Annotated in this window: 43 protein-coding genes, 1 pseudogene and 1 riboswitch (2 of these 45 cut by a window edge); of the genes and pseudogenes, 28 read left to right on the top strand and 16 right to left on the bottom strand. The window is 50.7% G+C overall.

The window, feature by feature from the left end:
• Both PGR10_RS08050 and PGR10_RS08045 read right to left on the bottom strand, forming a co-directional pair.
• Window positions 1-1,848 carry the 5' portion of an alkyl/aryl-sulfatase gene (locus PGR10_RS08050; protein WP_430923316.1) on the bottom strand. The gene continues 129 nt to the left of window position 1, outside the view, so 1,848 of the gene's 1,977 nt are visible here — the first part of the coding sequence; its start codon is at window positions 1,846-1,848; its stop codon lies off the left edge, out of view.
• A 283-nt stretch (window positions 1,849-2,131) separates the two neighbouring features.
• Window positions 2,132-2,557: a hypothetical protein gene (locus PGR10_RS08045; RefSeq protein WP_430923420.1), complete on the bottom strand. Its 426-nt coding sequence runs from the start codon at window positions 2,555-2,557 to the stop codon at window positions 2,132-2,134.
• A 312-nt stretch (window positions 2,558-2,869) separates the two neighbouring features.
• Here PGR10_RS08045 and PGR10_RS08040 point away from each other — a divergent pair.
• From PGR10_RS08040 to fbaB, 5 genes and pseudogenes are all read left to right on the top strand, one after another.
• Window positions 2,870-3,327, top strand: a pseudogene (locus PGR10_RS08040) (STM2901 family protein).
• Window positions 3,321-3,650 (top strand): DUF1493 family protein, encoded by a 330-nt coding sequence (locus PGR10_RS08035; protein WP_032714951.1) that lies wholly within the window; start codon window positions 3,321-3,323, stop codon window positions 3,648-3,650. The pseudogene PGR10_RS08040 and the gene PGR10_RS08035 overlap by 7 nt, the downstream one beginning before the upstream one ends.
• Before the next feature lie 106 nt (window positions 3,651-3,756).
• A riboswitch (TPP riboswitch) is annotated at window positions 3,757-3,853 on the top strand.
• 34 nt (window positions 3,854-3,887) lie between these two features.
• Complete coding sequence (gene thiM, locus PGR10_RS08030; RefSeq protein ID WP_430923315.1) at window positions 3,888-4,661, top strand: hydroxyethylthiazole kinase; 774 nt, start codon at window positions 3,888-3,890, stop codon at window positions 4,659-4,661.
• Window positions 4,658-5,458: a bifunctional hydroxymethylpyrimidine kinase/phosphomethylpyrimidine kinase gene (gene thiD, locus PGR10_RS08025; protein ID WP_087860194.1), complete on the top strand. Its 801-nt coding sequence runs from the start codon at window positions 4,658-4,660 to the stop codon at window positions 5,456-5,458. The genes thiM and thiD overlap by 4 nt, the downstream gene beginning before the upstream one ends.
• A 148-nt stretch (window positions 5,459-5,606) precedes the next feature.
• Window positions 5,607-6,659, top strand: coding sequence for a class I fructose-bisphosphate aldolase (fbaB, locus tag PGR10_RS08020; protein WP_015365768.1), 1,053 nt, complete (start codon window positions 5,607-5,609; stop codon window positions 6,657-6,659).
• Between the two features lie 62 nt (window positions 6,660-6,721).
• Here fbaB and PGR10_RS08015 read toward each other — a convergent pair whose 3' ends face one another.
• From PGR10_RS08015 to PGR10_RS08005, 3 genes are all read right to left on the bottom strand, one after another.
• Window positions 6,722-8,005, bottom strand: coding sequence for an RbtT/DalT/CsbX family MFS transporter (locus PGR10_RS08015; RefSeq protein WP_430923314.1), 1,284 nt, complete (start codon window positions 8,003-8,005; stop codon window positions 6,722-6,724).
• An 82-nt stretch (window positions 8,006-8,087) separates the two neighbouring features.
• Window positions 8,088-9,695, bottom strand: coding sequence for an FGGY-family carbohydrate kinase (locus tag PGR10_RS08010; protein ID WP_430923313.1), 1,608 nt, complete (start codon window positions 9,693-9,695; stop codon window positions 8,088-8,090).
• A 32-nt stretch (window positions 9,696-9,727) separates the two neighbouring features.
• Window positions 9,728-10,477: an SDR family oxidoreductase gene (locus PGR10_RS08005; RefSeq protein ID WP_015365771.1), complete on the bottom strand. Its 750-nt coding sequence runs from the start codon at window positions 10,475-10,477 to the stop codon at window positions 9,728-9,730.
• Window positions 10,478-10,765: 288 nt separating this feature from the next.
• Between PGR10_RS08005 and PGR10_RS08000 the strand changes: the two genes are divergently transcribed.
• The gene (locus PGR10_RS08000) at window positions 10,766-11,779 is read left to right on the top strand and encodes a LacI family DNA-binding transcriptional regulator (RefSeq protein WP_430923312.1); all 1,014 of its coding nucleotides are present in this window, start codon (window positions 10,766-10,768) and stop codon (window positions 11,777-11,779) included.
• 13 nt (window positions 11,780-11,792) lie between these two features.
• On the opposite strand, the gene PGR10_RS07995 is transcribed toward PGR10_RS08000, so the two are convergent.
• Complete coding sequence (locus tag PGR10_RS07995; RefSeq protein WP_113375075.1) at window positions 11,793-12,734, bottom strand: sugar-binding transcriptional regulator; 942 nt, start codon at window positions 12,732-12,734, stop codon at window positions 11,793-11,795.
• Window positions 12,735-12,930: 196 nt separating this feature from the next.
• On the opposite strand from PGR10_RS07995, the gene dalD reads away from it, so the two are divergent.
• The 3 genes from dalD to PGR10_RS07980 all read left to right on the top strand — a co-directional run bounded on the left by dalD (window position 12,931) and on the right by PGR10_RS07980 (window position 17,113).
• Window positions 12,931-14,316 (top strand): D-arabinitol 4-dehydrogenase, encoded by a 1,386-nt coding sequence (gene dalD / locus PGR10_RS07990; protein WP_430923311.1) that lies wholly within the window; start codon window positions 12,931-12,933, stop codon window positions 14,314-14,316.
• Window positions 14,307-15,770 carry a xylulokinase gene (gene xylB / locus PGR10_RS07985; RefSeq protein WP_087859658.1) on the top strand — a complete coding sequence of 488 codons (1,464 nt, stop codon included), beginning with the start codon at window positions 14,307-14,309 and terminating at the stop codon, window positions 15,768-15,770. Before dalD ends, xylB begins: the two co-directional genes overlap by 10 nt.
• A 65-nt stretch (window positions 15,771-15,835) precedes the next feature.
• The gene (locus tag PGR10_RS07980) at window positions 15,836-17,113 is read left to right on the top strand and encodes an RbtT/DalT/CsbX family MFS transporter (RefSeq protein ID WP_430923309.1); all 1,278 of its coding nucleotides are present in this window, start codon (window positions 15,836-15,838) and stop codon (window positions 17,111-17,113) included.
• A 34-nt stretch (window positions 17,114-17,147) separates the two neighbouring features.
• Here the strand turns inward: PGR10_RS07980 and yegS are convergent, their stop codons facing one another.
• The 8 genes from yegS to PGR10_RS07940 form a co-directional block, all read right to left on the bottom strand.
• Complete coding sequence (gene yegS / locus PGR10_RS07975) at window positions 17,148-18,041, bottom strand: lipid kinase YegS (protein ID WP_430923307.1); 894 nt, start codon at window positions 18,039-18,041, stop codon at window positions 17,148-17,150.
• Window positions 18,042-18,298: 257 nt separating this feature from the next.
• The gene (yegQ, locus tag PGR10_RS07970; protein ID WP_032714942.1) at window positions 18,299-19,660 is read right to left on the bottom strand and encodes a tRNA 5-hydroxyuridine modification protein YegQ; all 1,362 of its coding nucleotides are present in this window, start codon (window positions 19,658-19,660) and stop codon (window positions 18,299-18,301) included.
• 145 nt (window positions 19,661-19,805) lie between these two features.
• Complete coding sequence (gene baeR / locus PGR10_RS07965) at window positions 19,806-20,528, bottom strand: two-component system response regulator BaeR (RefSeq protein ID WP_087860434.1); 723 nt, start codon at window positions 20,526-20,528, stop codon at window positions 19,806-19,808.
• Entirely contained in the window at window positions 20,525-21,979 is a 1,455-nt protein-coding gene (baeS, locus tag PGR10_RS07960) for a two-component system sensor histidine kinase BaeS (protein ID WP_430923306.1), read from the bottom strand. The genes baeR and baeS overlap by 4 nt, the downstream gene beginning before the upstream one ends.
• Window positions 21,976-23,391, bottom strand: coding sequence for an MFS transporter (locus tag PGR10_RS07955; protein ID WP_113373482.1), 1,416 nt, complete (start codon window positions 23,389-23,391; stop codon window positions 21,976-21,978). The genes baeS and PGR10_RS07955 overlap by 4 nt, the downstream gene beginning before the upstream one ends.
• Before the next feature lies 1 nt (window position 23,392).
• Window positions 23,393-26,470, bottom strand: a complete 3,078-nt coding sequence (gene mdtC, locus PGR10_RS07950; protein WP_430923305.1) for a multidrug efflux RND transporter permease subunit MdtC — start codon at window positions 26,468-26,470, stop codon at window positions 23,393-23,395.
• Complete coding sequence (locus tag PGR10_RS07945; RefSeq protein WP_045412844.1) at window positions 26,471-29,593, bottom strand: MdtB/MuxB family multidrug efflux RND transporter permease subunit; 3,123 nt, start codon at window positions 29,591-29,593, stop codon at window positions 26,471-26,473.
• Window positions 29,593-30,837: an MdtA/MuxA family multidrug efflux RND transporter periplasmic adaptor subunit gene (locus PGR10_RS07940; RefSeq protein WP_430923304.1), complete on the bottom strand. Its 1,245-nt coding sequence runs from the start codon at window positions 30,835-30,837 to the stop codon at window positions 29,593-29,595. The genes PGR10_RS07945 and PGR10_RS07940 overlap by 1 nt, the downstream gene beginning before the upstream one ends.
• A 253-nt stretch (window positions 30,838-31,090) precedes the next feature.
• Here PGR10_RS07940 and PGR10_RS07935 point away from each other — a divergent pair, with 253 nt between their 5' ends.
• Window positions 31,091-31,150, top strand: a complete 60-nt coding sequence (locus PGR10_RS07935; protein WP_113373696.1) for a type I toxin-antitoxin system Ibs family toxin — start codon at window positions 31,091-31,093, stop codon at window positions 31,148-31,150.
• Window positions 31,151-31,252: 102 nt separating this feature from the next.
• Here the strand turns inward: PGR10_RS07935 and yegD are convergent, their stop codons facing one another.
• Window positions 31,253-32,605 (bottom strand): molecular chaperone, encoded by a 1,353-nt coding sequence (gene yegD / locus PGR10_RS07930; RefSeq protein WP_087860657.1) that lies wholly within the window; start codon window positions 32,603-32,605, stop codon window positions 31,253-31,255.
• Window positions 32,606-32,741: 136 nt separating this feature from the next.
• Between yegD and alkA the strand changes: the two genes are divergently transcribed.
• From alkA to asmA, 4 genes are all read left to right on the top strand, one after another.
• Window positions 32,742-33,590 (top strand): DNA-3-methyladenine glycosylase 2, encoded by an 849-nt coding sequence (gene alkA, locus PGR10_RS07925; protein ID WP_430923303.1) that lies wholly within the window; start codon window positions 32,742-32,744, stop codon window positions 33,588-33,590.
• Window positions 33,591-33,704: 114 nt separating this feature from the next.
• Window positions 33,705-34,346 carry a uridine kinase gene (udk, locus tag PGR10_RS07920; RefSeq protein ID WP_015365789.1) on the top strand — a complete coding sequence of 214 codons (642 nt, stop codon included), beginning with the start codon at window positions 33,705-33,707 and terminating at the stop codon, window positions 34,344-34,346.
• A 90-nt stretch (window positions 34,347-34,436) separates the two neighbouring features.
• Window positions 34,437-35,018 (top strand): dCTP deaminase, encoded by a 582-nt coding sequence (gene dcd / locus PGR10_RS07915; protein ID WP_015365790.1) that lies wholly within the window; start codon window positions 34,437-34,439, stop codon window positions 35,016-35,018.
• A 27-nt stretch (window positions 35,019-35,045) separates the two neighbouring features.
• Window positions 35,046-36,893: an outer membrane assembly protein AsmA gene (asmA, locus tag PGR10_RS07910; protein WP_430923302.1), complete on the top strand. Its 1,848-nt coding sequence runs from the start codon at window positions 35,046-35,048 to the stop codon at window positions 36,891-36,893.
• Between the two features lie 48 nt (window positions 36,894-36,941).
• Here asmA and PGR10_RS07905 read toward each other — a convergent pair whose 3' ends face one another.
• Window positions 36,942-38,528, bottom strand: a complete 1,587-nt coding sequence (locus tag PGR10_RS07905) for a TerC family protein (RefSeq protein WP_411325150.1) — start codon at window positions 38,526-38,528, stop codon at window positions 36,942-36,944.
• Window positions 38,529-39,382: 854 nt separating this feature from the next.
• Between PGR10_RS07905 and galF the strand changes: the two genes are divergently transcribed.
• The 14 genes from galF to PGR10_RS07835 form a co-directional block, all read left to right on the top strand.
• Window positions 39,383-40,273 (top strand): UTP--glucose-1-phosphate uridylyltransferase GalF, encoded by an 891-nt coding sequence (galF, locus tag PGR10_RS07900; RefSeq protein WP_015706060.1) that lies wholly within the window; start codon window positions 39,383-39,385, stop codon window positions 40,271-40,273.
• A gap of 447 nt (window positions 40,274-40,720) precedes the next feature.
• Complete coding sequence (locus PGR10_RS07895) at window positions 40,721-41,350, top strand: phosphatase PAP2 family protein (protein WP_087860443.1); 630 nt, start codon at window positions 40,721-40,723, stop codon at window positions 41,348-41,350.
• 920 nt (window positions 41,351-42,270) lie between these two features.
• Window positions 42,271-43,710, top strand: a complete 1,440-nt coding sequence (locus tag PGR10_RS07890; RefSeq protein WP_047046462.1) for a capsule assembly Wzi family protein — start codon at window positions 42,271-42,273, stop codon at window positions 43,708-43,710.
• A gap of 110 nt (window positions 43,711-43,820) precedes the next feature.
• Window positions 43,821-44,957 carry a polysaccharide export protein gene (locus tag PGR10_RS07885; protein WP_316424216.1) on the top strand — a complete coding sequence of 379 codons (1,137 nt, stop codon included), beginning with the start codon at window positions 43,821-43,823 and terminating at the stop codon, window positions 44,955-44,957.
• A 2-nt stretch (window positions 44,958-44,959) separates the two neighbouring features.
• Window positions 44,960-45,394: a protein tyrosine phosphatase gene (locus PGR10_RS07880; protein WP_072057560.1), complete on the top strand. Its 435-nt coding sequence runs from the start codon at window positions 44,960-44,962 to the stop codon at window positions 45,392-45,394.
• Window positions 45,395-45,410: 16 nt separating this feature from the next.
• Window positions 45,411-47,564, top strand: a complete 2,154-nt coding sequence (locus PGR10_RS07875; protein ID WP_316424215.1) for a polysaccharide biosynthesis tyrosine autokinase — start codon at window positions 45,411-45,413, stop codon at window positions 47,562-47,564.
• 91 nt (window positions 47,565-47,655) lie between these two features.
• A complete protein-coding gene (wbaP, locus tag PGR10_RS07870) occupies window positions 47,656-49,086 on the top strand; it encodes an undecaprenyl-phosphate galactose phosphotransferase WbaP (protein ID WP_316424214.1) in 1,431 nt (476 codons plus the stop codon).
• Window positions 49,087-49,106: 20 nt separating this feature from the next.
• Window positions 49,107-50,471: a NosD domain-containing protein gene (locus tag PGR10_RS07865; protein ID WP_430923301.1), complete on the top strand. Its 1,365-nt coding sequence runs from the start codon at window positions 49,107-49,109 to the stop codon at window positions 50,469-50,471.
• Window positions 50,472-50,508: 37 nt separating this feature from the next.
• Window positions 50,509-51,735 carry a hypothetical protein gene (locus tag PGR10_RS07860; protein ID WP_316424212.1) on the top strand — a complete coding sequence of 409 codons (1,227 nt, stop codon included), beginning with the start codon at window positions 50,509-50,511 and terminating at the stop codon, window positions 51,733-51,735.
• Window positions 51,728-52,774 (top strand): glycosyltransferase family 4 protein, encoded by a 1,047-nt coding sequence (locus PGR10_RS07855; protein WP_316424211.1) that lies wholly within the window; start codon window positions 51,728-51,730, stop codon window positions 52,772-52,774. The genes PGR10_RS07860 and PGR10_RS07855 overlap by 8 nt, the downstream gene beginning before the upstream one ends.
• A gap of 13 nt (window positions 52,775-52,787) precedes the next feature.
• Window positions 52,788-53,771, top strand: a complete 984-nt coding sequence (locus PGR10_RS07850) for a glycosyltransferase family 4 protein (protein ID WP_430923300.1) — start codon at window positions 52,788-52,790, stop codon at window positions 53,769-53,771.
• 60 nt (window positions 53,772-53,831) lie between these two features.
• On the top strand, window positions 53,832-55,373 hold the full coding sequence (locus tag PGR10_RS07845; RefSeq protein WP_430923299.1) for a lipopolysaccharide biosynthesis protein: 1,542 nt from the start codon (window positions 53,832-53,834) through the stop codon (window positions 55,371-55,373).
• 1 nt (window position 55,374) lies between these two features.
• The gene (locus PGR10_RS07840; protein WP_430923298.1) at window positions 55,375-56,364 is read left to right on the top strand and encodes a polysaccharide pyruvyl transferase family protein; all 990 of its coding nucleotides are present in this window, start codon (window positions 55,375-55,377) and stop codon (window positions 56,362-56,364) included.
• A 55-nt stretch (window positions 56,365-56,419) separates the two neighbouring features.
• Window positions 56,420-57,671 carry the 5' portion of a mannose-1-phosphate guanylyltransferase/mannose-6-phosphate isomerase gene (locus PGR10_RS07835; RefSeq protein WP_113373495.1) on the top strand. It continues 167 nt past the right edge of the window, so 1,252 of the gene's 1,419 nt are visible here — the first part of the coding sequence; the start codon lies at window positions 56,420-56,422; the stop codon falls past the right edge of the window.

Raw genomic sequence — 57,671 nt, 5'->3', positions numbered from 1 at the left:
GAGGATGATCTTATTCAGGGTGGCGCGGTTGAGGGCAACAGTGGTATCGGCATCTTTCGCTTCCGCGTTGGCGGTATGGTTCAGTACGCCGTTTTCCAGCTCCAGCTTATACTTGCCGCCGTCGCTGCCGAGATCGATATTAAAGACCGATTTCGCGTTACCCGCTTTCTCGCCATTGATATGTACCGCCAGATAGTCGAAGAACATTTCCGGGGTCATCGCGCGCACGGTATCCGGGCTGGCGGTGTTCGGGGTTGGCCCTTTCACCACGCCGTTACGCAGTTCCTGCGCGCCGGTGAGGTAGAAGTTACGCCACGGGCCGGATTCCGCCTGGTAGCCTAACTGTTCAAGGGCATCAGCTTCCAGATTACGCGCATCCTGGTTTTTCGGATCGGCGAAGACGATTTTGCTGACGACCTGGGCTACCCAGCGGTAGTTACCCTGGTCGTAATCCTCTTTCGCTTTCTTCATGATGGCATCGGCGCCGCCCATGTAATCGACGAATTTCTTCGCCGCTTCTTCCGGCGGCAGTTCGTCGAGGGTGGCCGGGTTGCCGTCGAACCAGCCGAGATACAGCACGTAGGTGGCTTTCACGTCGTGGCTGACAGAGCCGTAATAACCGCGGTTAGCCCAGGTGTTGGCAAGGCTATCCGGCAGTTTGAATTTAGCGGCGATTTCATCGCGAGTCAGCCCTTCGTTAGCCATACGCAGAGTCTGGTCGTTAATGTAACGATACAGGTCACGCTGGCTCTTCAGCAGGTTGACTACGTTTTCGTTGCCCCAGGTCGGCCAGTGGTGCTGAGCCATAATAATCTCGGCCTTGTCGCCCCAGCGTACGATCGCTTCGTTGATGTACTTCGACCACGGTAGCGGTTCGCGGATTTTCGCGCCGCGAAGTGAATAGGTATTGTGCAGGGTGTGTGTCACGTCTTCCGCGGATTCAATCAGTTTTTTCTCTTCGATGAACCACAGCATTTCCGACGGCGCTTCCGAACCTGGCGCCAGCATGAAGTCATAGGTCAGACCGTCAATGACTTCTTTCTGCCCGTCTTTTTCAATGATATTGGTTGGGGCAATCAGGGTCACGGTACCCGCCGAGGTGGTGGTGCCAAGGCCGGCGCCCACCTGTCCGGTGGCCGATGGTTTCAGCAGGTTGCCGTACATGTAGCTGGCGCGGCGGCTCATGACATTACCAGCCATGATGTTTTCTGCCACGGCCGCTTCCATAAAGCCGGCCGGCGCGTAAATTTTTACTTTGCCGGATTTCACATCCGCTTCATCAACCACGCCGCGCACGCCGCCGTAGTGGTCAACGTGGCTGTGGGTGTAGATAACGGCGACAACGGGTTTCTTACCGCGGTTTTTGTAATACAGATCCATGCCCACTTTTGCGGTTTCCGCTGATACCAGCGGGTCAACGACGGTAATGCCTTCTTTACCTTCGATGATGGTCATGTTGGAAAGGTCCAGATTTCGGATCTGGTAGACGCCGTCGGTCACCTCAAACAGACCGCTGATGTTAATCAGCTGCGACTGGCGCCACAGGCTCGGGTTGACGGTATCCGGGGCTTTTTCACCTTCTTTAATGAAAGAGTACTGCTGCGGGTCCCACACGACATTACCCTGTTCGCCTTTAATCACTTCGGTCGGTAGTGCGGCAATAAAACCTTTATGAGCATTGGTAAAATCGGTGTTGTCGGAGAAGGGGAGTTGGTTATAGAGGGCGTCGTTGGCTTGTTTGGTGGCGGCGGTCGCTTCTTTTGCCGCGACTTCCGCCCATGCTGACAAGCTAATCGATGATAGCAAGCCGGCAATGGCTAATCCTTTCACTATAGGGGTCAATTTCATTGGAATCCTCTTACCTTAATGGCGATTCACTCGTTAATTCCGATCTGACATGGTGTTACAACTTGTAACGCTTGTTTGAACTATAACCAATTGTTTACATTGAGCAAGTTTATGATTACAAAAAGAATACATTAGTTAAAAAACTACTCTCTCGTAGGTAAAATGAGATTTATCCAATGGGATTAATGCCGCTTATTTAGCGCGGCGTTTGACGTGTCGGCTACTGCGGGGAAGGGGGAAAAAGCAGCCCTTAGGCCGCTTTTAAATTAACAAGGAAGAGACGCTATTTGGCGTAGCCTAAAAATTTACCGTCCTGCATGACGGCAATTTTTCCGGATTGGTAGACAATAAAAACGTATAAACCCTGCGAATAGGTTTTCGCGTCAGCATTGCTTTCGTCTAAGGCCGCGGGTTTGCCATCAACTGTCAGCCCGGTTGAGTTTGTGACCAGCTTCATGCCATTGAAGACTTTAATTTTTTTGCTGGACTGCGCTTTCTGCACGGGATATAAAGCCTGCGCATTTTCCAGCGCCTGTTTCTCCGCTGCGGCGTTCACCGCAGCCTGTTTGTTTTGTTCCGCAATATAACAGGCATCTTTACTGATCCCCTGTGCTTCGCACTCGGCCATACGCTGCGCCGGTGAACTGCAACCGGTCGCGATGGCTGCGCTGAGTACCAGCAGCAGCATAGAAACGTGTTTCACTTTCATCATTAACGACCTTAGTGTCGAAATTATTTTTAACATGTTATGCAACAAACTAACGGCAGCGGCGACTACTGCGGTTACTGTGTCCGCTTAGTTCGTAACGCGTAGTAACTATGTCGTATGGTTATTAAGTGAATTGTGATCTAAATCAACCTCCGCACGGATAGCTAAAATTTTGTGTAATCGCTTACATGGCGCAGGAAAAAGGGGCGTCTCTGTGGCAAACGTACAAGGATGATACAACGACGCGTAATGACGGTATGCAAATCAGCCCTTATGATGGCGCTTTCTGCAAGGCTCATAAGGGATTATGAAGTGGATACTGTTGAGGAAATAAATGGAACATACTTTTTTGCGGGGCGTTTAAACCTTACCGCCTCAGAACTATTTTTATGGTCTTTGTCTTCAATACTGCTGATCAATTTGGTATCAAAGATGTTGCCTCTGTATATGCACTGTATGCGGGTATAAATGATCAGGCGACACGGGCTAAACCTGGAACGGCAATTCCTGGAACATCCAGACTATCGAAAGGTGCCAGACGAGTATTTGGCAATAGAATGTTCCCATTTGGGTTAAAAATGCCTACATGGATTGGCGGTTATACTCCATGGACTGTAAAAAGGAGGATGGTGAGAAAAATTGGAACGTGGGTGGGACGGACTATTCCCCTCATTGGTGAAGTGATCATTGTGGCTGATGTATCGCAGATCATTTACAACACGATCATTGAATACAATACCATCGCGCGGGGCAACGATAAGCTATGGTAGAAGATATCGAAAAACGCGTCATCAAGTTGTTCACTATTCGTAGTGGGACCTATATCCTCAGGAACAAGAAATACGCTACATACACGGCAGACTCGAGTATTCATTTTGATGTCCAGTTAGATCAAGATGACGTTGAAGAGTTAGTTGAAGACTATGCAAAAGAGTTCAACGTCGACATGTCGAATTTCCATCTTGAAACGTACTATCCCGAAGTCAATTTTTCATGGAATCCATTTAAAAAGCCTGAACCAGTAGATGTTCCAGAGTTCACCATTGATATGTTTATCCAGTCTGCCAAAGCCGGGAGATGGCTGTACGATTAAGGGACATATCGCCGGGAGACATACCGCTTTTACCGTTTACAAGCCTTACCGCTGGCATTACTATCCTGATTAGAGATTAACGGAACGTTAGTCGCCATTTTTTGTACCAAATGACTCGGGGTGCCCTTCTTTGTGAAGGCTGAGAAATACCCGTACCACCTGATCTGGATAATGCCAGCGTAGGGAAGTCAGAGACCGCATGGTCTGCGCTGCTTCCTCATCTGGCGGGAGCAAACCATGCATCAACCGCTAAACCCGGCGCATATCGCGCACCTACAACAGCTTTTCCGCACCTCTTCGCCGCTTGTTCACTGTATGACCAATGATGTGGTTCAGACTTTCACCGCCAACGTGCTGCTGGCTATCGGCGCCTCGCCGGCGATGGTGATTGACCCTACGGAAGCCGCGCAGTTTGCCGCCATCGCCGATGCGCTATTGATTAACGTCGGGACCTTAACCGTTGAGCGCGCCAACGCGATGCGCGCGGCGGCGCAGAGCGCCCGGCAGGCTGGAAAACCCTGGACGCTGGATCCGGTTGCCGTCGGCGCGCTGACGCTGCGTACCGATTTTTGCCATGAGCTACTGGAACTGCGGCCTGCGGCGATTCGCGGCAACGCCTCGGAAATCATGGCGCTGGCGGGGAGCAGCGGCGGCGGGCGCGGCGTCGATACCGCCGACAGCGCGGCCGCCGCGTTACCCGCCGCCCAGACGCTGGCTCGTAAGCTTAATACCGTGGTCGCGGTGACGGGCGAGGTGGATTACATCAGCGACGGCGAGCGCACGCTTACCGTGAGCGGCGGTGATGTCCTGATGACGCGGGTGGTCGGGACCGGCTGCGCGTTATCCGCGGTTGTGGCGGCAAGCGCCGCGATGCCCGGCGATCGGCTGCAAAACGTGGCTGCCGCCTGCGGCCTGCTGAAAATGGCTGGAGGTGAAGCGGCGCGACACGGCGGCCCCGGCAGTTTTATCCCGGCATTCCTCGACGCGTTATACGCGGGGGTGTCGGCATGAAGCGGATTAACGCCTTAACCATCGCCGGCACCGACCCCAGCGGCGGCGCCGGGATCCAGGCCGACCTCAAAACATTTTCCGCCCTCGGCGCTTACGGCTGCTCGGTCATCACCGCGCTGGTGGCGCAGAATACTCGCGGCGTGCAGTCGGTGTATCGTATCGAACCTGACTTCGTGGCGGCGCAGCTGGATTCGGTGTTTAGCGACGTGCGAATCGATACCACGAAAATCGGCATGCTGGCGGAAACCGATATCGTTGAAGCGGTGGCGGAGCGTCTTGCTCGCTACCAGATTGCCAACGTGGTGCTGGATACCGTGATGCTGGCGAAAAGCGGCGATCCGCTGTTATCCCATTCAGCCATTGCGACGCTGCGTCAGCGCCTGTTGCCCCACGTTTCACTGATCACCCCGAATTTGCCGGAGGCCGCGGCGCTGCTCGATGCGCCGCACGCGCAAAGCGAGCGCGAGATGTTGGAGCAAGGCAGGGCGCTATTGGCGTTAGGCTGCGGGGCGGTATTAATGAAAGGCGGACATCTGGACGACGCCGAAAGCCCGGACTGGTTGTTCACCCGTGAAGGCGAACAGCGCTTTACCGCGCCGCGCGTGCTGACCAAAAACACCCACGGTACCGGCTGTACGTTATCTGCCGCGCTGGCGGCGCTGCGTCCGCGCTATGCCGATTGGGGACAAACGGTCGCCGAAGCGAAGGGCTGGCTGTCGGCGGCGCTGGCGCAGGCCGATTCGCTGGAAGTGGGGCACGGTATCGGCCCGGTGCATCATTTCCACGCCTGGTGGTAAATGGCAGTGAAACGAGACAGCAGAATCTACTGAAAAAACGCGCTCCCGGCTGGAAAATATGCTAACTCGGTACCAGGCTTAACCTGCCCATAATTTTTGGGTTGGGATAAAACATGCTGGCTGCGGCCAGCACTTACGGGAGATAGCTATGACTGATATTACGCAGTTGCTTGGCAAAGATGCCGACAGCCTTTTACAGCACCGTTGTATGACTATTCCAGCCGACCAACTCTATTTACCGGGAGCGGATTACGTCGACCGGGTGATGGTGGATAACAACCGCCCGCCTGCGGTGCTGCGTAATATGCAGACCCTCTACAATACCGGGCGCCTGGCGGGAACGGGGTACCTTTCCATTCTGCCGGTCGACCAGGGCGTAGAGCACTCGGCGGGCGCGTCGTTCGCCGCCAACCCGCTCTACTTCGATCCGAAGAATATCGTGGAACTCGCCATCGAAGCCGGCTGTAACTGCGTGGCTTCTACCTATGGCGTGCTGGCCTCGGTATCGCGCCGCTACGCGCACCGCATTCCATTCCTTGTTAAGCTCAACCATAACGAAACGCTAAGCTACCCGACCGAGTATGACCAGACTCTGTACGCCAGCGTCGAGCAGGCGTTCAACATGGGGGCGGTCGCCGTTGGCGCGACGATCTATTTCGGCTCCGAACAGTCGCGTCGGCAGATTGAAGAGATCTCCGCCGCCTTCGAGCGCGCGCACGAGCTCGGCCTGGTCACCGTGCTGTGGGCCTATCTGCGCAACCCGGCATTCAAAAAGGATGGTGTCGATTACCACGTTTCCGCTGACCTGACCGGCCAGGCCAACCATCTGGCCGCCACCATTGGCGCTGATATCGTGAAGCAGAAAATGGCCGAGAATAACGGCGGCTATAAGGCGGTGAACTTCGGTTATACCGACGATCGCGTCTACAGCAAGCTGACCAGCGATAACCCGATCGATCTGGTGCGCTATCAGCTGGCGAACTGCTATATGGGCCGCGCCGGGTTGATTAACTCCGGCGGCGCGGCGGGCGGCGAAACCGATCTCGCCGATGCGGTGCGCACGGCGGTGATCAATAAACGCGCCGGCGGCATGGGGTTGATCCTCGGTCGTAAAGCCTTTAAGAAATCGATGAGCGAAGGCGTGAAGCTGATCAACGCGGTGCAGGATGTCTATCTGGACGGCAAAGTCACCATCGCGTAAGGCAAAAATCCGGGCGCGAGGCCCGGATTGATATTTTACTTACCCCGGTCTCCGGGGTTTTTTTATGATTTTACTGCGCTAACGTTCAGCGGTTCAGCCACTTCGCTGGTAGCAAAACCGGGCTGCTCAACGCGAATAAACGGGCACAGACAAAACGCCAGCAGATAGAGCGCGGTATAGGCCACCACCACGCCGATGGTGCTGAAGTGCGGCAGCAGCACCACCGCAATCGCCGGCGCGAGGAAATTCGACAGCCCGGCCGACAGGTTATAGACCGAAATCGCCGCCCCTTTATGATTTGGCTCCAGCGCCGGGAATACCGCCGCCATCGGCACAAACGCCGCGACGAAAATCCCCAGCGCAATCGCCGGCACCAGCGCCATGGCGAAGTTATGGCCGAAGTGCTGCGGCAGGTAGTAAAACGCCAGGCTCGACAGCGCCATGCCGATGCAGCCGAACCAGCGCACCACTTTCATCCAGCCCATTTTCTCCGCCACAATCCCCCAGAAGACGTTGGAGAAGATGGTGGTGAAGAAGAACGCCGCCCACACCTGCAGCCATTCGGAAGTGGTGAAACCGAGTTCATCGACGAACATCATCGGCATGACCACCGCGAAGCCGAACAGCGACAGGGTGTTGATAATGCGCACGATGCTGGAGAGCATAATGCTGCGGTTGGTGTAGATAAGGGTCACCGCGCGCCCCAGCTCGGAGAACTTCTCGCGGGTGGTGAGATTCTGCATATGGCGCGGGGTTTCGGTGTTACGCAGCGCCGCCAGGGCAATCAGCCCGCCGGTGACACAGAACGCCAGCGCCAGCCACAGGGTGCCCATCTCGCCAATGTGCGGAATGGTGAAGCTCGGGATATAGCTGCCGAACACGCCGATACCGACGGAGTAGACCGCCCAGAACCAGCCCAGGGCCGAGCTGGAGCTGTCGCTGCGGACGTTATGGATAATGGCGACGATAAACGAGTAGAGAAACAGCGGATAGGCCAGACCGCGGATACCGTAAAACAGCAGAATTAAGGCATAGTTGGCGCGGCCAAGGCCGAAAACGAGGAACAGAACGTGGAACACGCACCACAGCACGAAACCGATAAACATGGTTTTACGCGGGGTGATGATTTCCGCGACCACGCCGGAGACCCAGGCCGAGAGGGCGGCGGCGAGGCCGTAGAGGGTGAAGGCGAAAGAGGCCTGCGCCGGGCTGAAGCCCAGTTCTTTGATGTAGTGCGAGAGGAAGGCGAGTTCAAAACCGTCGCCGGTCATAAACACGGCGATGGCGACGTATCCCCAGATAAGATTCAGCGGCAGACCGAACCACTGTTTGTTATTAATGGACATGTTAACCTCGATTTCAGGATGCAGAGGAGCGGCTCCGCTGTATAACAGCGGAGCATTATTGTTATTAAATTAAAGAGGTATGTTATTCGCGGATTAGCCGACCGGCCTGTTGTAGCGCTTTGTAGGCCTCATACCTGCGTTGATGCAGCGGACTAAACGCCGTCTCGCTGCGATAGGTTTTATCCACTCTGGTGAACCGCCTCATGGCGTCCGGTAGCGAGGCGGCGACGTTGCCCGCGACGGCGCCGAGGATGGCGGAGCCCAGCAATACGGGTTCGCTGCTGGCGGTGCCGACCACGGTCACGCCGCAGGCGTCGGCCAACAGCTGGCGTACCAGCGGGTGCTGACCCGCGCCGCCGCTGATAACGATATTTTCGTTCTCAATACCACAGGCGCGTTGGGCATCGAGGATCTGCCGCAGGCCGTAGCCAATTCCGCATAATCCGGCGACGTACAGCGCGGTCAGATTATCAAGATCCCGCTCCATCCCCAGCCCGGCAATCAGCGCTTTCGCGTGGGGGTCGGCAAGCGGCGCGCGATTGCCGAGAAACTCCGGCACGACATGCAGTCCATCAGCCAGCTGCACCGCCTCCGACGGCGAGGCAACCTGCGCCAGCACGCGATCCGCCAGCCAGACCGGCAGCGGAACGGCGGCGGCTTTGGCCTGTTCACGCGCTTCTGCCGCTGCCGGATGGAAGCTCAGTAACTGGTCGATAGCCGCGCCGGCGGCGCTTTGTCCGCCTTCGTTCAGCCAGTAACCCGGTACCATCGCCGAATAGTAAGGCCCCCAGACCCCTGGAACGAACACCGCTTTCTCGGTGGTGGTCATGGTGCAGGAGGAGGTGCCGAAGACGTAGGCCATATTATTCACCGCGCCGTTGAGTACGCCGACGGTGCCGATACCGCCTGCGTGGGCGTCGATCATCCCAACCGCCACCGGCGTACCGACAGGCAGGCCCATCTCTTCAGCCGCCGCCGCGGTTAACCCATCACCACATGGCGTTCCCGGATCGACGATACGCTGGCCGATACGGGCGAAGTCTTCATCCGCCAGCTCTGCGAGGCCAATCTGGCGAAAGTAATCGGCATCCCAGCGTTTTTCATGGGCCAGATAGGTCCATTTACAGGTGACGGTACAGACGGATCGGGCCAGATCGCCGGTCGCGCGCCAGGTGAGATAGTCGGCTAGGTCGAAGAAATGACGCGCGGCGGCAAAGATCTGCGGGCGGTTTTCTTTCAACCACAGCAGCTTCGGTGTTTCCATTTCCGGAGAGATAGTCCCGCCGACGTACTGCAGCACCGGATGGCGGGTGGCATTGATGCGTTCCGCCTGTTCGGTGGCACGGTGATCCATCCAGACGATAATATTGCGATCTGCCTCTTCGCTGGGCCCGATGGCCAGCGGCGCGTCATTCTCCCCGATTACCACCAGCGAGCAGGTGGCGTCGAAGCCGATACCGGCAACCGAGTGCGGAGAGACGGCGGCCTTTACGACCGCGCGTTTGATGCAGTCGCAAACCGCCTGCCAGATTTCGCGGCTGGATTGTTCCACCACGCTGCCGGCGCTGCGGAAGAGGGTGATCTCCCGGGTGGCGTGGGCCAGTAGGTCGCCGCTGAGGTCAAATACCCCGGCGCGCACGCTGCCGGAGCCGACATCGACGCCGATAATGGTTTGAGTCTCGCCATTCATAAAATCGTCCTTTTAGTCACCGATACCAGGGGTTATAAATCAACGCTGTTAGGCAGAATAACCAGGTCGCGTACGGTGACGTTTTTCGAGCGGGTGACCATAAACAGCACCGATTCGGCAACTTCGATAGGCTGCATCAGGCTACCGTTAGCCAGCGCTTCTTCCATTTTCTCTTTCGGCCAGTCATCGAGCAGGGCGGTAACCACCGGGCCCGGCAGTACCGCGCCGACGCGGACGCCGTGTTGGGAAACCTGGCGGCGGGTGGTATGAACAAACGCCTGTACGGCGAATTTTGAGGCGGTATAGATAGGTTCCCAGATAACCGGCACCACGCCGGCGATGGAGCTGGTGAAAATAATATCGCCGGATTTTTGCGCGATCATATGCGGCAGCACGCTACGCACGCAGCGGAAGGCGGCGTTAGTGTTGAGGTGCAGCACGCGATCCCAGACGTCCGGGTCACCCTCAGCGACAGGGCCGCCAATGTAAGCGCCAGCGTTGGCGTGGAAAATATCGAGACGGCCGGCAAGTTGCAGGATGCCGTCAATGATCTTATCCACCTGCTCGCCCTGCATCAGATCGACCTGTAAGGCAAAAGCGTTTTCGCCAAGCTCTGCCACAATCTTGTTGAGCTTTTCGCCTTCACGGTCGATCAGAACCACCTTCGCGCCCGCGCCAAGCAGGGTTTTCGCGCATTCAAGACCAATGCCGGAAGCGGCGCCGGTGACCGCGGCGACTTTGCCGCTAAGAGAAGTATTCATAGAGGATACGGAGTGGTTCATTTTATAATCCTTCATGTTGTCTGTTTTGCTCACCAAGCTGGTCTCGACGAGGTTGAGGAGCGGTTACCTGCTACAACAATCTGGCCTGTCAGAGCAGGAGTAACTAAGTTAAGCTATTGAATATCAGCACCATTTATTTCAATTTGCTGATGTCTGAACAAGTATTGAGTGTATACGCTAGCGAGCGTCATGGTTGCTCAATCGATGAAGCTAATGTTGCGCCAGCTTCATCGATTGAGCAAGTGGGGAAATTAACAGCGAAATGAATTTGTGACGCAAGTTGGGAAAATGAAAAAAATCACTATCTACGATCTGGCGGAATTATCCGGCGTTTCGGCAAGCGCGGTGAGCGCGATCCTCAATGGCAACTGGAAAAAACGCCGTATCAGCGCCAAACTTGCGGAAAAAGTGACGCGCATTGCGCAAGAGCAGGGCTACGCGATTAATCGCCAGGCCAGCATGTTGCGCAGTAAAAAATCGCATGTCATCGGGATGATTGTCCCCAAATACGACAACCGCTATTTTGGTTCAGTGGCGGAAGGCTTTGAAGAGATGGCGCGTGAGCGCGGCCTGCTGCCGATTATTACCTGTACTCGCCGTCGACCCGAGCTGGAAATCGAAGCGGTGAAAGCGATGCTCTCCTGGCAGGTGGACTGGGTGGTGGCGACCGGGGCGACTAATCCGGATAAAATTACCGAGCTATGTCAGCAGGCGGGGGTGCCGACGGTCAACCTTGACCTGCCGGGCTCCACCGCGCCGTCGGTGATCTCCGATAACTACGCGGGCGCCCGCGCATTGACCGATAAAATTCTTGATAACAGTCTCAATCGCCACGGCAAACTGGCGCCGCTGTATTTTGTCGGCGGACGCAGCAGCGACCACAACACTCTGGAGCGTTTACGCGGATTTCGCGATGCTCATGCGGCGCGCGGCATGAGCGTGCCGGAAGAAAACATTCTTTCTCCGGGCTATTCAAAAGGCAAAGTGGAAGCCTGTATGCAGGCGCGTTTTAAAAGCGCCGATGAACATCTGCAGGGTTTCTTCGTTAACTCGACCATCTCGCTGGAAGGGGTGGTGAGATGGCTGGCGCAGTTGGGGCTGACCGGCGTCGAGCAGACGCCGATGGGCTGTTTTGACTGGGATCCGTTTGTTTATCTGCTGGGTCACGATATTGACATGGTGCAGCAGAACGTCCCGGCGATGCTGGAAGCGGTATTTAATATCATTGACGCAGGCGAAGCCAGCCAGCAGCGGGTAGAGATCCCGCCGCTGCTGATTAGCAGCCGCGAGCACCTGGCCTGAAAAACCGCTGGCGCTAGCGCGTCAGCAGCCAGCGGGCGGTATGTTCATCGGTCACCAGGCCGTTAATCCAGCCGCCTTTTAACGCCGCGAGGATCGCCGGGCGCTTGTTCTCGCCACAGGCGACGGCTATCCGCGGGCACTGGTTTTGGCGGATATCGTAGCTGGTAATCAGACGATTAATTTCGCTGTCGACGACGGAGCCGTCGGCATCGATAAAGCGGCCGAGGATCTCGCCGATGCCCCCGCGCGCCGTCAGTTCATCCAGTTGGACTTTATTAATAAACCCGTCTTTGAAGATCGGGCTTTGGGTACCCAATGGGCCGATACCGACGAAAATAACGTCCGCCTGCTGCGCTGCGGCAGAAACGTTGCTGAACAGGCGGCTGCCGCACCACATCTCATGTTCCTGACGGGTTTGCGCATAGCGCGGCGCGGGCCACTGGTAGTAGTTGGCCTGAATTTTCCGCGCCAGCAGCAACGGCACATCATCGTAGTAGTTGCATTTTCCCTCATCGTTCATTGCGCTAATCAGCGCCACGCAGCGGCTGTTCGGGCTATCGAAATCAATGCGCTGGATGGTCTTTTTCAGCGTTAATCCAGAACCAATGCCGATTATTTTGGCGTTATCGCTCTGCAGGTAGCGGGCCATCAACTGATAACAACCGAAGGAAACGCTATCCAGCGTGCTCTCTTCGTTGTAGGTCGGCACGATATTGCACTCGATGAGTTGATACTTTTCCTGCAACAACTGCGCATAATCGAGGCAGTTCGCCACCGGATGATGCAAGCCAATCGACACAATCCCTTCTTCTTTCGCCGCGGCGATAAGGCGCTGGACCACCGGCCTTGAGGTGCCAAGATGGCTGGCGATTTCGCTCTGATTCTGACCGGCAATGTAGTACATCCATGCGGCGCGGACCTTTTGATCCAGCCTGATGTCGTCTTCTTTACTCACGGTGTCCTGCCTTAAATACGCGGGCGCAGTAGCGCAGATACCCGCATTTTGGCTGCGGTTTTCAAAACAGGCAAGCTTTTGCTCTATTTTGGTCATTTGTAATTTTAATGGGTAATTGCTCTTTTGTGATCCGTAGCTCTTATTTGATTCAAATGATCATCTACAGTGAGCCGCATCACCTCAAGGAGAGCAGAACATGAATACGCAATTCACATGGCTTCACATTGGTCTCGGTTCTTTCCATCGCGCGCATCAGGCGTGGTACCTGCATCGGCTGCGGGTTTCCGGCGATTCGCGCTGGCATATCGCGGCGGGCAATATTCGCAATGACGCCGAGCACGTGGTGCAGGCGCTGGCGGCGCAGAAAGGGCGCTACGTTCTGGAAACGGTGAGCCCGGAAGGGGAGCGCGAATACGAAGAGATCGCTTCAATTCAAAAATTACTGCCGTGGCAGGCGGGGCTGCAGCCGCTGATTGATGAAGGCGCGAATCCGCAGACTAAAGTCATTGCTTTCACGGTGACGGAAGGGGGCTATTACCTCAATACGCAACATCGCCTTGAAACCAGCAACGCCGATCTGCAGGCCGATTTGCAGGGGGATTGCAAAACCATATACGGCACTATTACCCGGATTCTTGAAAAACGTATCGCCGACGATGCGGGTCCGCTGACGCTGCTTAACTGCGACAACGTGCGCCACAACGGCGAACGTTTCCATGATGGACTGGTGGAATTTCTGCAACTGACCGGTAAGCAGCAGGTTATTGACTGGCTGGCGGTGAACGCGACCTGCCCAAACACGATGGTCGATCGTATCACGCCGCGCCCGGCCGCCGATCTGGCGCCACGTATCAAAGCGCAAACCGGCATCGATGATAAAGCGCCGGTGATGGGCGAAACCTTTATTCAATGGGTTGTGGAAGATAATTTCCGCGCTGAGCGCCCGGCGCTTGAGACGGTGGGCGTCGAGATGGTGGCGTCGGTTATCCCCTATGAAGAGGCGAAGATCCGCATTCTTAACGCGTCGCATAGCTGTATCGCCTGGGCGGGAACGCTGTTGGGGCAGCAATATATTCACGAGAGTACGCTTACCGATGCCATCTACGCTATTGCTGACCGTTACGTCAGTGAAGATGTGATTCCGTGTCTGGGCGATAACGGTATCGACCTGGCAACCTACCGCGACGTGGTACTCAAGCGTTTTACCAACCCGTATATCCAGGACACCAACCAGCGGGTGGCAGCCGATGGATTTTCAAAAATCCCGGCGATGATCGCCCCAACCCTACAGGAGTGCTATCAGCGTGGCGTGCGCCCGCAGGCTACCGCCATGCTGCCGGCGCTGTTCTTCGTCTTTATGCAGCAGTGGCATAAAGGGGCTTTACCGTATCAGTACCAGGACGGAATTCTTGATGAATCGGCGGTACACGCCATGTTTAATTCGCCTGACCCGATCGCCCGGTACGCCGGTGATAAAGCCCTGTTTGGCGAGCTGGCGGAATCGGCGGATTTCCACGCGCTGCTGCGTGAGCAAATCGCCGCCGTCTACGCGCTGACCCAGCAGGAGGCGCTATGTATTTAGGTATCGATCTCGGCACTTCGGAAGTTAAAGCGCTGGTGCTGGATGAAAACAATGCGGTCGTCGCCAGCCATAGCGCGCCATTGACCATTCAACGGCCGCATCCGCAGTGGTCTGAACAATCGCCGCAGGCGTGGTGGGAAGCGACAGAATATCTGATTGCCACTCTGCGAGAGAAGTGCGCGAGCCATTGGTCGGCGATTAAAGCCATCGGCCTTTCCGGGCAGATGCACGGGGCCGTACTGCTGGATGCCAGCGGCGAAGTGATTCGCCCGGCGATTTTATGGAACGATACCCGCTGCGCGCAGGAGTGCGCCGAGCTTGAAGAGATGGCGCCAGAGCTGCATCAGGTGGCTGGTAATCTGGCAATGCCGGGGTTTACCGCGCCGAAACTGCTGTGGGTGCGGCGTCATGAGCCGCAGCATTTTGCCCGTACCGCCTGCGTACTGCTGCCGAAGGATTTTCTGCGCTACAAGATGACCGGCAAAAAAGTCTCCGATATGTCGGATGCCGCCGGCACCCTGTGGCTGGATGTCGCGCGACGCGATTGGTCCGACGCGCTGCTGCAAAAGTGCGGCCTGACGCGGCAACAAATGCCAGAACTGGTGGAAGGATGCGACGTTTCCGCCACGCTGGCGGCAGACATTGCCGAACGCTGGGGGCTTAATCCTTCGGTGCTGGTGGCGGGGGGCGGCGGCGATAATGCGGTCAGCGCGATTGGCGTTGGCGCGGTGTCGCCGGGAGACGCTTTTATCTCGCTGGGTACCTCCGGCGTGCTGTTTGTCGTCACCGACAGCTATCGTCCGGCGCCGCAGTCGGCGGTGCATGCTTTCTGTCATGTGCTACCGAACCTGTGGCATCAGATGAGCGTGATGCTCAGCGCCGCCAGCTGTCTGCAGTGGTTCTGTCGTCTGACCGGTACCACCGAAGTGGCGCTACTGGAGGAGATTGCCCAGTTAAGCGCAGACGAAAAAGCCAATGCGCCATACTTCCTGCCTTATCTTTCCGGCGAGCGTACCCCGCATAACGATCCTCTGGCGCGCGGTATGTTCTGGGGAATGACCCATGCCAGCCTGCGCGCTCAACTGGGATATGCGGTGCTGGAGGGAGTGAGCTTCGGTATTGCTGACGGCCTGCGCGTGTTGCAGGAGAGCGGAACCCGTATCGACCAGTGCTCACTGGTTGGCGGCGGCGCCCGCAGTCCGTTCTGGGCGCAACTGCTGGCGGATATCCTGGCGATGCCGGTGGTGACGCATAAAGGTGGGGAAACCGGCGGCGCGCTCGGAGCGGCGCGGCTGGCCTGCCTGGCGGCGGGCAAACCGTTGGCAAGTGTTTGCCATAAGCCGGAAATCTGGCAAACCTGGCAGGCGGATCCGCAGCGTCATCAGGCGCTGATGCCGCGTTACGCCCATTTCCAGTCTCTGTACCTCAACGACCGACATTTTCGACAGCAATAAGACATATGACGCTCCGGCGAAACTGCCGGAGTGATTCTCCTGCACCCTACAACAACGAGGTCACCATGTCCGTTAATCACAAACAGTGGATGGGTCTGCCGCTGAATCTTATCTGGGGATACGTCGCCATCGCCGTGTTTATGACCGGCGACGGTTTTGAACTCGCCTTCCTCTCGCACTACATCAAAGAACTGGGCTTCAGCCCGGCGCAGGCCTCTTTCGCCTTCACCCTCTACGGCCTCGCCGCCGCCCTCTCGGCCTGGGTCTCCGGCGTGGTCGCGGAAATCATCACCCCGCGTAAAACCATGTTTATCGGTTTTGTGCTGTGGTGCGTGTTCCACGTTCTGTTCCTCGTTTTCGGCCTTGGTCGCGCCAACTACGCCTTAATCCTGCTGTTTTACGGCATCCGCGGCCTGGCCTATCCGCTGTTTCTCTACTCGTTTATCGTCGCCATTATCCATAACGTCCGCAGCGACAGCTCCAGCTCGGCGCTGGGCTGGTTCTGGGCGGTCTACTCCGTCGGTATCGGCGTGTTCGGCAGCTATATCCCGAGCTTCACCATCCCGCACATTGGCGAGATGGGCACCCTGTGGCTGGCGCTGGCGTTCTGTGTCACCGGCGGGCTGATTGCCCTGGCGGCGCTGCGTAACACCGAAACCCCGCGCCATATGCAGAATCTCACCACCCGCGAGAAGTTCTCCGAGCTGGGGCGCGCGGTGACCCTTATCTACACCAACCGCAGCATTATGCTCTCCAGCATCGTGCGCATTATCAACACCCTGTCGCTGTTCGGCTTCGCGGTGGTCATGCCGATGATGTTCGTCGATGAACTCGGTTTCACCACTTCCGAATGGCTGCAGGTGTGGGCGGCGTTCTTCTTCACCACCATTTTCTCCAACGTCTTCTGGGGGATTGTGGCGGAGAAAATGGGCTGGATGAAAGTGGTGCGCTGGTTCGGCTGCATCGGCATGGCGCTGTCGAGCCTGGCGTTTTACTACCTGCCGCAGCACTTCGGCCATAACTTCGCCATGGCGCTGGTGCCGGCGATTGCGCTGGGGATTTTCGTCGCGGCGTTTGTGCCGATGGCGGCGGTATTCCCGGCGCTGGAGCCAAATCATAAAGGGGCGGCGATTTCGGTTTATAACCTGTCGGCCGGGCTGTCGAACTTCCTCGCGCCGGCGATTGCGGTGGTGCTGCTGCCGCACTTCAGCACCATCGGCGTGGTGGTGGCCTATACCGCGCTCTATCTGCTGGCGTTTTGTCTGTGCCCGTTTATTCGCGTCGATCAGCCGGGCTTTGCCCGTAAGGCAAGCGGCGTCAGGGAAGGGGTAGAATATTCATAACGTTGTCAGGGCGGGTATATCCCGCCCTGATGTTTTAACGCAGTAGCATACAGTCCGGCGGCAGACGGCAGCGTAGCGCCTCGCCGAGGATTTCCATCCGGAAAGATTTGCCGCTTAGCGGTTCGCCATCAAGGTTGAAGGTCATTTCATGGGCGGCGGTGACTTCAAACCACGGCGATACGCCGTCGATCAGGTTTGGCGAATTATCGGGATTAGCGAGGGTGCTAAACAGCGCAGGCAGCAACTCTTCGCCGGTAAAAATACGCAGATGCAGTAGCCCGTCGTTAATTAATGCTTCAGGGCACAGTTGCTGACCGCCGCCGGCCTGACGGCCATTGCCGATGCCGATAACCAGCGCATCGCCCTGCCAGTGAAAGTTCTCGCCGCGAATTTCGCAGCGGTCCGGCTTCAGGGTATCCATGCGCGTCAGGCCATGAATCAGATATGAGACACCACCGAGCGCGGCTTTTAGTTTTTCCGGCGTTTCGGTGGTGATGCGGGTACCAAAGCCGCCAGTGGCCATATTGATAAACCCGGCCTCGTTGTTAACGCGAACCACATCAATAGGGACATCGCGACCGGCTATCGCCAGCTTCAGCGCGCTGGCTAAATCCTGCGGGATGCCGACGCTGGTGGCGAAATCATTGGCTGTGCCGAGGGGGAGTATTCCCAGCGCCATGTTGCTGCCGCGCTGGACCAGCGCGGTGGCGACTTCATTAATTGTGCCATCGCCGCCGCCGGCAATTACCGTCGCCACCTTGAGCGTTTCGGCTTCCTCGACAAAACGAATCGCATCGCCTTTCTCCCAGGTCACGCGGACGTGTATCTCGATACTTTCTTCGCGCAGGAGATTAACGGCTTCGCGCAGTTGGGGTTCATTTGCGCCTTTACCGTTGAGAATTAATAAGCTGGCTGGAAATTGGGTCATCCTTTATCGCCTCATTCTTAGTCGTCATCCTCAGTGTATCGCATGAATGGCGTCATGGAATAAGAAAGTCGGGAAAATGGGATGCATAAAAAATAAGCCCGCGTAAGGGAGATTACGCAGGCTAAGGAGGTGGTTCCTGGTACAGCTAGCATTTATGGGTTATGTTTTTCAGCGAAATGGATGATACCTGCTTCGAACGTAACGGTATGTGATCCGATTCTAATATCCATACATAGTGAAAAAATAACGCCAATAAACTAATTTTTATGCGGATTGCGCGTCGACTCGCCGTTGAAATTACGCATCAACAAACCATACTCCAGCGCCATATCCTCCGGCAGCGGCAGCCAGACGATATAACCGTCTCCCGGCGCGACCGGCATTGCTTCGCCTTTGGCGTTCTCCATATGTTCGAGCGTAAAGTTGACGTTGCCTTGCGGAGTCATGACCTCCAGGCTGTCGCCGACCGAGAACTTATTTTTCACCGCCACTTCGGCCAAATTACCGTTACGCTTGCCGGTGAATTCGCCGACAAACTGCTGGCGTTCGGAAACCGAATAGCCGTATTCATAATTCTGATAGTCGTCGTGGGTGTGGCGACGCAGGAAGCCTTCGGTATAGCCGCGGTGGGCCAGACCCTCCAGCGTCTCCAGCAGGCTGGTGTCGAACGGTTTACCGGCGGCGGCGTCGTCAATCGCTTTACGGTACACCTGGGCGGTGCGCGCGCAGTAGTAGAAGGATTTGGTGCGGCCTTCAATTTTCAGCGAGTGCACGCCCATCTGGGTCAGGCGCTCCACGTGGGCGATTGCGCGCAGATCTTTAGAGTTCATGATGTAGGTGCCGTGTTCGTCTTCGAAGGCGGTCATGTACTCGCCCGGACGTTTGGCTTCCTCAATCATAAATACCTGGTCGGTTGGCGCGCCGATACCGAGAGTGGGTTCAACGTTCTGCACCGGGATAGGCTCATGCTTGTGGACGATATTACCCACATCATCTTCTTTGCCTTCCTGGACGTTGTACTCCCAGCGGCAGGCGTTGGTGCAGGTACCCTGGTTAGGGTCACGTTTGTTGATATAGCCGGAGAGCAGGCAGCGGCCGGAGTAGGCCATGCACAGCGCGCCATGGACGAAAATCTCGATTTCCATTTCCGGCACCTGGCTGCGAATTTCGGCGATCTCGTCCAGCGACAGCTCGCGGGACAGGATCACGCGGGTTAGTCCCATTTGCTGCCAGAATTTCACCGTCGCCCAGTTGACGGCGTTAGCCTGTACCGAAAGGTGTATCGGCATATCAGGGAAGTTTTCGCGCACCAGCATGATTAAACCAGGATCGGACATAATCAGCGCGTCCGGGCCCATCTCCACTACCGGTTTGAGATCGCGAATGAACGTTTTCAACTTGGCGTTATGCGGCGCGATGTTAACCACTACGTAGAATTTTTTCCCCAGCTCGTGGGCCTCATTGATGCCGAGCTGCAGGTTTTCGTGGTTAAATTCATTGTTGCGCACGCGCAGTGAGTAACGCGGCTGGCCGGCGTAGACCGCATCGGCGCCATAAGCGAAAGCGTAACGCATATTTTTCAGCGTTCCCGCCGGGGAAAGGAGTTCCGGTTTAAACATGATGTTCTCGTTCTGATGACAGGTCAGACTCGCCGCACCAGGTGCGGCGATTCGGGGGAGTGTCCCCACATTAAGGGCGGGCATTGTAGCGCCGTGGAAAGAGGGAGTAAACCTTTGCGCCTCTCTGCGCTAAGAGGCGCGGTGATCAAGCCATTCGACAGGCGTCGGCTTCCCAGCGATAGCCGACGCCGTAGACGGCGCGAATAAACGACTGCTCGGCATCCAGCGATTCCAGCTTACGGCGCAGGTTTTTAATATGGCTATCTATGGTGCGGTCGGTCACCACGCGATAATCGTCGTACAGATGATTGAGCAGTTGTTCGCGGGAGAAGACTTTACCCGGCTCCTGCGACAGCGTTTTTAATAGCCGAAACTCGGCGGGAGTCAGGTCCAGCAATTTTTCGCGCCACGAGGCCTGGAAGCGGCTCTCATCAACGATAAGCGGGCTTTGCGCATCCAGCGCCTGCAGAACGCGCTGTGGCTTGCAGCGACGCAGGATCGTTTTCACGCGAGCCACGACTTCACGCGGACTATACGGTTTGCAGATATAGTCGTCGGCGCCGATCTCCAACCCTAGCAGGCGATCGATCTCTTCGATTTTGGCGGTGACCATCACGATTGGCACATCGGAAAAACGGCGGATCTCACGGCACAGGGTCAGGCCGTCGGTGCCGGGCAGCATTAAATCCAGCAGGATTAAATGCGGGGGCGTCTGGCGGACATAGGGCAGTACGCGATCGCCATGCGCAATGAGCGTTGGCGCATAGCTCGCGGCCTGCAAATAGTCGATTAACAACTGACCGAGCTTAGGCTCGTCTTCCACGATTAAAATACGCGGCGTGTTTTCATCAATGGGTAATTCGCTCATACGTCCCTCGATAAATCCTGTTCCAGAGGTAATTCTACTTTAATGCTAACCCCGCCAAAAGGCGAATGGCTGGCGTTCAGGCTGCCGCCGTGGGCCGCGACAATGTTCATACAGATTGCCAGCCCAAGGCCGGATCCACCGCTGGCGCGGTTACGCGAACCTTCGGTGCGGTAAAAACGCTCGCACAGCCGCGCCAGCTGCTCGTCGCTAACGCCGGGGCCGCTATCGGCGAAATCGAGTATTAATCTGCGGCCGTTTTGTTTGGCGCTAATCAGCAGGCGTCCGCCGTGGTCGGTATAGCGCAGGCTGTTTTCCAGCAGGTTATTGAACAACTGCATCAGCCGATCGCGATCGCCGAACACGACAGCGTTATCCGGCAGCGAGACGCCGATGGTCAACCCGCGGCTGGCGAAACGTTCGCGGAACGCCCCTGCGGCGACCTCCAGCAGCGCAATTAAATCCACCGACTCTTTCTGGTAGGCTAACGCGCCTTCATCGGACATCGACAACTGATGCAGATCGTCCACCAGCTTGGTGAGCGTACCGACTTCCGCCTGCAGCGAAGAGATCGAATCCGGGGTAAATTTACGCACTCCGTCCTGAATGGCCTCCAGCTCGCCGCGCAGGACCGCTAACGGCGTGCGGAGTTCATGCGAAATATCGGCCATTAAATCGCGGCGCATCTGTTGGTTACGCTCAAGCGTACTGGCAAGCTGGTTGAAATCCTGCGCCAGACGACCCAGTTCATCCCCGCCGGTGACCGTGACGCGGGTAGAGAAATCGCCCGCCGCCAGCTTATGGGTGCCTTCCACCAGCCGTTTGACCGGCGCCAGCAGCCCGCGGGCCAGCGGGAAAGTAGCCAGCGCGGCGAGGAGGGTGGCGAGGGCGACGATCAGCCAACTGGTGCGTTTTTGCTGGCGGTCGAAATTGATATCCGTGTTGCGCGTGAGCCGCTCGACCGGCGAGGCGATCACCGCCCCAACGGTCACGCCGTCGACGACAATGTTGCGCCGGGTGCCGTCCTGCGGTACCGGCGCCCGCGGGCCTACCAGCACGCGCCCTTGTTGATCGACAACCCAAAATTGCGTGCGCCAGCCGTGCGGCGGCATATCGGGCCGCGGGCCAGGCCCGGGCATTGGCCCTGGCTCGCCATGCGGGCCCGGGCCACCCGGTGGGCGGTCGTCGTTATCGCGCTCGAAGGTGCGCAGTAACTGGAAGATAAAACGATCGTTATTGCGCAAAAACTTCCAGTCGCCGTGCTGCTCGTACTGTTCACTGAGCGCATCGCCGAGCATCGTTAATCGCTGTTCATTACCGCGTTTTATATAGTCGATAAAGCCGCGCTCAAAGCTGATGCGCACCGCCCAGTGCATGCTAATCAGCAGCACGATACAGGTGGCGAAAATAGCCAGGAACAGCTTACCGGTGATACCCGGGCGCCAAAGTTTCACGATTCACTCCTTTTGCGTCGGCGGATGACGGTGTTGCTGCCGACATCGTTCGGTACACGGGAAAAGATAAGTGCCGGGAGGGCGATAATCACCGCCATACTCAGATAGGTGTAGAGGAAAACCTGATGAACGGCTGGCGCATCGGCGCTGATATGCTGCTGGCCGTACATACCCAGCAAAAGCCCGGCGATGGTCACGCCGATACTCATCGAGAGCTGCATAACCATTGAGAGCAGGCTGTTGCCGCTGCTGGCCAACTCATCAGGCAGGTCTTTTAGCGTCAGGGTATTCATTGATGAGAAACGGCTGGAGTTAATCATACCCTGCAGAAACAGCACCAGCGGCAGCAGCCAGTACCAGCCGGCCAGAGCGACGGCCATGAACAATAAACTCACCAGCGCCAGGCCGAGGGTTGCGAAAACCAGTACGCGGCGATAGCCAAAGCGGTTTACTACCTGCACCACGATGCGTTTCATCCCCATGCTGCCCAGCACCATCGGGATCATCATCAGCCCGGCGTGGAACGGCGAGAATCCGAGGCCAATTTGCAGGAATACCGGAGTCATAAACGGTAACATCCCGCTACCGATACGCCCGGCAAAGCTGCCGCCAAGACCGAGCGAGAAGGTTTTATTGCGAAACAGATTGAGGCTGAACAATGCGTTAACGTTGCCGCGGGCGTGCCACAAATAAAAAATTATGGCCATCAGGCCACCGGCGACCAGCGCGGCGAGCAGCAGCGGCGAGATACCGAGCCCTTTTTTACCGTCGAGCGCCAGCGTCAGGGTGGCCATTCCCACCGCCAGCAGAATAAAACCAAGGATATCAAAGCGCCGGGTCTGCAGGGTGTAGTTCGGCATCAGGCATAATGTGGCGATAGCGCCGATGATGCCAACCGGGATGTTGATCAAGAAAATCCAGTGCCAGGAAGCATATTCGACCAGTACCCCGCCAAGCGCCGGGCCGAGCAGGGGGCCAACCTGGCCGGGCAGGGTGACGAAGGTCATCGCCGCCATATACTGATCGCGCGGAACGATTTTCATCACCGTTAGCCGCCCGACCGGTACCATCATCGCGCCGCCGACGCCTTGCAGCACGCGGGACATCACCAACTGATCGAGGGTGGTTGCCTGGGCGCAGAACAGCGAGCCGACGGTAAACAACACAATGGCGCTGAAAAAAATATTGCGCACGCCAACCCGGTCCGCCAGCCAGCCGCTGGCCGGTAGCATGACTGCCACCGTTAGCACATACGAGACCACCACCATATGCATGTGCAGCGGGCTCTCCCCAAGGCTTTTGGCCATCGAGGGGAGGGCGGTGTTGACGATGGTGGTATCCAGCGACTGCATAAAGAAGCCGAAGGCCACAATCCATAACTGCCAGCGTACGCTGGCGGGCAGATCTGTCATCTTATTCGCTTACCGGTTGAGCAGACTTGCGCGTAAAACGCAGCCGCAGACGATCAAAGAACAAATAGACCACCGGGGTAGTGTACAGCGTCAGCAGCTGGCTCATGACCAGACCGCCGACGATGGTGATCCCCAACGGCTGCCGCAGCTCTGAACCATCCCCGCCCGACAGCACCAGCGGTAGCGCGCCGAACAGCGCCGCCAGGGTGGTCATCATGATCGGGCGAAAACGTAGCAGGCAGGCCTGGAAGATGGCTTCTTCCGGCGCCAGATTGCCGGTACGCTGCGCTTCGAGGGCGAAATCGACCATCATGATGGCGTTTTTCTTCACGATGCCAATTAATAGCATGATCCCTATCAGGGCGATTAGGCTGAATGGGGCGCCAAATAATTCCAGCGCCAGCAGCGCGCCAACCCCCGCTGACGGAAGGGTGGAGAGGATCGTTAACGGATGCACGTAGCTTTCGTAGAGGATCCCCAGCACGATATACACCGTAGCGATGGCGGCGATAATCAGGATCACCTGTGAGTTCATCGTCTGCTGGAATACCTGCGCGGTGCCGGCAAAGGATCCACGGACGCTCGACGGCACGCCAAGCTGGGTCATCGCCCGGTCAATGGCGTCGCTGGCTTCCGACAGCGATTTGCCGGTCGGCAGGTTGAAGGAGATGGTCGAGGCGGCCGATAGCCCCTGGTGGTTGACCGAAAGCGGCGCGTTCGCCGGTTGCCATTTGGCGAAATACGACAGCGGAATAGGTTTCCCGTCTTTACTGATGACAAACATATGCTCCAGCGCGCTAACGTCCTGGGTATAAAGCGGATCGACTTCCATTACCACTTTGTACTGGTTGAGCGGCTGGTAGATGGTCGAGATTTGCCGCTGGCCGAAAGCGTTGTTTAACAGGCTGTTGGCATCCTGCACGCTGACGCCCAGGCGTGACATGGTGTCGCGGTCGTAGACCAGATCCATCTCCGCGCCGTTATCCTGTTGGTCCGAGTTAACGTCGGCCAGTTCCGGCAGCGCCGCCAGCGCCTTGCGGATTTTCGGCTCCCATTCACGCAGCGCCGACAGATCGTCCGATAACAGGGTGTACTGGTAGCTGGCGTTCGACTGACGCCCGCCAACGCGGATATCCTGCACCGCCATCAGGAACAGATTCGCGCCGGGCTCTTTCGCCAGCTTTTTTCGCAGCCGGTCGATGATTTGCTGCGCCGTTTCGTGGCGCTGGTCGCGTGGTTTCAGGGTGATAAACATCATACCGCTATTCACCCGCGAGCCGCCGGTAAAGCCGGTCACGTTATCGACAGCCGGATCCTCGCGGATGATCTTCATAAAGTCCTGCAGTTTGCCGCGCATCGCCTGGAAAGAAATACTCTGATCCGCCTGAATTCCGCCCATCAGCACCCCGGTGTCCTGCTCCGGGAAGAAGGTTTTCGGAATGGCGATATACAGCCACACGCTGAGCGCCATCGTACCGAGCAGTACCAGGCCAGTCAGGCGACTATGCTTCAGCACCCATTTTAACGATTTGCCATAGCCACCCTGAATAGTGACCAGCAGACGGCCAAAGCCGCGATTCCGCGTTGGCTCATTAGGTTTGCCGCTTTTCAGCAGCCAGCCGCACATCATTGGCGTCAGCGTGAGCGACACGGCGAGCGAAATACCGATCGCTACCGATAGCGTGACGGCGAACTCGCGCAACAGGCGCCCCGGCAGGCCACCCATCAGCAGCAGCGGTAAGAACACCGCCACCAGCGACAGGCTCATCGACAGCACGGTAAAGCCGACTTCACGGCTGCCTTGTAACGCGGCCTGCAGCGGTTTCATTCCCGCCTCAAGATGGCGGGAAATGTTCTCCAGCACCACGATGGCGTCGTCGACGACGAAACCGGTGGCGATGGTCAGCGCCATTAACGACAGATTATTGAGGCTGAAGCCGCACAAATACATGGCGGCAAAGGTACCGATTAACGATACCGGCACGGCGACGGCCGGGATAAGCGTTGCGCGCCCGGAGCGCAAAAACAGAAAGACCACCAGAATCACCAGCGCGACCGAGATCACCAGCGTTTGTTCGACCTCTTCCAGCGAAGCGCGGATAGTGGGCGAACGATCCTGGGCGATTTGCAAATCAATGGCGGCCGGGATAGTACGCTGTAGCTCAGGAAGGCGGGCGCGGATGCTGTCGACCGTCTGAATAATGTTGGCTTCCGGCAGCTTGCGAATCATTAACAGGATCGCTGGTTTGGCGTTCGTCATCCCGGCGTTACGCACATCCTGCACTGAATCCGTCACTTTTGCCACGTCGCCAAGGCGTACCGCCGCGCCGTTGTTGTAGTGGACGATCACCGACAAATATTCCGCCGCGGTTTTCAGTTCATCATTGGTCTGCACCTGCCAGCGATGGGTTTCATCTTCCAGCGCGCCCTGCGGGCGACGCACGTTGGCGTTATCAATGGCGCTGCGCACGGCATCCAGTGAGACGCCCTGATTAAATAGCGCCTGCGGGTTAAGATCGACGCGCACCGCCGGCAGTGAGCTGCCGCCGACGTCGACATCGCCGACGCCGTCAATCTGCGCGATGGTTTGCGCCAGCTGGGTTGACGCGAAATCGTACAACTCGCCCTGCGAATAGGTATCCGAGGTGAGCGTCAGGATCATGATCGGCGCATCGGACGGGTTAGCTTTGCGATACGTGGGGCGGCTGGGCATCCCGCTCGGCAGCAGGCTTTGCGCGGCATTAATCGCCGCCTGCACGTCGCGGGCGGCGCCGTTAATATCGCGATCGAAATTAAACTCCATGATGATGCGGGTACTGCCAAGCGAGCTCGACGAGGTCATTTCATTGACCCCGGCAATGCGCCCCAGCGAGCGTTCCAGCGGTGTTGCCACCGATGAGGCCATGGTTTCCGGCGAGGCGCCGGGCAGCGAGGCGCTAATCATGATCACCGGGAAATCCACCTGCGGCAGCGGCGCGACCGGCAGCAGGCGGAATCCGAGGACTCCGCATAGGGTAATCGCCAGCGAAATAAGAATCGTCGCCACCGGCCGATAAATGAAGAGAGCGAAGAACTTCACTTACGCCTCCTCTTCACGGCGCGGGAAGCGGCTCTTCATATACAGCGATAACCGATCGAACAGCAGATAAATGACCGGCGTGGTGAATAACGTCAGTACCTGGCTGAGCATCAGGCCGCCAACCATGCCAATCCCCAATGGGCGACGCAGCTCGGCGCCGACGCCGGTACTGAGCATCAAGGGCAGCGCGCCGAGCAGGGCGGCGAGGGTGGTCATCAGAATTGGACGGAAGCGCAGCAGGCAGGCCTGATAAATGGCTTCGCGCGGCGGCATTCCCTGTTCGCGCTCGGCGGCGAGGGCAAAGTCAATCATCATGATGGCGTTTTTCTTCACGATACCAATCAGCAGAATGATGCCGATGATGGCAATCACGTCCAGCTCGCTACCGGCCAGCCATAGCGCCAGCAGCGCCCCGACGCCCGCGGTCGGCAGGGTTGAAAGAATGGTGATGGGATGAATGAAGCTTTCGTACAGTACGCCGAGGACGATATACATGGCGACTACCGCCGCGACGACCAGCCAGACGGTGCTACCGAGCGCCGACTGGAACGCGAGGGAACTGCCCTGGAACTGGGTGCGGATGTCGCTTGGGAAATCCAGCGACTGCTCGGCTGACAAAATAGCCTCTACCGCTTCGCCGAGGGAGTAGTTATCCGGCACGTTGAATGAAATGGTGGTCACCGGGAACTGATCGAGATGGTTAACCGACAGCGGGGTAAAACGCTGCTCGACGCTGGCGATGGATTTCAGCGGCACGATGCCGCCGTCGCTGCTGGTGAGGCGGATATTATCCAGCGCCGCCAGCCCCGGCGTCGCCTGGGTGTCGTGCTCCAGTACCACGCGATATTGGTTGGCCTGGGTATAAATTGTCGAGATCAGCCGTTGGCCAAAGGCGTTATACAGCGCGTTATCGACATCCGCCATGGAAATACCCAGCCGGCTGGCGCTATCGCGATCGACATTAATATAAGCCGCGAGCCCTTTATCCTGCCAGTCGCTGCTGACGTCGGCAAGCTGGGGTAAGGATTGCAGGCGCGACAGCAATTGCGGCACCCAGTTGCTCAGCGCATCAAGCGAGTTAGCCTGCAGGGTAAACTGATACTGAGTTCGGCTGACTGTGGTATCGATAGTCAGATCCTGCGTTGGCTGGAGATAGAGCTCAATACCAGGGACGCTTGCCACCGATTGCTGTAGACGACTGATGACCGTTTGCACGCGATCGTCGCGTTCATCCAGTGGTTTAAGGTTAATCTGCAGACGCGCGCTGTTCAGCGCCGGATTGGTGCCATCAACGCCGACGAACGACGTCAGGCTTTCAACCGCCGGATCTTTCAGAATCAGATCGGATACCTGCTGCTGGCGTTGCGCCATACTGGCGAACGACACCGACTGCGGGGCCTGTAAGGTGCCCTGAATAATGCCGTTATCCTGGATTGGGAAGAAGCCTTTCGGGATAAAGACCCACAGCAGAATCGATAACGCCAGGGTGCTTAACGCTACGCTCAACGTTAGCCATGGGTGGTTCAGTACCCGGCTTAGCCAGCGGCCATAGACGGCAATCACCCGCTCGAAGAAACGCTCGCTGGCCCGCGAAAAGCGGTTTTGTTTGCGCAGCGATTCGTGGCTTAACATCCGCGCGCACATCATTGGCGTCAGGGTCAGCGAGACCACCGCTGAAATCAGAATCGCCACCGCGAGGGTAATGGCGAATTCGCGGAACAATCGCCCAACGATATCACCCATAAACAGCAGCGGGATCAGTACGGCAATCAGCGAGAAGGTTAATGAAATAATCGTGAAGCCGATTTCCCCCGCGCCTTTCAGCGCGGCGGCGAGCGGTTTTTCACCTTTTTCGATATAGCGGGAGATGTTTTCAATGACCACGATGGCGTCATCGACTACGAAACCGGTAGCGATGGTCAATGCCATTAGCGTCAGGTTGTTAATCGAAAAATCGAGGAACACCATGACCGCGAAGGTGCCGACCAGCGACAGCGGCACGGCGACGCCGGGGATGATTGTCGCCGGGACATTGCGTAAGAAGAGATAAATGATCATCACCACCAGCGCGATGGCCAGCAGCAATTCGAACTGGGTATCGCTGACCGACGCGCGAATATTGGTGGTGCGGTCAGAAAGCACCTGTACCTTAACGGATTTAGGCAGGCTCTCGGTCAGTTGCGGTAGCATCTGGCGGATGCTGTCGGCGGTGGCGATGATGTTCGCTCCCGGCTGGCGCTGGACGTTCATTACGATCGCCCGCTGCTTATTGGCCCACGCCCCCAGCCAGGCGTTCTCGGCGCCCTGTTCGATGGTCGCGACATCGCCAAGACGGATCGGCGCGCCGTTCTGATAGGCGATAATCAGCCGACGGTAATCTTCTGCCGACTGCATCTGATCGTTGGCGGAAAGGGTGACCGCGCGGGCCGGGCCGTCAAGACTACCTTTCGCTGAATTCACGTTGGCGCTGGTAATAGCGGTACGCACGGTTTCGCTGGTCAAACCTAACGCGGCGATCGCCTGGGCATTGAGCTTAACGCGTACCGCAGGACGCTGGCCGCCGGCAAGCGTCACCAGACCGACGCCGGAAACCTGAGAAATCTTCTGCGCCACCCGAGTTTCCACCATATCTTCGACCTGCGTCATCGGCATCGCGCTGGAGGTGACGGCCAGGGTCATGATCGGCGGATCCGCCGGATTCACTTTGCTGTAAACCGGCGGGTTGGGTAAATCAGACGGCAGCAGATTGGTCGCGGCGTTGATGGCCGCCTGCACTTCCTGTTCGGCGACATCCAGCGCCAGGGTCAGCTGGAACTGCAGGGTGATGACCGACGCGCCGCCCGAACTTTGCGAGGACATCTGCTTAAGGCCGGACATCTGGCCAAACTGGCGTTCCAGCGGCGCGGTAATCGATGACGTCACCACATCCGGGCTGGCGCCGGGGTAGAGTGTCACCACCTGAATGGTTGGGTAGTCAACTTCCGGCAGCGCGGAGACCGGCAGGAAGCGATAGCCGATAATCCCGGCCAGCAGAATGGCGACCATTAGTAGCGTTGTCGCCACCGGACGCATAATAAACAGCCTGGAGGGGCCGCCCGTACTGCTCGGGGGTAAGACTTGCATCAGGCGCCCGCTCCGTTTTTACCACTCTGGCGGGCGGCAGGTTGTTCCGGCGCGGCGCTGTGAGCATCGACGACTTCGACCTTAGCGCCTTCGGTCAGGCGGTCGATACCATCGGTCACCACCCGGTCTCCCGCTGACAGTCCGGCGTTAATCACCACTTTTTGGCTATCCTGAATACCCGGCGTAACCGTATGTTTGCTGACTTTATTCTCACTGTTCAGCACCCATACGAAGTGCCCCTCATTGCCCATTTGTAGCGCGGCGGTGGGGATCACGACCGCATCCTGCTCGGTATCCACCAGCATTCTGGCGTTGACGAACTGATTCGGGAACAATGCGTCATCGAGGTTATTAAAGCGGGCCTTAAGCTTAATAGTGCCGGTAGTGGCATCGATTTGGTTATCGAGGCTCAGCAGGCTGCCTGTACTGATCTTCTGTTTATTGGTTCGGTCCCAGGCCTCGACGCTCAGCGTTTTACCAGCTTTCTGCGCCTGTACCACGGTGGCGATATCGCTTTCCGGCAGGGTAAAGACCAAATCGATAGGGTGAGTTTGCGTGAGAACGACAATACCGGTGGTGTCGCCACTGGAAATTTGGTTGCCGATATCGACCTGCTTCAGGCCCACGCGCCCGTCAATCGGCGCGGTGATGCGGGTCCAGTCCAGCTGCAGTTGCGCACTGGCGACGGCGGCCTGATCGGCTTTAACCGTACCGGCGGATTCGACCACCAGTGACTGCTGGGTATCCAGCTCCTGACGGGAGATAAGATTGGTTTTCACCAGTTGTTGATAGCGGGCGAGATCGCGGCGCGCGTTTGCGAGGGTGGCGTTATCTTTGGCAAGCTGCCCCTGCGCCTGGGCCAGCGCCACCTTGAACTGGCTGGGATCGATTTGCGCCAGCAGATCGCCGGCTTTGACCTGCTGACCTTCCTGGAAATGGATACTCAGTAACTGGCCGTCAACCCGACTGCGCACGGTCACGGTATTCGCCGCGGTGATGGTCCCAAGACCAGTAAGGTAGCGGGGGACGGCTTCGCTGGTGGCTGTTGCCGCCTGCACCGGGGCCAGCGTTGCCCCAAAACGCCCGTGACGCGCCCCGGCAGGCGCTTTTGCTCCTTGCTGACTTGCGCCAGCGGCGCCTGCGGTTGTCTCTTCGGAACGATCGTGCCAGAACCAATAGGCGGCTCCCGCCACCAAAATTACCGTCAGGACTATTCCCCAACGAAGTGTGTTACTGCTTTTCATTGTTTTGCTATCTCATCCTGAAGCTTTCGCTGAATGATACTAGTTTAGTAACGGAACGCCCCGCAAAAATGGAGGAATTATGAAAAGAGCGTATGGAAAGGTCTGAATTGGCGGGCTTTCACGAGGAGGATCGCAAAGCCGAACGCTGAAAAGAAATGTGTCAGACGCGGCATGGTAACGTCAGCTTGATTTAGCGGAGGCTAAATACAGGAAAGCCCCTCCTGAGGGAGGGGCCTTAAATAAGGAAAGGGTTATGATGAATCTGGTCATCATACTGATAGTGCTGTTACTGATAAGTTTCCCGACTTACTAACAGTGTATCAGGGGGAGGAGAAATCCTCCCTTACCCTTCATCCTGCAAATTAGGACGAAAAAGCGGCAAAGTCAACTCAGGTTACCGAATGGCGCTCGCGTTTCAGGCGAAAACCACCTGCGCCCAGCGGGCAAGCCCGGCGGTAACGGAACCAAAATCATCGCCGCCGGCGATCGGTATCCCCGGCAGCTGCGCGGCCAGCGCCTTCTTAATTAACGGCGATCGTGCGCTACCGCCGGTGAGATAGATAACGTCCGGGGTTTCTTGACTGCTTTCCAGCGCTAACTTTACCTGCTCCATAATGCGAGCCAGTGGTTGATTGAGCGCCTCTTCCAGCCCCTGCTGGCTGATAGCGGTCGCCAGCTCATCGCTGATAAACGGCAGTTCGGCATTGAAATCCGGCTGCGCGGAAAGGGCGATTTTGCTCTCTTCCGCGCTGCGCACCAGGCGATAGCTCAGACGCTGTCGCCAGACTTTAAGCAGCAGTGCGACCTTGTCGGCATCGCGAGCGTCGCGCAGCAGGTCATTAAGCATACGACCGTTGGCGGCGCTGTAAAAATCGCTCTGCGCCGGGACGTCGTTAATCGCCACCGCATTCCACCAGGGCAGTACCGGCAGCGCGATGCCTTTTTCCGTTTCGCCGCCCATGCCGAGTAACGGCATCAGGCATTTGAAGGCCAGGGCGATATCGAGATCGTTACCGCCGATACGGCAGCCGCTGTGGCCGAGCAGGCTATCCTGACGTTCGGCTTTCTGCCGCCACTGTGGCCCCATCAACAGCAGCGAGCAGTCGGTGGTACCGCCGCCGATGTCGACGACCAGCACGCGTTTTTCGTCGTCGAGCGTGGCTTCAAAATCTAACCCCGCTGCAACGGGTTCAAACTGAAACACGACATCGTTGAAGCCAGCGCGTTTCGCTGCCCGCTCAAGGATTCCTTGGGCTTGCGCGTTAGCGTCATCGCCGCCAAGACCCTGAAAGTTAATCGGTCGACCAATGACCGCCTGGGTAATCTGCTCGCTAAGCTGAGACTGCGCCTGCTGTTTAATATGCAGCATCATCGCGCAGACCAGATCTTCAAATAAAGCGACCTGCTGGGGTTTAAGACCATTAGCGCCAAGAAACGACTTTGGCGACTTAACGAAGTAGACCTCTTCCGGATCGTCAACGTATTGATGCAGAGAGGCGAGTCCGAACTGAACGCTGTTGCTGAGGACTTCGATATCTTCATCACGGTTATAATTAATGGCGCGTCGTAGCAGCGCCTGGTTTTCCGCGCCGTCGGCCGGGACATTGTGATGGCGGTATAGCCATTCGCTGACCGCTTCGCGCGTCGGGGCGCAAAGCATCGACGGCAGCAATGGGCTACCGTTTTCCAGCGTTAAAAGCCGTGGGCTGCCACCCTGCATAACGGCGACCGAACAGTTGGCGGTACCATAGTCAAAACCAATAAACATAACCGGAAAAATCCCCATGCCAGTGAAGAAGGGGGGCGACTTTAGCGGATTGCCGCCATGCCGACAACTGGAATTTAAAAGCAAGGCGCATCTGGCGCAGAGCATCTATGCTTGTTGCGATTAATAAGGAGAGTGCATGACATTATTACCCTGGCAACCCCCCTATGACTGGCAATGGATGTTCGCGTTTCTCAGCGCGCGTGCGGTGGCGGGAATTGAAACCTTCCATGAAGATGAATATACCCGCAGCTTTAGTATCGATGGACATCGTGGATTGATCTCGGTTAAAGCGGATGAATGCGGCCAGGGTTTCCGGGTGACGCTCTCTCGCGGACTATTACCGGTAGCAGACCAGTGCCTGTCGCGCGTAACGCAACTGTTGGATTTGGCCTGCGACCCGCAGGAGGTTTCGCAAACCTTAGGCAAACTGGCGCAGCCGCGACCAGGACTTCGCTTGCCGGGGGCGCTGGATGCGTTCGAACAGGCGGTGCGTGCGGTGCTGGGTCAACTGGTGAGTGTAGCGATGGCAGCGAAGCTGACGGCGAAAGTGGCCGCGGTCTATGGGGAAGCGTTAAGCGAAGCGCCTGGTTATGTTATTTTTCCCGAACCACAGAAACTAGCGCAAGCCGACCCTTTGGCGCTTAAGGCGTTAGGGATGCCGCTTCGCCGCGCGGAAGCGTTAATTCACCTCGGCAAAGCGGCATTGAGCGGAGAATTGCCGTTGACGGCGCCTGCTGATATGGCAACCGGCATGAAACAATTGCAGAGTCTGCCGGGCATCGGTCGCTGGACGGCGAATTACTATGCGCTGCGCGGTTGGCAGGCAAAAGATATTTTTCTGCCCGATGACTATCTGATTAAACAGCGTTTTCCCGGAATGACGCCTGCGCGTATTGCGCGTTATGCCAGCCGCTGGCAACCCTGGCGCTCCTATGCTTTGTTGCATATCTGGTACACCGAAGGCTGGGCGCCGGACGAGGAATAGGCGTACAGGGCGCATATCACTGGTATCGCCGCCCTGAAATCCCTATAATTGCCGCGTTTGACGGTCAACCGTCACCCTCCATCTACATCCAGGTTAATCAGGTCGCAAAAATTTATGACTGATACGTCTCATCAGTGCGTCATTGTAGGCATCGCCGGCGCATCGGCTTCGGGCAAAAGCCTTATCGCCAGCACACTTTATCGTGAATTACGTGAACAAGTTGGCGATGAGCATATTGGCGTTATTCCAGAAGACAGCTATTACAAAGATCAAAGCCATCTGTCGATGGAAGAGCGTGTAAAAACCAACTATGACCATCCAAGCTCAATGGATCATAGCTTGCTGTTCCAGCATTTACAGACGCTGAAAAGCGGCCAGCCAATTGAATTGCCCGTGTATAGCTACGTTGAACATACGCGTATGCCGGAAACTATTCATATTCAACCGAAGAAAGTGATCATTCTCGAAGGGATCCTGCTGTTGACGGATGCCAGACTGCGCAATGAATTAAACTTCTCTATTTTCGTCGATACCCCGCTGGATATCTGTCTGATGCGCCGCATCAAGCGTGATGTTAACGAGCGTGGCCGTTCCATGGACTCGGTGATGGCGCAGTATCAGAAGACGGTGCGGCCAATGTTCCTGCAATTTATTGAACCTTCCAAGCAATATGCTGACATCATTGTCCCGCGCGGCGGTAAAAACCGTATTGCCATCGATATTCTGAAGGCCAAAATCAGTCAGTTCTTTGAATAACACGTACTAATTGTGTAACGTGCAAAGAGAATCCCAATTGCCCTTATTCCCGGAAAGCGTAAGGGCTAGATGCCTTAAAGGAGAAAGCTCATGCGTCTGTGTGACCGAGATATAGAAGCCTGGTTGGATGAAGGGCGCCTGGCAATCAGCCCACGTCCGCCGGTGGATCGAATTAACGGTGCGACCGTTGACGTTCGCTTAGGCAATAAATTCCGTACTTTCCGCGGTCATACGGCGCCATTTATTGACCTGAGCGGCCCGAAGGCGGAAGTGAGCGCGGCGCTGGACCGGGTCATGAGCGAAGAGATCGTATTGCCGGAAGGCGAGGCTTTCTATCTTCATCCTGGAGAATTAGCGCTAGCAGTGACTTATGAGTCTGTAACGCTTCCGGCAGACCTCGTCGGCTGGCTTGATGGCCGTTCGTCGCTGGCGCGTCTCGGACTCATGGTTCACGTCACTGCGCACCGTATTGATCCGGGCTGGTCTGGCTGCATCGTGCTGGAATTCTATAATTCCGGCAAGCTACCGTTGGCGTTGCGCCCGGGAATGCCCATCGGCGCGCTAAGCTTCGAGCCGCTTTCGGGCCCGGCGGCGCGGCCATATAACCGCCGTGAAGACGCTAAATATCGCGACCAGCAGGGCGCGGTGGCTAGTCGAATTGACAAGGATTGATAAAGTTAGCGGCTTATCGAGGATGCCATGAGACGAATTCTGACCACGCTGATGATCTTGTTGACCGTCATTGTCGCGGGGCTCGCTGCGCTGGTGCTGTTGGTCAACCCTAATGACTTCCGCAACTATATGGTGCAGGAAGTGGCGGAGCGTAGCGGCTATCAGCTGAAGCTTGATGGACCGCTGCGTTGGCATGTCTGGCCGCAGCTGAGTATTCTCTCCGGCCGTATGGCGCTGACGGCGCCAGGCGCTTCCGAACCGGTGGTGCGTGCCGATAACATGCGGTTGGATGTTGCGCTGATGCCGCTACTTTCTCATCAACTGCAGGTGAAGCAGGTGATGCTGAAAGGCGCGGTCATTCAGCTGACCGCCAAAACGGAAGCGGTGCGTGACCAGAACGCGCCGGTGGTGCCGCATGACAATACGTTGCCGCAGGCGCCTCAAGATCGCGGATGGTCATACGATGTCCGTAAACTGCAGGTGGCCGATAGTGTCCTGTTCTTCCAGCATGAAAATGGCGAACAGGTCACCGTGCGCGATATACGCTTACAAATGGAGCAGGATGACAACCATCTGGCGACGGTTGATTTCTCCGGCAGGGTCAATCGCGATCAACGTGACTTAGCGTTGTCCTTTACAGCCCAGGTTCAGGGCGGCGATTATCCTCACTCTCTGAAAGCGGATTTTTCGCAGCTCAACTGGCAGGTACGTGGTGCGGAGTTGCCGCCGGACGGCCTGAGCGGGCAAGGAAGTTTGCAAGCCAGCTGGATTGAAGAGGCGAAAAAACTCAATTTCGACAATCTCAATCTCACTGCTAATGGCAGCGCAATTACCGGTAGCGGTAGCGTTGTGCTGGGGGATAAACCTGACTGGCTGCTAAATCTGAAGGCAACCACTCTGAATCTGGATAGTTTGCTTGCGCAAAGCGCGGCGGCTAATGAAGGCAATGCCGATCAGCGTGGACAAAGCCAGCCGAGACAGTTGCGCCCTGTGATTGCCGATAGCGATATCCAGCAGGATTATCATAGTCTGCTTGGCTTTAATGGCCAGCTGGCGATTTCGGCGGACCAGGTACAGTGGCGTGGTATGCGATTCAGCCAGGTGAAGAGTGATATCACAAACCAGCAGGGGCTGCTGACGGTGAAACAACTGCAGGGTAGTCTGGGGGAAGGGCGTCTCTCGTTACCTGGGGTGCTGGATGTCAGAGGCGACACTTCGCATGCTGCTTTCCAACCGCAACTGGATAATGTAGAGATCGGTACCATCTTGCAGGCGTTTAACTACCCGATTAGCCTGACGGGGAAATTATCCCTGAATGGGGATTTCTCCGGGCCGCGCATTGATGCAGATGACTTCCGTCGCAACTGGCGCGGACAGGCGCAGCTGCAAATGAAGGATACGCGTACCGAAGGGCTCAACTTCCAGCAGCTAGTACAGCAGGCTGTAGCGAGGAGCACCAATGTTCAGGCGCAGGAAAACTTCGATAACGCAACTCAGCTTGACGCACTAAGCAGTGATTTAATCCTGAACAATGGCCAGATAACGCTTAACGACTTGCAGGGACAGTCGGCAATGATGGCGTTGAATGGACAAGGCAATCTGAATCTGCTCGCAGAGGATTGCGACATGCATTTCAACGTGCGGGTGTTAGGTGGCTGGAAAGGCGAAAGCAAGCTTATTGATCGCCTCAAGCAGACGGCAATTCCGCTGCGCATTTATGGTAAGTGGCAGTCGTTAAGCTATAGCCTGCAGGTAGATCAGATCCTGCGCAAGCAGTTGCAGGATGAAGCTAGACAGCGTTTGAATGAGTGGGCGGAACGCAATAGTAATAGCCAGAACGGCAAAGACGTGAAGAAACTACTCGATAAGCTGTAATCATCAGCCGCCGCGAGTTGCTCGCGGCGGCTGAGCCCTCAACTTCATTCACACTTCATAATCTAATTCATCTTCTACTTCAACCGGCGGGATAATCTGTACTTTCTGCACCCTATGGCTTTCAACTTCCAGTGTACGCAGGGTATAACCGCCGATTTTCACTTCCTCGCCAGCGGCAGGAATATGCTGCAAATACTCCATCAGTAGCCCGGCAATCGTGTGGTACTCGCGCTTATCATCCAACGGCAGCGGAACGTACTGCACCAGATCTTCCAGCGGCATATGGCCGTTAGCAGTCCAACTGCCATCGGCGTTTTTGTGAATATCATGACGAGCATCGATCTCTTCCACTTCATTAGGCAGATTACCCGCAATGGTTTCCATAACATCGCTGATGGTTACAAGCCCTTCAACGGAGCCAAATTCGTCGACCACAAAAGCAAAGTGCGTCCGCGCCAGGCGGAACTGCTCCAGCGCCGGGAGCAACGGCAGGGTCTCCGGGAAAATAAGTGGTTGGCGCAGCAAAATGTGTAAATCGAGCGGCTCATTACGTAACGACTGCTGTAGCAAGTCGATAACATGAACAACTCCTAAAAGATCTTCATTGTCGTTGCCGCCGGTGACGACAATTCGGGTATGCTGGTTTTTCTCCAGCAGTGCGCGAACTTCCTCTTCGGGCGCACTTAAGTCGATGTGCTCGATATCATGACGTGAAGTCATAATGCTGCTGACGGTGCGTTGATTCAGATTCAGGACGCGCTCAATCATTAAGCGTTCCTGCGGATTAAACAGCGGGTTTTCTCCCTGGTCGGCGACCATGGTTGCCGTCTCAGCATCAAGCTCAGCGTTCTCTTTACGCCCGCTTAGTAGATTCATCACCGCCTCAGTCGTCCGCTGCCGCATGGTGAGGTTGGCTGTGAGGAAGCGTCGGCGATTGAAGATGGCTAACTGGTTGAACGATTCGATCATTACCGAGAAACCGATGGCGGCATACAGATAGCCTTTCGGGATTGGGAAGCCAAATCCTTCGGCGATCAGGCTAAAACCGATCATCAGCAAAAAGCTCAGGCACAGAATGACAATCGTGGGGTGGCTGTTGACAAAGCGGGTAAGGGCTTTGCTGGCCATTAACATCAGCGTAATGGCGATAATGACCGCGGCCATCATCACCGCCAGATGATCAACCATACCCACTGCGGTAATGACCGAATCCAGCGAGAAAATGGCATCAAGCACGACTATTTGCGTCACCACGCCCCAGAACTTCGCGCCTTTACGCTGGGTGGGGTTATTGCTGTCTTTTCCTTCCAGCCGCTCATTAAGCTCTACGGTGGCTTTAAACAACAGGAACAACCCGCCGAATAACATAATTAAATCACGGGCGCTGAAGCTTAAGTCATGCCAGTTGAAGAGCGGTGTGGTGAGGGTGACTAACCAGGAAATTGACGCCAGCAGAACCAGACGCATCACCATTGCCAACAACAGACCGGTAACGCGTGCACGATCGCGCTGAGCAGGGGGGAGCTTTTCGGCAAGGATCGCAATAAATACCAGGTTATCTATCCCAAGAACCAGTTCGATAACCACAAGCGTAATGAGACCAGCCCAGATTGAGGGATCGGCAATCCATTCCATAATCACTAAGAACCTTTACAACCTAATCGAATCATCTACCGATCATGGATAAGCGCCAGGTAAAATGCAACGTTTTATCGTAGTAATGGGCAGTGGGTTGGGATACAAACGAAAGTTATAACGTAATAAACGATGGTTAAATATCGGGCGTTTAAGATCTATCTGGGCTGTTTCGGAATTAATTAGAAATCCATGCAATTACTGTGCGGTAATAGCAAGGATAAGGAAGAGTTATTAACTACGGGCAATGCCAAAATATTGCCGTATTTTTCACCAAAATGGTATTAAGGGGAATATTCCTACTGAATTCCGTAGCTTGTCAGGACTCGGGTTTAATAAGACCCTTAAGATGGCTCATTGTTGCATAAAAGCAGCAGTATCAGCGATGGTCAACGGGTTAATCCGCGGGTAAGAAGGTTAGTCAGAGAAGCTTTTGTCCAAAGTTTAGACGATTTTACTGATTACTATCGGCAAATTGCTATTTCGCGTGGGATTTGACTTTTCCTGAAGTGGCTCATCACTGTCATTTTTAAGAATGATGGTGTTAAATCCGCAAAGACAGTAGCTTATCATCAGGAGAGTTTGTCAATTATTATTGTTAAATAACAATGTATTAAACGTTGTTTTTGCTCTATTTCCTCAAGCGGCGATTGGCCAGGACAAAAGTGTGAGAATTTTCTTAAAGCTACCTGTCAGCTAGCATTTTTTGCGTGTATTCTTGGACTAAGAGAGTAATTTAGGATTTTGGTTAAAGTCGTGCACGGTACGATGCTGTACCATCACAAACAAATGCCAGTGACATCAACGTTCTGACAAAAATTCGAAAGTTTATAACCATATAGGTGGATGAAATAATGGTGAGTTTGAAAGCAATTATTCCGGTAGCAGGGTTAGGGATGCATATGTTGCCTGCGACCAAAGCGATACCGAAAGAGATGCTGCCGATCGTTGATAAGCCGATGGTTCAGTATATCGTCGATGAGATTGTCGCCGCCGGAATCAAAGAAATTGTGCTGGTCACCCATTCATCTAAGAATGCTGTAGAAAACCATTTCGATACCTCTTATGAGCTGGAAGCGCTGCTGGAGCAACGTGTTAAGCGCCAACTATTAGCCGAAGTGCAGGCGATTTGTCCGCCAGGTGTAACAATAATGAACGTTCGACAAGGTCAGCAACTGGGCCTGGGTCACTCTATCCTCTGTGCGCGTCCGGCGGTTGGCAATAATCCATTTGTTGTGGTGTTACCGGATATCATTCTTGATGGAGCAAGCGCGGATCCACTGCGTTATAACCTCGCGGCAATGGTAGCGCGGTTTAATGAAACCGGGCGCAGCCAGGTTCTGGCCAAACGTATGCCAGGCGATCTCTCCGAGTATTCCGTCATTCAAACCAAAGATGGCTTGAAAGTGGAAGGGGAGATTGGCCGTATTGTTGAATTTATTGAAAAACCAGACGAACCGCAAACGCTCGACTCCGACCTGATGGCCGTTGGCCGTTATGTACTATCCGCTGATATCTGGGAAGAACTTGAGCGTACTGAACCTGGCGCATGGGGTCGTATTCAACTGACGGACGCTATTGCTGCCCTGGCGAAGAAACAGTCTGTCGATGCCATGTTGATGACCGGCGAGAGCTACGATTGCGGCAAAAAAATGGGTTACATGCAGGCGTTTGTAAGCTACGGCTTACGTAACCATAAAGAAGGAACTAAATTCCGCGAGAGCATCAAAAAGCTGCTGGCGTGAAACTAAACGGTTAATACGAGCGAGAGCTGGCGTGCTGGTGACATCACGATGTTGAGAGCCACGCCAGCATTATAAGATCCAATGAAATGAAACCGAGATTCTTATTTATTCGGTTCATTAATTGCAATGAAGAATTTTCATCTCAGTTGAATCTTATTGAGTACGTAGATGTAACGGCTTATCGGTGATTGTCGCGCGTGGGGCTGTCATTTGGTCAGATGAGTCAAAAAATTGCTTAACTGAGAGTTGTTTAGTGCGCTCTTTCTTAAACAAGCGCACTGCAGCACAGTTAGAGATGCGAAATAAAACTTGACTGAGATCATGTTTAGCCATTAAACAACGGTGATGTATGCATATAAACGTGATGTTAATGGATGAATATGCCCATAAGGAATTCATGGATAAGGTACAGGGAAAAGGGATGTATCGTCAGAGGATGAAGCGTAAATGAACTGGCAATTTGTCTCTTTTTTTGGCGATAGTACCGTGTTACTGCCCAGCGCGGTGGTGCTGTTCGCGGTGCTGGTGCTTCGTAAAACATCCCGGACGCTGGCCTGGCAATGGGCGTTGCTTTTTGGGATTACGGGAACTGTCGTGTGCATTTCAAAGCTGGCTTTTATGGGCTGGGGGATTGGCATACGTGAAATCGATTTTACTGGTTTCAGCGGACATACCGCGCTCTCTACCGCATTTTGGCCAATACTCATATGGCTGTTAACTTCCCGTGCTTCATCATCCCTTCGCGGGGGGGCCGTACTTATGGGCTTTGTTCTTGCGGGCATTGTTGGTTATTCCCGTTTGATGATTCATGCACATTCGGTATCTGAAGTAGTGAGTGGATTTATCCTAGGCGCTTGCGGAAGTTTGACTTTTCTGCTGTTGCAATGGCGTACGCCGGCCTCACGCTCTGCGCAGATTTCATGGATGGGGGCGTTGAGCGTGGTCATCATCCCACTCATATTATTAAACACCGGGGTTAAAGCGCCTACGCAGTCGTTGTTAGGCGAGGTTGCAACCATGATCGGACCATTTGAGAAGCCATTCACCAGAGCCGATCTACATAAGCATATATATTAATCATACTGGTTCGATAAGTTTACAAATTAACTGCTGTAGTGATTAGTATGATAAATAGCTTGTCCATCGATAACATGGGGATTTTAGAATCGTGACTTTCATAATGGTGAAACATAATAATGGTAACAGACTATCTGGAAGCACGGTTCAGCATGTTATTACGAGTAAGATGATTCTTAAATGAAAAGAGAATAACGGAAATCAGAGTTGTCGTTCTGGAACCCAAAAAAGAAGTGGGTAATGATAGCTATCATATTTTGTAGTTGACTACTGCATGGTTATTTTTTTTCTTAAACAAAGGATTTATTTTTATCCCTTTAAAGTCATGTGGTTACAAGGCGTTGCGCTTTGAGTGGTAATAATCTGGCCGGTTGCTGAGAGATTCCATTAAATAATCTTATTAACAGATGAATCCTTGCCGGTAAAAATGAAAAATATCGCTTTATCCGCTTTGTAGGGTTGAATTTATACTCCCAATTAAGAGAAGAATCTCGTAAACTCGAGGCGGTAAAAAATAATTGCTGTGGTTAATTCACCAACAGTCAATGTAAAGAAAATTGCTGGGTTAGAGGTACAGTGCGTTGGTAGCTGTTAAGCCAAGGGCGGTAGCGTATCCTGACACTCACGGTACCCAGCGTTTTGAATACTCATCCTACGCTTAGCGACGTTGTCAGACTTCTGATCATGTGCACATTATTGAGGCCATGAAAGTAGCCTTAGCAACCAATATCGCTTACATTATGAATGCGTTAAGTTCACATCCGTTTGCAGCAAACCGCTCGTACTTGAGGAGTTGTCCATCGAGGCAATGGATCGCTGTTGTAAAAAAAGGCTTGTCGAACTCATAAGCTCCTGATTCTTAAAAATCCCCATTGCCGTACCCACCTGGTGGGAAGGGACTCGTAAATGGAACTTGAACAATGATAAAAATTGCTCGTATCGCACTTGCTTTGGGTCTGGTTGCATCAGTTAGCTCGCAGGTATATGCAGCAGGGTTGGTGCAAAATGATAATGAACTTCGTAACGACCTGGCATGGTTATCCGATCGCGGAGTCATTCATCTAAGTCTCTCCACCTGGCCGCTCAGCCAGGAAGAAATTACCCGAGCGCTGAAAAAAGCAAAACCTTCATATTCCTCTGAACAAGTTGTCCTTGCGCGCATCAATCAACGCCTTTCTAATTTGAAGGCGGATTTTCGCGTAAGCGGCTATACGTCGACTGACCAACCAGGAACACCGCAGGGATTTGGCCAAAGTCAACCAGCGGATAACTCCTTGTCTCTTGCCTTCAACAACAGCGGTGAGTGGTGGGATGTACATCTACAGGGGAATGTCGAAGGCGGGGAGCGAATTAGCAATGGATCACGTTTTAATGCCAACGGCGCTTATGGCGCAGTCAAGTTCTGGAACCAGTGGTTATCATTCGGGCAGGTGCCTCAGTGGTGGGGCCCTGGTTATGAAGGTAGTCTGATTCGTGGCGATGCGGCCAGACCGATGACCGGTTTTTTAATGCAACGTGCTGAGCAAGCTGCTCCTGAGACATGGTGGCTGCGCTGGATTGGTCCGTGGCAGTATCAGATTTCCGCTAGCCAGATGAACCAATACACGGCCGTACCTCATACCAAAATTATCGGTGGCCGTTTTACCTTTACCCCGTTCCAGTCACTTGAGCTTGGCGCTTCAAGAATAATGCAGTGGGGGGGGGAGGGACGCCCTCAGTCGTTTAGCAACTTCTGGGATGGGTTCACCGGTAAAGACAACACCTCAGCCAACGACCCAAATGAACCGGGCAACCAACTTGCCGGTTTTGATTTTAAGTTTAAGCTCGAACCTACCCTGGGATGGCCGGTGAGTTTCTATGGCCAAATGATTGGCGAAGATGAGTCAGGATTCTTACCTTCGGCGAATATGTATCTTGGTGGTATTGAAGGCCACCACGGCTGGGGTAAAGATGCGATTAACTGGTATGTGGAAGCGCATGATACCCGTACGAATATGAGTCGCACCAATTACAGTTATACCCATCACATCTATAAAGATGGTTATTATCAGCAAGGCTATCCACTTGGTGACGCGATGGGGGGTGATGGCCAGTTGTTTGCAGGCAAAGTTGAGTTGGTGACTGAAGATAATCAACGCTGGAGTACCCGTCTGGTGTACGCGAAAGTGAACCCGGAAAATCAGACTATCAATAAAGCGTTTCCTAATTCAGACACCTTAAAAGGGATACAGTTGGGCTGGAGTGGCGATGTCTATAAATCTGTTCGATTGAATACTAATCTTTGGTATACCAATGCCGATAACAGCGATAGTGACGATGTTGGCGCCAGTGCAGGGATAGAGATTCCATTTAGTTTATAGGCTGGATGCTGAGAAGAGGGTAAGGATTACTGATTGTAAATTGTTAATCGGTAAAACTCAGACAGCAAATCAGTAATTGAAAAAATTTGGTTTATTGATGATGTGACATTATGAAGAAAAAAATTGTTAGGGTTTCAGCAGTGGCATTGGCAATTAGCTTTTTGACGGGGTGTACTATTGTTCCGGGTCAGGGGCTGAACAGCTTACGCAAAAATGTAGTTGAACTTCCGGATAGCGATTATGACCTGGACAAGTTGGTGAACGTATATCCAATGACTCCGAGTTTGGTGGAGCAGCTTAGACCTGAGACTGTGTTGGCTCGCCCAAACCCCCAATTAGATAACTTATTGAAAAATTATGAGTACCGTATTGGGGTGGGGGACGTACTAATGGTCACTGTATGGGATCATCCAGAGTTAACTACACCAGCTGGCCAGTATCGTAGTGCAAGTGACACAGGCAACTGGGTAAATTCTGACGGCTCAATATTTTATCCTTATATAGGTAAAGTTCAGGTAGCAGGAAAACCGTTGAGTCAAGTTAGACAAGAAATAGCGAGCAGATTGACAACATACATCGAGAGTCCACAAGTCGACATCAGCGTGGCAGCTTTCCGCTCTCAAAAAGCATATGTTACAGGTGAAGTGGTTAAATCAGGTCAACAACCGATAACCAATATACCGCTGACAGTTATGGACGCAATAAATAACGCGGGTGGGTTAGCACCTGATGCTGATTGGAGAAATGTAGTCCTGACGCATAATGGTAAAGATACTAAGATTTCATTATATGCTTTGATGCAAAAAGGAGATTTAACTCAAAACCACTTACTGTATCCGGGTGATATTTTGTTTGTACCAAGAAATGATGATCTCAAGGTATTTGTAATGGGAGAAGTGGGCAAGCAAAGCACCATGAAAATGGATCGAAGTGGCATGACGCTTGCAGAAGCTCTAGGGAATGCAGAAGGAATTTCCCAAGCAATGAGCGATGCAACAGGAGTATTTGTTGTTCGCCAGCTTAAGGGTGATAAACAGGGCAAAATTGCTAATATTTACCAACTTAATGCTCAAGATGCATCCGCAATGGTATTAGGTACTGAATTCCAATTACAGCCATATGACATTGTTTATGTTACAACAGCTCCGCTGGTTAGATGGAACCGCGTTATTTCACAATTGGTACCAACAATTAGTGGTGTGCATGATATGACTGAAACTGTTAGATATATCAAAACGTGGCCATAATAATGTTTGATTCCATATTAGTGATCTGTACAGGTAACATTTGTCGCTCTCCAATAGGAGAGCGAATACTACGTAGTATTTTTCCAGACAAAAAAATTGATTCAGCTGGTGTTGGTGCATTGGTAGGTCATGCAGCAGATAATTCAGCGATAAGGGTAGCTAGTAACCATGGCATATCCCTTGAAGGACATAAAGCAATACAATTTACTAGTGCTTTGGGTCGACAATACGATCTGCTACTTGTAATGGAAACTGAGCATTTAGAACAAGTTAGTCGAATTGCACCAGAGGTTAGAGGCAAGACAATGCTACTTGGACATTGGCTGCAAGGAAAAGAAATCCCCGATCCTTATCGCAAAAGTGATGAGGCATTTGAGTCGGTGTATCGATTAATAGACCAAAGCTGCCAGCACTGGGCAGAGAAACTAGGTAGATAATTCAGGAATTTTCTGCATGGCATCATTAAATAACAATACTTCGCAAGATAGTAACGACATTGATTTCGGGCGGCTGATTGGTGAGTTGATTGACCATAAAAAACTCATCATTGCTGTTACTGCTGGTTTTACAGTACTGGCGGTCTTGTACTCACTGTTAGCTACTCCAATATATCAAGCAAATGCTTTAATTCAAGTTGAGCAAAAACAAGGGAATGCACTTTTAGACAGTCTCAGTCAGATGTTGCCCGATAGTCAACCTCAGTCTGCACCTGAAATAGCATTACTACAATCGCGAATGATTCTTGGCAAATCTGTTGATGATTTAAATCTTCAAGCTCAGACAGAGCAGATTTACTTTCCCGTGTTTGGGAAAGGTTTATCCAGAATACTAGGTGAAAAACGAGGCAAAATAAATGTATCCAGGCTGTATTTGCCAAAAAGCCTGAAAGGCGATACACCTGAAATCATACTGACAGTTAAGGATAAAAATAATTACCAAATTGAAAGTGGTGATTTGGTCATTAATGGAATTGTTGGTAAGTTGATTGAAGATAAAGGAATATCATTATTAGTTCAATCAATTGACGCAGAACCGGGAACACAATTTAAAATAAGATACTTACCACGACTTTTAGCAATAAGTAATCTTCAAGATTCTTTTAGCGTTGTCGATCAAGGCAAAGATACCGGGATGCTTAATTTGACATTAACCGGAGATGATCCTGAGCTTATTGCTCACATGTTAGATAATATTAGTCAAAATTATCTAACACAGAATGTTGATCGGCAAGCAGCACAAGATGCAAAGAGTTTAGAGTTTTTGAGTAATCAGTTGCCGACTGTTCGCTCTGATTTAGATGCTGCTGAGGATAAATTAAATGCATACAGGAAACAAAAAGACTCAGTTGATTTGTCTATGGAGGCAAAATCAGTACTTGATCAAATTGTAAATGTCGATAACCAATTGAATACATTGACATTTAAAGAGGCTGAAATTTCGCAGTTATATACGAAAGAGCATCCTACATATAAAGCATTGATGGAAAAACGTAAAACTCTGCAACAAGAAAAAGGAAAACTAAGTAAGCGCGTAAGCGCGATGCCATCAACTCAACAAGAAGTACTCCGATTAAGCCGTGATGTTGAGTCAGGGCGAGCTGTGTATATGCAGTTACTCAACCGGCAACAGGAGTTAAGTATTGCTAAATCGAGTGCTATTGGTAATGTCCGTATAATTGATCAGGCAATAACAGAACCGAGTCCGGTAAAACCCAAAAAAATCCTTGTTATCGTAATCGGAATTATATTGGGGTTATTTATTTCGGTAGGGCTTGTATTGATTCGTGTCGTCTTACGTAGAGGAATCGAATCTCCTGAACAATTAGAAGAACTCGGTGTAAATGTTTATGCAAGTGTACCGGTTTCTGAATGGTTAACAAAACAAAATAGCGGAAAAATTAAGCGCAATAAAAACCAATCCAGCACTTTACTTGCTGTAGAGAATCCAGCTGATTTGGCTGTTGAGGCTATCCGTAGTTTACGTACCAGTCTTCACTTTGCAATGATGGAAGCAAAGAATAATGTTCTTATGATTTCTGGTGCTAGCCCTAATGCAGGTAAAACTTTTATTAGTACTAATTTAGCTGCAATAATTGCTTTAACAGGAAAAAAAGTTCTCTTTGTGGATGCTGATTTACGTAAGGGCTATGTACACAAAATGTTGGGTAAACAGCATGCCAAGGGACTTTCTGAGATATTATCTGGTCAAGAATCAATTGAAAAAGTCATCGAACGAGTTCCCGGTGGCGAATTTGATTATATCGGCCGTGGACAAATACCTCCGAATCCTGCTGAATTGCTAATGCATACCCGTTTCTCTGACATGATCGAATGGGCATCAAGTAATTATGACCTTGTAATTGTCGACACACCACCAATTCTTGCAGTTACCGATGCTGCAATCATTGGTCGCTACGCAGGAACGACATTGCTGGTTGCTCGTTTCGAGGCTAATACTACGAAAGAAATCTCAGTAAGTGTTAAGCGATTTGAACAAAGTGGTGTCAATATTAAAGGTTGTATATTGAATGGTGTGTTAAAGAAAGCTAGTAGCTATTATGGTTATGGATATAATCATTATGGTTATTCATATTCAAATAAAGAATAATAAATTTTTATGATATTAAAGGTGAGCAATATAGCTCACCTTAAATATTGTCATATACAATTTAAATCTCTATGTGTACACAGAGGGAGCTATGACGCACTTTTCTAAAAATATAACTTGCAGCGTAATCCTCGCGCTTGCCGATTTTTTTGGCTTTGTTCTCTCTTTATATCTTTCCTTAGGAATTCTTTCAGTTACGCTAAGTCACTTTGAAGAACGCGTGCCAGAAGAACAAATATCCGGGTGGGTTGCTTTACATTGGCTGCTGGGAGTATGTTGCATATGCTGGTATGGAGTACGACTCAGGCATTATTTTTATCGGAAAACATTTTGGTTTGAATTAAAAGAAATATTGCGGACATTAATAATTTTTGCTGTTATAGAGATCGCTGTCATTGCATTTGCTAAATGGTATTTTTCAAGATATGTATGGTTGCTGACATGGTTATTTGCCCTTGCTTTAGTTCCATTGTCAAGAATCGCTGCAAAATGGATACTCAAAAAGATTGGGCTATGGCTAAGGGATACTTGGATTGTTGGCAGTGGTAAAAATGCATTAGATGCATATAATGCGATACAAAGTGAAAAAAACCTTGGTTTAAATATTGTTGGTTTTATTTCAGATGGTGAGCAACAGGATTTAATAAAAGAAAAGTTAAAAAATGCAAATGTTTTGAAGCCAGAAGAAAACTGGCTGAATAGCATTGATAAAAGAACACAGTTCATTGTAGCAGTAGAAGCAAATCAAGGCGATGTACGAAATGCTTGGTTAAGAGATTTCATGATTAAAGGATACCGATTCGTATCGGTTATTCCAACGTTACGGGGTGTACCACTCGACAGTACGGATATGTCATTTATTTTTAGTCATGAGGTAATGATATTCCGAGTTCAACAAAATTTAGCGAAGCTTTCGTCAAGAATACTTAAACGAACTTTTGATATTTTAGGGTCAATAAGTATTATAGTGATATTGTCACCACTTCTGATATATATCAGCCGCAAGGTTAAAAAGGATGGTGGGCCGGCAATTTATGGTCATGAACGAGTAGGGAAAGACGGTAAATCCTTTAAATGCTTGAAATTTCGTTCAATGGTTGTTAATTCAAAGCAGGTTTTGGAAGAGTTACTCCTTACAGATGCTGATGCTAAAGCGGAATGGGATGCAACATTTAAGTTAAAAAATGATCCACGAATTACCAAGATTGGTCAATTCCTGAGGAAAACGAGTTTGGATGAGTTACCTCAGTTGTTTAATGTTTTAAAAGGTGAGATGAGCCTGGTTGGCCCCAGACCAATTATCACTGCTGAGTTAGAAAGATATAACGATGAAGTAGAGTACTACCTTCTGAGCAAACCAGGAATGACTGGATTATGGCAGGTAAGTGGTAGAAGTGATGTTGACTATGACACACGAGTATATCTCGATGCTTGGTATGTTAAAAACTGGTCAATGTGGAATGATATAGCCATATTATTCAAAACAATTACAGTTGTTTTGAAAAAAGATGGTGCTTATTAATAATTACTGTGGGTGTGAACATGAATAGAAGAGCATTCTTGTTATCAACAATTTCTAGTGTAGCATTAAGCAGTCAGTTTGCACGCGCAGTAACAATAAATAATACTAAAAAAAATTTATCAGAATTATTTAAAGGTCAAAATAGTAAGAAAATTGTAATCCCTTCTGGAGATTATTACTTTGATGGAACATCTATTAACATTAGCTCGATGTCAGAAATAATTTTCTCAGATGGGGCTAATATTTATATTAATACACAAAAAAGTAATAATAGCACTGCGATATTTAATATTAAAGATGCTAAAAATATACAGATTTCAGGAGGGACCTTCATTGCTGAAGACGATATGATGGTAGTAGTACAGTGTATAGACTATGTTAAAGATATCACTGTAAAAAAAATCAAATGTATAGGGTGTAGGATTTTTGCTTCCAAAATGACACAAAGATATTCTGATATTCTTATCGGAAAAATAAGTCAGGATATAAATGTGTTATCTTGTAGCGCTAATGCAAAACAAATAAAAACTAATCATGCCTGTATTGAACTTAGTTATATAAATGGAGGGCGGTGTAGTAATAATATAATCTCAGCTTTCTATCATGGAGTTATGTTCTGGGGGGGGGATTCGGATCCCGTTAAAGATGGTGAGCCGAATAATGAAAGAAAATGTACGGAATTAGTAATTAATAATAATATAATTCGTGATGTTAGATTAGGGGGGATTTGGGGGTCAATGGGGGATCGTGTAAACATTGCTGCAAATTATGTAGAAAACGGCGGTGATGTGGGTATCGATTTTGAAGGTTGTAACAATAGCATTGCTAAAAATAATATTGTCAAAAATTTTAAGCATGGCTGTTTAGCTACTTTTTTTATATGCGATAATATTATATTTAAAAATAATCTTGCACTTAACACTGGTGTTTATGGCAAATCGATTGCTGCCATATTTAATGCTAGTCAAAGACCTCTTAATAAAAATATTAACTTTATCGGTAATGTGTTTGTTAGTGAAGGTTTGATTTCGTATTTCAAACAAAATGGTGCGGCTGATTATTTAAATGTTAGAAATAATTATTTTGGCAATGTGGTTGTTGATTTTACTAGCAATAATAATGGCGATATTGACATTTCCGATAATAAGTTTAAATATGATACTGTAATTGATGAACTGGCTAGCACAATCAAGGTTGGAAATGTTAAGAAGCCGAATGCAAGCATAACAATTGCTAATAATTCGTTCATAAATATTCCATCAAAAAATTTTAAAGCTATACAGTTTTTTAAGACTGAGATAAATAAGAAATTGAGTGTAAAAACGAATAACAATGTATTAAATGATATTTTAATAAATAAAGAGCAAATATCATATCAAAATTGATTTTTTGAAATTAAGAATATAAAAATGGATAAGAAATATGAGTAGGTTAAAAGATGCACTGCTTTTCATAACATTTGCGATCCCCAAAGCAGGTGCTAAAATCGGAGGGTTCCCACTATATATTTCCCTGTTGAGTAGTATGTATTTTATGTTCATGGGAGCCCTGCATGCACTGACAAGACCGAAAGAACTTTTACTCGCATTAATACCATTAATATTATTATTGCTTTCATTTTTAATAAATCAATCTTCATACAATGCATTGTTTTTTTCGGGGTCACCATTTTTACCATTGTCATCTCAAATAGCATATATTAGTTCGATGTTTGCTTTTTTTTGTTATTATGGCGCTCTTGGTATCAACAATGCTGACAATTGGAAACGTTATTTAAAATTAATTTTTTACATCCTTGTTATTTATGCTTTAATGCAAAAGATAATTGGTGACTATACTGTGGTTATTCCTGGTATTACAGCCAATTTCCAGGATGCAGTAACGCCAAACTTTCTTGCAGACAAAAACAATATGATTTGGGGGATACATTATCTAAAAGCCACATCCACATATCAAAACGGTAATGTATTTGGCGCCAATCTATTATTAATTGGTTTCGCTGTTATTGCAAATTTAAGAAATGAGTTAAAGGGGACAATTGTCCCATTGGCTTTACTTGGAATAGTCGTATTATTGACAGCCTCAGCATCTATATATCTTGGTATGATTGGCGCGCTTTTATGGATGTTTTTTACCGCAGAAAAAAAATCACCAATGGCATTGATAATAATGCTACTTGTAATCGTAGCCTCGGTAGTCATGTTTTTAATTTTATTAAATACCGATAATATTTTTTCAAAAATAATTTATGAAAGATTGGTTAACCGTGACCTAAGTCAAGGGAGCGGAAGAATTGAAAAGATTATATATTATATCGATATTATTACAGAGCACCCATTAATACTGCTAAATGGTATGTTATCTTACAACAGAACGTTTTATGAGATTTATGAAGTTCTCCCAGCTTCAATAGCGCAAATTTTTGGTGTGCCAATGATGTTATATTTCTTGAGTTTTATTTTTCTTAAATTAAAACCGTTGTTAAGATCGCCTTATATTCTGCCATTTGTCGCATATTTTTGCGCTGCATTATCAGATGGTGCTTTTTGGCTGCCCCCGACTGCAACAAATCTATTTATCATGATGGGGTTGTGTACGGTTTGGTTTAACCAAGATTATAAAAATAAAACTGAAGGTGCAAATGATTAATAAATTTAAAACAGCGGTTGTATTTACTGCATCAATCGTGGGCGGTCATGAATTAATGACCATAGCTCATATAAAAAGATTCCTTAATAAAGGGATTGATTTATCATGTTTTGTACCAGATGATAATTCACAATTAAAAAAAATCCTTGCGAATCAAGGTGTGGAATATAATACACATGCGATTTGTCATAAAAGATTAGAAATCCTTCACTCTTTTTTTAATCTCAAATATAGAACACTGGCAAGGAATTTCTTAAAAAAAATAAGTACTGATTATGACTATATTATCATTGTTCAAGGTGATATTGAGTTAGGCTCTGTTTTCTTAAATGAAGGGGTTAGGGTTTGTAGGGAACAAATAATTAGCTATATCCCTTACACACATAGTTTTTCTTTAATGGGAAGTAAGCTTTCCTTGATTAAAGATATTCTATCAAGAAGTGTTTATAAAAAATGCGACAAATATATCTCTATTAGTAATATATTTGCTAGTGAGCTTACAAAAAGAAACCCAAATGCTGCTGTTAGAGTGTTGCGTAATGTTATAGTTAATTTTAACCCTGAAAATATAAGAGGGAGTGGTTACACTTACCGTCCCAAGGAAAATGAATTTGTTTTGCTTATGGCTGGAAGGGTCTATTTTCGGCAAAAAGGACAACACTTACTAGTTGGCGCTTTAAAAAAAATTAATGTCAAGAAAAATATAAGAGTTAAGGTTATTGGTGATGGTCCAGACCTTAACAAAATGAAAGAGATGTCAGACGCATTGAGTTCTAATGTGACTTTTGAATACATGGGCTGGAAGAATAATATATGGGACCATACCAAAGATGTGGATGCATTAGTTTTACCTTCATTGTATGAAGGGGTACCGCTTGTAATGCTTGAAGCAATTAAGGCAAATGTCTCCATTATAGCTCCTGCTCGTGATGGTATGCGTGATTATATACCTCAGGGTTATTTATATAAAACTGGTAGTGAAGAAGAAGAAATAGAAGCATTATCGCAAAAGTTAAAAGAAATTATAAGTAGCAACTAACCAATGGATATTTATGAAAAACATTCTAATTGATGACCGATGGTCAGGTTCAGGCGGAATCGGAACATTTGCTGAAGAAATTAATAAAATTACAAATTATAAAAGTGCGGGTTTCACTGGCAAACCATTCAGCCCTGTTGATTGCATAAAAACATCATTAAAGATGTTGAAGATGCGTGATGGTATTGTTTTTTTTCCAGGTTATATTCCCCCGTTATTTACCAGGGTACCATATGTATTTACAATCCATGATTTGAATCATTTGGAACGTCCTGAAAACTCCAGCTTGTTAAAAAAAATATTTTATAAGGTTGTCATAAAAAGAGGGTGTCAAAAAGCTAAGTATATTTTTACTGTTTCCGAGTTTTCTCGACAAAAAATCATTCAATGGTCCGGAGTTCCTGCTGAAAAGGTTGTAAATGTCGGTAATGGAGTATCCAACGATTTCAGACCTGATGGGAAAAAGAAAGAGTTTGGCTATCCTTATTATTTATGTGTCAGCAACAGAAAAAGCCATAAGAATGAGGTTGGAACGATTCAGGCCTTTGCCAGAGCAGATATCCCTAAAAGCGTAAAACTTGTTTTTACTGGGAAGAAAACAGATGAGTTAGCGACTCTCATTGAAATCAATGAACTTACTGATAGAGTTGTATTTACTGGATTCGTTAAAACCGAAGAATTACCTGAGTTATACCGTGGTGCAGAAGGACTGATTTTTGTCTCCTTCTATGAAGGTTTTGGTCTTCCGGTCATTGAGGCAATGGCCAGTGGTGTGCCCGTTATTACTTCCAAAACAACCTCCCTCGGAGAGGTCGCTGGCGATGCAGCACTGGTGGTCGACCCTGAGAATATACAGCAAATAGCAACAGCAATATCTAAATTACATTCTGATATTGAACTTAAAACCCAACTTATTAGAAAAGGCTCTAAACAGGTCGGTAAATATTCGTGGAGTGCTACCGCTGAACTTGTTAATAAGTATCTAACAAGTAATTAAGAGTATAGAAATCGTAAAACAAGAATTAATTTTTCTGTGTTGACGATAATGTTGGTAAAAATGAGTGAAAAATACGCTACAAATAAAAAAATAGTTGCAAAGAACACATTCATGCTTTATGGCAGGATGCTACTGATAATGTTTGCAACTTTTTATACCTCACGCTTGGTTTTAAATGCGCTTGGGGTTTATGACTTTGGGCTTTACAGTGTCATTGGCAGTATTATCGTTTTATTTTCGTTCATTCAAAACGTGTCGGCTTTGGCAACTCAAAGGTTCTTGTCTGTTGGTTTAGGTAGAAGGGATTTTTCCTGGACTAAAAGAGTATTTTCGACAAGTATATTGGTCCATTTTATAATATGCGGTGCTGTTTTATTCCTCGCTGAAACAATTGGCTTATGGTTCTTAATCTATAAATTAAGAGTTCCTGTTGAGCGTATGACAGAAATATTTTGGGTGTATCAACTATCTGTCGTATCTCTCCTCGTTCAGATAATGCAAACACCATTTATCGCAGCGTTAATCGCTACTGAAAAAATGGATTTGTTTGCCAAGATAGGGATATTTGATGCCATTCAGCGTTGGGGGATGGTGTATTTATTTACCTTATTTGATTTCGACTCGAAATTGATATGGTATGCTGCGTTCTTGCTTTTTGGATATATTTCAGTGTATTTTGTCTATTTTGTTAACTGTATTAGAAAAATAGATATATGCACTGTAAAGGTGAGTTTCAAAGAAAATAAAGAACTGCTTAAAGAAATATTAACCTTCTCGAGTTGGTCCATGATGGGCTCATTGAGTTTAGTTGGGCTTTCTCAAGGTATCGCTCTGCTGACATATTTCTTTGTAGGTGTAGTGGCGAATGGTTCTGTTTGGTTAGCGGAGCAGGTATTGATTGCATTTAACCGTGTCATAGGTACTTTGCAAACCGCATTTAATCCTCAACTGATAAAGCAGCATTCAACTGGAAATCATGAAGAGGTTTCCTCTCTTCTGTCTTTATCATGTAAGTTGACTGGCTTTATCGTACTGATTGCAGCGGTACCTGCTTTTGTAGATGCGCCTTTTGTTATTAACTTATGGTTAAAACAAGTTCCAGAACATTTGGTGGTGTTGGTAAGAATTGTCATACTGTATGTCATCGTTGATTCTCTTTCAGGACCTTTCGTTACAGTAGCATATGCAGTGGGGAAATTGCGTAACTATCAATTAATAGCATCATTGATAATGCTTTTAACTTTAGTAGTTACATATGCTCTTTACTCATTAGGGTTTGCATTGGTCGTGGCGGTTTCGAGTCGTATACTTTGTGCAGTTGCAATGCTTATATTCAGGGTTCTGTATGTGGAAAAGGTAACAGGATTAAAGAGTAAAATATTTTTTCTTAATATTTTTCCACGATTATTTTCTGTTTCTTTAATATCATTTGCAATTTCATTTTATATCAACACCGTTCTTCCTGTAGGATTTTTGGGATTACTGCTTCTAATATCCTTAAACACAATTGCAGTGACTATACTCTTTTTCTATTTGGTGCTAATTAGTTCAGAAAGAAAATATTTAATATCTTTAATAAAGAAAAAATTAGGTAGGAAATAACATGCAAGTAAACAATACTAAATATGGCGTCCTGACATACGAAAGTGACATCTATGTCAAAAGAAACTGGATCAATCTGGGTGATTATGTACAAAGTACAGCAGCACGCCAGTTTTTACCTTGCGTGAATGAGTATATACCACGAGATCATATGAATACTTATAGTGGTAATAAAGTAAAAATGATCATGAATGCGTGGTACATGGATATACCAGAAAACTTTCCACCATCTGAAGATATAACTCCTTTATATGTATCAATCCATATTAACTCTACTATTGTAGACAAAATTTTCACACCTGCGAGCATCGAGCATTTTAAAAAGCATGCACCTATAGGTTGCCGTGATTTTTACACACGTGATTTGCTTATTTCAAAAGGAATTGATGCATATTATTCAGGTTGCATGACCCTTACTTTGGGGAATAAATATAAACGAGATAATGTAACGGATGATGTTTATTTTATTGATGTAATGTATGACTCAATGTCATTACCAGAGTTAATTAGCCAACCGTTACGTTTTGGTAAGCGCTTACTAAATGGTCGCGCATTTGAATTTAATCATAGAAGTAAGGTCCTTAATCAGTTTTTTGATAGTGAATTACTTAAGCATGCTAAATATGAAAAACAGATCATCCCGTACCTTTCTGCGGATGAAGGTTTTAAATTAGCTGATGAATTTCTTAGGAAATTAGCTAATGCAAAACTGGTTGTAACATCCAGGATCCATACAGCTCTTCCGTGCCTGGCTATGGGGACTCCAGTTATTTTTGTAAATGGTGGCTTTAAAAATAAAGTTGATAACTGCCGTTTCGATGGATTGTTTGACTTCTTTAATAGAATTGACGTCGATATGAACGCCAATGCGACTGCTAATTTTGAATTTGATGGTAAGAAAATTGGAATGAATACCATTATTAAAAATAAAACTTTGCATGAGCAATATGCTAATGAATTAGCTGATAAATGCAAAAGTTTTGTTGTTTAATTTAATTCTTAATGTCTCTATATCGAACTGTTAATATACTAAATGAGGTTAAGTCATGATTCTCCCAGTGATAATGGCTGGAGGTACTGGAAGTCGTTTATGGCCGATGTCGCGAGAGCTATATCCGAAACAGTTTTTACGTTTACACGGCGAGCTATCGATGCTTCAGGAAACTATTACTCGCCTTAATGGTTTAGAGACTAAAGAACCTATTGTAATTTGTAACGAACAACATCGTTTTTTAGTCGCTGAACAACTACGTCAAATCGAGAAGCTCTCTAATAATATTATTCTTGAACCCATTGGGCGTAATACGGCTCCAGCTATAGCTCTTGCCGCGTTACACGCAGTTGCACATGATGATGACCCATTGCTCCTTGTTTTGGCTGCAGACCACGTTATTGAGAATAATGAAGCTTTTCAAGCTGCAATCAACAGTGCTGTAGTTTATGCAAATCAAGGAAAGCTTGTAACATTTGGGATTGTGCCTACTGGTCCCGAAACGGGTTATGGTTATATCCAGCGGGGTAGCGAAGAACATTTTGATGATCATGTAGCTTATGATGTAAAACGTTTCGTTGAAAAACCCAATTTGCCTACAGCACAGGAATATCTAGACAGCGGTGAATATTACTGGAATAGCGGCATGTTCATGTTTCGAGCAAGTCGCTTTCTACAAGAGTTGGATGAGTTCCGTCCAGATATTCTCAGTTCATGTAAACAGGCAATGCAGACTGTGCATACCGATTCTTTACGTGACTTTATTCGTGTTGACAAAGATGCTTTCTCTGCTTGTCCTGATGAGTCAGTTGATTATGCAGTGATGGAAAAAACGCAGTCTGCATCTGTGGTACCATTGGATGCTGGTTGGAATGATGTGGGTTCATGGTCCGCATTGTGGGAAGTTAACGACAAGGATGGTAAAGGGAATTCACTATCAGGGGATGTTTTTGTCCATGATTCTTCTAATTGTTATATAAATAGCGAAGAACAACTTGTAGCTGCCGTTGGGGTTAACAATCTGGTAGTAGTTAGTACCAAAGATGCTGTGCTCGTTATTGATAAATCCCAAGTGCAGGACGTTAAACGCGTAGTTGAACATCTTAAAATGACTTCGCGCCGTGAGTATAGAATCCACCGCGAATCCTATAGCCCTTGGGGGCATAGTGATAAAGTTGTTAATACAACTAAATATCATATTAACAAAGTCACAGTTAAACCGGGCGGTAAGTTTTCATTACAAATGCATCATCACCGTGCCGAGCACTGGATTATATTATCAGGAACAGCGAAGATTACCTTAAACG

This window comes from Klebsiella sp. 141198, assembly GCF_050600785.1.
In the GTDB taxonomy this organism is placed as follows: domain Bacteria; phylum Pseudomonadota; class Gammaproteobacteria; order Enterobacterales; family Enterobacteriaceae; genus Klebsiella; species Klebsiella aerogenes.
The sequence above is the reverse complement of the archived record's forward strand: the minus strand, read 5'-3'. Positions and strand labels throughout refer to the sequence as shown.

What these genes read in the sequence shown, in the direction of transcription:
- PGR10_RS08045 (WP_430923420.1), bottom strand. Translation starts at nt 2,557, where the DNA reads ATGAAAGTGAAACACGTTTCTATGCTGCTGCTGGTACTCAGCGCAGCC.
- PGR10_RS08035 (WP_032714951.1), top strand. Translation starts at nt 3,321, where the DNA reads ATGGTAGAAGATATCGAAAAACGCGTCATCAAGTTGTTCACTATTCGT.
- thiM (WP_430923315.1), top strand. Translation starts at nt 3,888, where the DNA reads ATGCATCAACCGCTAAACCCGGCGCATATCGCGCACCTACAACAGCTT.
- thiD (WP_087860194.1), top strand. Translation starts at nt 4,658, where the DNA reads ATGAAGCGGATTAACGCCTTAACCATCGCCGGCACCGACCCCAGCGGC.
- fbaB (WP_015365768.1), top strand. Translation starts at nt 5,607, where the DNA reads ATGACTGATATTACGCAGTTGCTTGGCAAAGATGCCGACAGCCTTTTA.
- PGR10_RS08015 (WP_430923314.1), bottom strand. Translation starts at nt 8,005, where the DNA reads ATGTCCATTAATAACAAACAGTGGTTCGGTCTGCCGCTGAATCTTATC.
- PGR10_RS08010 (WP_430923313.1), bottom strand. Translation starts at nt 9,695, where the DNA reads ATGAATGGCGAGACTCAAACCATTATCGGCGTCGATGTCGGCTCCGGC.
- PGR10_RS08005 (WP_015365771.1), bottom strand. Translation starts at nt 10,477, where the DNA reads ATGAACCACTCCGTATCCTCTATGAATACTTCTCTTAGCGGCAAAGTC.
- PGR10_RS08000 (WP_430923312.1), top strand. Translation starts at nt 10,766, where the DNA reads ATGAAAAAAATCACTATCTACGATCTGGCGGAATTATCCGGCGTTTCG.
- dalD (WP_430923311.1), top strand. Translation starts at nt 12,931, where the DNA reads ATGAATACGCAATTCACATGGCTTCACATTGGTCTCGGTTCTTTCCAT.
- xylB (WP_087859658.1), top strand. Translation starts at nt 14,307, where the DNA reads ATGTATTTAGGTATCGATCTCGGCACTTCGGAAGTTAAAGCGCTGGTG.
- PGR10_RS07980 (WP_430923309.1), top strand. Translation starts at nt 15,836, where the DNA reads ATGTCCGTTAATCACAAACAGTGGATGGGTCTGCCGCTGAATCTTATC.
- yegS (WP_430923307.1), bottom strand. Translation starts at nt 18,041, where the DNA reads ATGACCCAATTTCCAGCCAGCTTATTAATTCTCAACGGTAAAGGCGCA.
- yegQ (WP_032714942.1), bottom strand. Translation starts at nt 19,660, where the DNA reads ATGTTTAAACCGGAACTCCTTTCCCCGGCGGGAACGCTGAAAAATATG.
- baeR (WP_087860434.1), bottom strand. Translation starts at nt 20,528, where the DNA reads ATGAGCGAATTACCCATTGATGAAAACACGCCGCGTATTTTAATCGTG.
- PGR10_RS07955 (WP_113373482.1), bottom strand. Translation starts at nt 23,391, where the DNA reads ATGACAGATCTGCCCGCCAGCGTACGCTGGCAGTTATGGATTGTGGCC.
- PGR10_RS07945 (WP_045412844.1), bottom strand. Translation starts at nt 29,593, where the DNA reads ATGCAAGTCTTACCCCCGAGCAGTACGGGCGGCCCCTCCAGGCTGTTT.
- PGR10_RS07940 (WP_430923304.1), bottom strand. Translation starts at nt 30,837, where the DNA reads ATGAAAAGCAGTAACACACTTCGTTGGGGAATAGTCCTGACGGTAATT.
- yegD (WP_087860657.1), bottom strand. Translation starts at nt 32,605, where the DNA reads ATGTTTATTGGTTTTGACTATGGTACCGCCAACTGTTCGGTCGCCGTT.
- alkA (WP_430923303.1), top strand. Translation starts at nt 32,742, where the DNA reads ATGACATTATTACCCTGGCAACCCCCCTATGACTGGCAATGGATGTTC.
- udk (WP_015365789.1), top strand. Translation starts at nt 33,705, where the DNA reads ATGACTGATACGTCTCATCAGTGCGTCATTGTAGGCATCGCCGGCGCA.
- dcd (WP_015365790.1), top strand. Translation starts at nt 34,437, where the DNA reads ATGCGTCTGTGTGACCGAGATATAGAAGCCTGGTTGGATGAAGGGCGC.
- asmA (WP_430923302.1), top strand. Translation starts at nt 35,046, where the DNA reads ATGAGACGAATTCTGACCACGCTGATGATCTTGTTGACCGTCATTGTC.
- PGR10_RS07905 (WP_411325150.1), bottom strand. Translation starts at nt 38,528, where the DNA reads ATGGAATGGATTGCCGATCCCTCAATCTGGGCTGGTCTCATTACGCTT.
- galF (WP_015706060.1), top strand. Translation starts at nt 39,383, where the DNA reads ATGGTGAGTTTGAAAGCAATTATTCCGGTAGCAGGGTTAGGGATGCAT.
- PGR10_RS07895 (WP_087860443.1), top strand. Translation starts at nt 40,721, where the DNA reads ATGAACTGGCAATTTGTCTCTTTTTTTGGCGATAGTACCGTGTTACTG.
- PGR10_RS07890 (WP_047046462.1), top strand. Translation starts at nt 42,271, where the DNA reads ATGATAAAAATTGCTCGTATCGCACTTGCTTTGGGTCTGGTTGCATCA.
- PGR10_RS07885 (WP_316424216.1), top strand. Translation starts at nt 43,821, where the DNA reads ATGAAGAAAAAAATTGTTAGGGTTTCAGCAGTGGCATTGGCAATTAGC.
- PGR10_RS07880 (WP_072057560.1), top strand. Translation starts at nt 44,960, where the DNA reads ATGTTTGATTCCATATTAGTGATCTGTACAGGTAACATTTGTCGCTCT.
- PGR10_RS07875 (WP_316424215.1), top strand. Translation starts at nt 45,411, where the DNA reads ATGGCATCATTAAATAACAATACTTCGCAAGATAGTAACGACATTGAT.
- wbaP (WP_316424214.1), top strand. Translation starts at nt 47,656, where the DNA reads ATGACGCACTTTTCTAAAAATATAACTTGCAGCGTAATCCTCGCGCTT.
- PGR10_RS07865 (WP_430923301.1), top strand. Translation starts at nt 49,107, where the DNA reads ATGAATAGAAGAGCATTCTTGTTATCAACAATTTCTAGTGTAGCATTA.
- PGR10_RS07860 (WP_316424212.1), top strand. Translation starts at nt 50,509, where the DNA reads ATGAGTAGGTTAAAAGATGCACTGCTTTTCATAACATTTGCGATCCCC.
- PGR10_RS07855 (WP_316424211.1), top strand. Translation starts at nt 51,728, where the DNA reads ATGATTAATAAATTTAAAACAGCGGTTGTATTTACTGCATCAATCGTG.
- PGR10_RS07850 (WP_430923300.1), top strand. Translation starts at nt 52,788, where the DNA reads ATGAAAAACATTCTAATTGATGACCGATGGTCAGGTTCAGGCGGAATC.
- PGR10_RS07845 (WP_430923299.1), top strand. Translation starts at nt 53,832, where the DNA reads ATGAGTGAAAAATACGCTACAAATAAAAAAATAGTTGCAAAGAACACA.
- PGR10_RS07840 (WP_430923298.1), top strand. Translation starts at nt 55,375, where the DNA reads ATGCAAGTAAACAATACTAAATATGGCGTCCTGACATACGAAAGTGAC.